General features: G+C 72.9%; 48 protein-coding genes, 1 tRNA gene, 1 rRNA gene and 1 pseudogene (1 of these 51 cut by a window edge). 29 read left to right on the forward strand and 22 right to left on the reverse strand.

Annotated elements, in window-relative coordinates; genetic code table 11:
* The 3 genes from rrf to ACF059_RS08090 form a co-directional block, all read left to right on the forward strand.
* Window positions 1–93: ribosomal RNA gene (rrf, locus tag ACF059_RS08080) — 5S ribosomal RNA — on the forward strand; the annotation flags it as partial.
* Between the two features lie 5 nt (window positions 94–98).
* A tRNA-Thr gene (locus ACF059_RS08085) sits at window positions 99–174 on the forward strand.
* A 151-nt stretch (window positions 175–325) separates the two neighbouring features.
* On the forward strand, window positions 326–520 hold the full coding sequence (locus tag ACF059_RS08090; RefSeq protein ID WP_392053167.1) for a hypothetical protein: 195 nt from the start codon (window positions 326–328) through the stop codon (window positions 518–520).
* Window positions 521–542: 22 nt separating this feature from the next.
* On the opposite strand, the gene ACF059_RS08095 is transcribed toward ACF059_RS08090, so the two are convergent.
* Window positions 543–3104 (reverse strand): SpoIIE family protein phosphatase, encoded by a 2562-nt coding sequence (locus tag ACF059_RS08095; protein WP_392056504.1) that lies wholly within the window; start codon window positions 3102–3104, stop codon window positions 543–545.
* Window positions 3105–3296: 192 nt separating this feature from the next.
* Between ACF059_RS08095 and ACF059_RS08100 the strand changes: the two genes are divergently transcribed.
* The 9 genes from ACF059_RS08100 to ACF059_RS08140 all read left to right on the forward strand — a co-directional run bounded on the left by ACF059_RS08100 (window position 3297) and on the right by ACF059_RS08140 (window position 17672).
* Entirely contained in the window at window positions 3297–8834 is a 5538-nt protein-coding gene (locus tag ACF059_RS08100; RefSeq protein ID WP_392053170.1) for a HAMP domain-containing protein, read from the forward strand.
* Window positions 8835–9131: 297 nt separating this feature from the next.
* A complete protein-coding gene (locus ACF059_RS08105) occupies window positions 9132–9815 on the forward strand; it encodes a two-component system response regulator (RefSeq protein ID WP_392053174.1) in 684 nt (227 codons plus the stop codon).
* A gap of 149 nt (window positions 9816–9964) precedes the next feature.
* Complete coding sequence (locus tag ACF059_RS08110) at window positions 9965–12757, forward strand: DNA translocase FtsK (RefSeq protein ID WP_392053177.1); 2793 nt, start codon at window positions 9965–9967, stop codon at window positions 12755–12757.
* A 212-nt stretch (window positions 12758–12969) separates the two neighbouring features.
* The gene (locus ACF059_RS08115) at window positions 12970–13863 is read left to right on the forward strand and encodes a RodZ domain-containing protein (RefSeq protein WP_392053180.1); all 894 of its coding nucleotides are present in this window, start codon (window positions 12970–12972) and stop codon (window positions 13861–13863) included.
* Window positions 13864–13989: 126 nt separating this feature from the next.
* The gene (gene rimO / locus ACF059_RS08120) at window positions 13990–15495 is read left to right on the forward strand and encodes a 30S ribosomal protein S12 methylthiotransferase RimO (RefSeq protein ID WP_366867901.1); all 1506 of its coding nucleotides are present in this window, start codon (window positions 13990–13992) and stop codon (window positions 15493–15495) included.
* Window positions 15492–16148 carry a CDP-diacylglycerol--glycerol-3-phosphate 3-phosphatidyltransferase gene (gene pgsA, locus ACF059_RS08125; protein ID WP_361950601.1) on the forward strand — a complete coding sequence of 219 codons (657 nt, stop codon included), beginning with the start codon at window positions 15492–15494 and terminating at the stop codon, window positions 16146–16148. The genes rimO and pgsA overlap by 4 nt, the downstream gene beginning before the upstream one ends.
* Before the next feature lie 62 nt (window positions 16149–16210).
* Window positions 16211–16720, forward strand: a complete 510-nt coding sequence (locus ACF059_RS08130) for a CinA family protein (protein ID WP_361950634.1) — start codon at window positions 16211–16213, stop codon at window positions 16718–16720.
* Window positions 16721–16829: 109 nt separating this feature from the next.
* On the forward strand, window positions 16830–17210 hold the full coding sequence (locus tag ACF059_RS08135; protein WP_030012484.1) for a helix-turn-helix domain-containing protein: 381 nt from the start codon (window positions 16830–16832) through the stop codon (window positions 17208–17210).
* A gap of 144 nt (window positions 17211–17354) precedes the next feature.
* Complete coding sequence (locus ACF059_RS08140) at window positions 17355–17672, forward strand: hypothetical protein (protein ID WP_392053185.1); 318 nt, start codon at window positions 17355–17357, stop codon at window positions 17670–17672.
* Here the strand turns inward: ACF059_RS08140 and ACF059_RS08145 are convergent.
* From ACF059_RS08145 to ACF059_RS08155, 3 genes and pseudogenes are all read right to left on the reverse strand, one after another.
* Window positions 17620–18390: an SDR family NAD(P)-dependent oxidoreductase gene (locus tag ACF059_RS08145; RefSeq protein ID WP_392056508.1), complete on the reverse strand. Its 771-nt coding sequence runs from the start codon at window positions 18388–18390 to the stop codon at window positions 17620–17622. The two genes, ACF059_RS08140 and ACF059_RS08145, sit on opposite strands and share 53 nt — an antisense overlap.
* Before the next feature lie 32 nt (window positions 18391–18422).
* On the reverse strand, window positions 18423–18749 hold the full coding sequence (locus ACF059_RS08150; RefSeq protein ID WP_392056511.1) for a nuclear transport factor 2 family protein: 327 nt from the start codon (window positions 18747–18749) through the stop codon (window positions 18423–18425).
* Window positions 18709–19562: pseudogene (locus ACF059_RS08155) on the reverse strand (Fpg/Nei family DNA glycosylase); the annotation flags it as partial. The pseudogene ACF059_RS08155 and the gene ACF059_RS08150, both read right to left, overlap by 41 nt.
* Before the next feature lie 186 nt (window positions 19563–19748).
* Between ACF059_RS08155 and ACF059_RS08160 the strand changes: the two are divergent.
* Complete coding sequence (locus tag ACF059_RS08160; protein WP_392053188.1) at window positions 19749–20456, forward strand: NADPH-dependent F420 reductase; 708 nt, start codon at window positions 19749–19751, stop codon at window positions 20454–20456.
* Between the two features lie 95 nt (window positions 20457–20551).
* On the opposite strand, the gene ACF059_RS08165 is transcribed toward ACF059_RS08160, so the two are convergent.
* The gene (locus tag ACF059_RS08165) at window positions 20552–21214 is read right to left on the reverse strand and encodes a hypothetical protein (protein WP_392053191.1); all 663 of its coding nucleotides are present in this window, start codon (window positions 21212–21214) and stop codon (window positions 20552–20554) included.
* Between the two features lie 171 nt (window positions 21215–21385).
* Complete coding sequence (locus ACF059_RS08170; RefSeq protein ID WP_392053194.1) at window positions 21386–25975, reverse strand: ATP-dependent helicase; 4590 nt, start codon at window positions 25973–25975, stop codon at window positions 21386–21388.
* A 90-nt stretch (window positions 25976–26065) separates the two neighbouring features.
* Here ACF059_RS08170 and ACF059_RS08175 point away from each other — a divergent pair, with 90 nt between their 5' ends.
* The 3 genes from ACF059_RS08175 to ACF059_RS08185 all read left to right on the forward strand — a co-directional run bounded on the left by ACF059_RS08175 (window position 26066) and on the right by ACF059_RS08185 (window position 28016).
* Window positions 26066–26896 carry an AraC family transcriptional regulator gene (locus tag ACF059_RS08175; RefSeq protein ID WP_392053198.1) on the forward strand — a complete coding sequence of 277 codons (831 nt, stop codon included), beginning with the start codon at window positions 26066–26068 and terminating at the stop codon, window positions 26894–26896.
* A gap of 98 nt (window positions 26897–26994) precedes the next feature.
* Entirely contained in the window at window positions 26995–27693 is a 699-nt protein-coding gene (locus tag ACF059_RS08180) for an AzlC family ABC transporter permease (RefSeq protein ID WP_392053200.1), read from the forward strand.
* Between the two features lie 14 nt (window positions 27694–27707).
* The gene (locus tag ACF059_RS08185) at window positions 27708–28016 is read left to right on the forward strand and encodes an AzlD domain-containing protein (protein ID WP_392056514.1); all 309 of its coding nucleotides are present in this window, start codon (window positions 27708–27710) and stop codon (window positions 28014–28016) included.
* Here the strand turns inward: ACF059_RS08185 and ACF059_RS08190 are convergent.
* Complete coding sequence (locus ACF059_RS08190; protein ID WP_392053203.1) at window positions 27985–28953, reverse strand: hypothetical protein; 969 nt, start codon at window positions 28951–28953, stop codon at window positions 27985–27987. The two genes, ACF059_RS08185 and ACF059_RS08190, sit on opposite strands and share 32 nt — an antisense overlap.
* Window positions 28954–29034: 81 nt before the next feature.
* Here ACF059_RS08190 and ACF059_RS08195 point away from each other — a divergent pair, with 81 nt between their 5' ends.
* Complete coding sequence (locus ACF059_RS08195) at window positions 29035–29229, forward strand: DUF3046 domain-containing protein (protein WP_361950580.1); 195 nt, start codon at window positions 29035–29037, stop codon at window positions 29227–29229.
* A gap of 84 nt (window positions 29230–29313) precedes the next feature.
* Window positions 29314–30513, forward strand: coding sequence for an AI-2E family transporter (locus ACF059_RS08200; protein WP_392053207.1), 1200 nt, complete (start codon window positions 29314–29316; stop codon window positions 30511–30513).
* Here ACF059_RS08200 and ACF059_RS08205 read toward each other — a convergent pair.
* Together ACF059_RS08205 and ACF059_RS08210 are read right to left on the reverse strand one after the other, a co-directional pair.
* Window positions 30467–31222, reverse strand: coding sequence for a Clp protease N-terminal domain-containing protein (locus ACF059_RS08205; RefSeq protein WP_392053209.1), 756 nt, complete (start codon window positions 31220–31222; stop codon window positions 30467–30469). The genes ACF059_RS08200 and ACF059_RS08205 overlap by 47 nt on opposite strands.
* A gap of 85 nt (window positions 31223–31307) precedes the next feature.
* Window positions 31308–32087 (reverse strand): hypothetical protein, encoded by a 780-nt coding sequence (locus tag ACF059_RS08210; RefSeq protein WP_392053212.1) that lies wholly within the window; start codon window positions 32085–32087, stop codon window positions 31308–31310.
* Window positions 32088–32199: 112 nt separating this feature from the next.
* Here ACF059_RS08210 and ACF059_RS08215 point away from each other — a divergent pair, with 112 nt between their 5' ends.
* The 4 genes from ACF059_RS08215 (at window position 32200) to ACF059_RS08230 (ending at window position 37374) form a co-directional block, all read left to right on the forward strand.
* Window positions 32200–32820 carry a class I SAM-dependent methyltransferase gene (locus ACF059_RS08215; protein WP_392053215.1) on the forward strand — a complete coding sequence of 207 codons (621 nt, stop codon included), beginning with the start codon at window positions 32200–32202 and terminating at the stop codon, window positions 32818–32820.
* Between the two features lie 151 nt (window positions 32821–32971).
* Window positions 32972–34087, forward strand: a complete 1116-nt coding sequence (recA, locus tag ACF059_RS08220; RefSeq protein WP_360892588.1) for a recombinase RecA — start codon at window positions 32972–32974, stop codon at window positions 34085–34087.
* A 3-nt stretch (window positions 34088–34090) separates the two neighbouring features.
* A complete protein-coding gene (gene recX, locus ACF059_RS08225; RefSeq protein WP_392053218.1) occupies window positions 34091–34645 on the forward strand; it encodes a recombination regulator RecX in 555 nt (184 codons plus the stop codon).
* A 155-nt stretch (window positions 34646–34800) separates the two neighbouring features.
* Window positions 34801–37374 carry an FtsX-like permease family protein gene (locus ACF059_RS08230; RefSeq protein WP_392053221.1) on the forward strand — a complete coding sequence of 858 codons (2574 nt, stop codon included), beginning with the start codon at window positions 34801–34803 and terminating at the stop codon, window positions 37372–37374.
* 58 nt (window positions 37375–37432) lie between these two features.
* Here ACF059_RS08230 and ACF059_RS08235 read toward each other — a convergent pair whose 3' ends face one another.
* The 8 genes from ACF059_RS08235 to ACF059_RS08270 form a co-directional block, all read right to left on the reverse strand.
* Window positions 37433–37822: a rhodanese-like domain-containing protein gene (locus ACF059_RS08235; protein WP_392056517.1), complete on the reverse strand. Its 390-nt coding sequence runs from the start codon at window positions 37820–37822 to the stop codon at window positions 37433–37435.
* Complete coding sequence (locus ACF059_RS08240; RefSeq protein WP_392053224.1) at window positions 37813–38346, reverse strand: cysteine dioxygenase; 534 nt, start codon at window positions 38344–38346, stop codon at window positions 37813–37815. The genes ACF059_RS08235 and ACF059_RS08240 overlap by 10 nt, the downstream gene beginning before the upstream one ends.
* Window positions 38347–38423: 77 nt before the next feature.
* The gene (locus tag ACF059_RS08245) at window positions 38424–38510 is read right to left on the reverse strand and encodes a putative leader peptide (protein WP_311318651.1); all 87 of its coding nucleotides are present in this window, start codon (window positions 38508–38510) and stop codon (window positions 38424–38426) included.
* A 32-nt stretch (window positions 38511–38542) separates the two neighbouring features.
* Entirely contained in the window at window positions 38543–40126 is a 1584-nt protein-coding gene (locus tag ACF059_RS08250) for an FAD-dependent monooxygenase (protein WP_392053227.1), read from the reverse strand.
* Between the two features lie 153 nt (window positions 40127–40279).
* Window positions 40280–41173, reverse strand: coding sequence for an amino acid ABC transporter permease (locus ACF059_RS08255; RefSeq protein ID WP_392053230.1), 894 nt, complete (start codon window positions 41171–41173; stop codon window positions 40280–40282).
* Window positions 41170–41844: an amino acid ABC transporter permease gene (locus tag ACF059_RS08260; protein WP_392053233.1), complete on the reverse strand. Its 675-nt coding sequence runs from the start codon at window positions 41842–41844 to the stop codon at window positions 41170–41172. The genes ACF059_RS08255 and ACF059_RS08260 overlap by 4 nt, the downstream gene beginning before the upstream one ends.
* Before the next feature lie 83 nt (window positions 41845–41927).
* On the reverse strand, window positions 41928–42776 hold the full coding sequence (locus ACF059_RS08265) for a glutamate ABC transporter substrate-binding protein (protein WP_361949388.1): 849 nt from the start codon (window positions 42774–42776) through the stop codon (window positions 41928–41930).
* 118 nt (window positions 42777–42894) lie between these two features.
* The gene (locus ACF059_RS08270) at window positions 42895–43680 is read right to left on the reverse strand and encodes an amino acid ABC transporter ATP-binding protein (protein ID WP_366867881.1); all 786 of its coding nucleotides are present in this window, start codon (window positions 43678–43680) and stop codon (window positions 42895–42897) included.
* 326 nt (window positions 43681–44006) lie between these two features.
* Between ACF059_RS08270 and ACF059_RS08275 the strand changes: the two genes are divergently transcribed.
* Entirely contained in the window at window positions 44007–44720 is a 714-nt protein-coding gene (locus ACF059_RS08275) for a response regulator transcription factor (RefSeq protein WP_361949382.1), read from the forward strand.
* Between the two features lie 12 nt (window positions 44721–44732).
* Window positions 44733–46145 carry an ATP-binding protein gene (locus ACF059_RS08280; protein WP_392053237.1) on the forward strand — a complete coding sequence of 471 codons (1413 nt, stop codon included), beginning with the start codon at window positions 44733–44735 and terminating at the stop codon, window positions 46143–46145.
* A 13-nt stretch (window positions 46146–46158) separates the two neighbouring features.
* On the opposite strand, the gene ACF059_RS08285 is transcribed toward ACF059_RS08280, so the two are convergent.
* Together ACF059_RS08285 and ACF059_RS08290 are read right to left on the reverse strand one after the other, a co-directional pair.
* Window positions 46159–48288 (reverse strand): endo-beta-N-acetylglucosaminidase, encoded by a 2130-nt coding sequence (locus tag ACF059_RS08285; RefSeq protein ID WP_392053239.1) that lies wholly within the window; start codon window positions 48286–48288, stop codon window positions 46159–46161.
* 83 nt (window positions 48289–48371) lie between these two features.
* Entirely contained in the window at window positions 48372–49625 is a 1254-nt protein-coding gene (locus tag ACF059_RS08290) for a glycosyl hydrolase (RefSeq protein WP_392053243.1), read from the reverse strand.
* A gap of 298 nt (window positions 49626–49923) precedes the next feature.
* On the opposite strand from ACF059_RS08290, the gene ACF059_RS08295 reads away from it, so the two are divergent.
* Both ACF059_RS08295 and ACF059_RS08300 read left to right on the forward strand, forming a co-directional pair.
* Window positions 49924–51012, forward strand: coding sequence for a LacI family DNA-binding transcriptional regulator (locus ACF059_RS08295; protein ID WP_392053246.1), 1089 nt, complete (start codon window positions 49924–49926; stop codon window positions 51010–51012).
* 21 nt (window positions 51013–51033) lie between these two features.
* Entirely contained in the window at window positions 51034–52101 is a 1068-nt protein-coding gene (locus ACF059_RS08300) for an ROK family protein (RefSeq protein WP_392053249.1), read from the forward strand.
* Between the two features lie 19 nt (window positions 52102–52120).
* Here ACF059_RS08300 and ACF059_RS08305 read toward each other — a convergent pair whose 3' ends face one another.
* On the reverse strand, window positions 52121–53116 hold the full coding sequence (locus tag ACF059_RS08305) for a TAXI family TRAP transporter solute-binding subunit (protein ID WP_392053252.1): 996 nt from the start codon (window positions 53114–53116) through the stop codon (window positions 52121–52123).
* Window positions 53117–53207: 91 nt separating this feature from the next.
* On the opposite strand from ACF059_RS08305, the gene miaB reads away from it, so the two are divergent.
* Together miaB and ACF059_RS08315 are read left to right on the forward strand one after the other, a co-directional pair.
* Window positions 53208–54725, forward strand: a complete 1518-nt coding sequence (gene miaB / locus ACF059_RS08310; RefSeq protein WP_366867875.1) for a tRNA (N6-isopentenyl adenosine(37)-C2)-methylthiotransferase MiaB — start codon at window positions 53208–53210, stop codon at window positions 54723–54725.
* A gap of 87 nt (window positions 54726–54812) precedes the next feature.
* A complete protein-coding gene (locus tag ACF059_RS08315; protein WP_392053255.1) occupies window positions 54813–55520 on the forward strand; it encodes a class III extradiol dioxygenase subunit B-like domain-containing protein in 708 nt (235 codons plus the stop codon).
* Window positions 55521–55593: 73 nt separating this feature from the next.
* Here ACF059_RS08315 and ACF059_RS08320 read toward each other — a convergent pair whose 3' ends face one another.
* Window positions 55594–55839 (reverse strand): antitoxin, encoded by a 246-nt coding sequence (locus ACF059_RS08320; RefSeq protein ID WP_361949358.1) that lies wholly within the window; start codon window positions 55837–55839, stop codon window positions 55594–55596.
* 23 nt (window positions 55840–55862) lie between these two features.
* Complete coding sequence (locus ACF059_RS08325) at window positions 55863–56078, reverse strand: gliding motility protein (RefSeq protein WP_361949356.1); 216 nt, start codon at window positions 56076–56078, stop codon at window positions 55863–55865.
* 175 nt (window positions 56079–56253) lie between these two features.
* On the opposite strand from ACF059_RS08325, the gene miaA reads away from it, so the two are divergent.
* Window positions 56254–56692 carry the 5' portion of a tRNA (adenosine(37)-N6)-dimethylallyltransferase MiaA gene (gene miaA, locus ACF059_RS08330; protein WP_366867871.1) on the forward strand. 500 nt of this gene lie beyond the right edge of the window, so 439 of the gene's 939 nt are visible here — the first part of the coding sequence; the start codon lies at window positions 56254–56256; its stop codon lies off the right edge, out of view.

Below are 56692 nucleotides of genomic sequence, written 5' to 3' on the forward strand. Positions count from 1 at the left end.
ACGCCCGGTTACATTCCGAACCCGGAAGCTAAGCCTTTCAGCGCCGATGGTACTGCAGGGGGGACCCTGTGGGAGAGTAGGACGCCGCCGAACAACCCGCCCTTTTAGCTCAGTCGGTAGAGCGTCTCCATGGTAAGGAGAAGGTCAACGGTTCGATTCCGTTAAAGGGCTCCACAATGAAAAGGCCCCCGCCTCTGGCGGGGGCCTTTTTGCGTTGTGGCCAGTTTCGCGTCGTGTCAAGTCCCGACTGTTCGGGCCGTGACCGGGGCCGCCGCCCGGGGCGCAATGGGAGCACGCACCTCGATCTGCGGAAAGGACCGCTCTCATGACCCTCGCAACGATCCGACGCCGCCTGCTCGTCCTCGTGACGCCCCGGCGGGAAGCCGCTGACGTACGCCCGCCGATTCCGCCGGACGTCGCGCCGGCACCCGCCGGCGCGGTCCTCGACGACGGAAGGGCCTGCTGGGCCGCGGAGATGGCGTCCCCGTCGTTCATGATCGTGTCGGCGCGACTCCGGTAGGAGCGGCCCGGGGCGGCTGGGCTCAGTCGCCTTCGCGCTGGTGCGGGACGCGGAAGGCCAGGATGGCCATGTCGTCCGAGGCGGGTTCGGCCGCGAAGCGTTCCACCGCGCGCAGGACGCGCGAGGCGACCGCGCCGGCGGTGAGGCCCGTACAGGTGGTCAGGACCTCGGCGAGGCCGTCGTCCCCCAGCATGCGGGTGCCCTCGCGGCGTTCCGTCACCCCGTCCGTCACGCAGAGCAGGACGTCGCCCGGGTGCAGGGTGAGGGTCTGCTCGTAGAGGGACAGGTCCTCCATGACCCCGAGCAGCGGCTGGGGCTCGGCCGCCGCCTCGACCACGCCGTTCGGGCGCAGCCGCAAGGGCAGCGGGTGGCCCGCGCAGACGACCTTCATGAGGGCGCCGCCCTCGGGCTGGGGGTGGAGCTCGCCGTAGAGGAGGGTGAGGAAGCGGCTGCGGGCGCCCTCGTCGAGGATGGCCGCGTTGAGGCGTTCCAGGACCGCCGGGCCGCCGAGGCCCTCGCGGGCCAGCAGACGCAGGGCGTGGCGGGCGAGGCCGGTGACGGCGGCCGCCTCGGGGCCCGTACCGCAGACGTCGCCGATGGCGAAGCCGTACACCCCCTCGCGGATCGGGAAGACGTCGTAGAAGTCGCCGCCCACCTCGTTGCCCTCGCCGGCCGCGCGGTAGATGACCTCGACCTCCATGCCGGGGACGGCGGGGGAGCCGGGCGGCAGCAGGCTGCGCTGAAGGGAGCGGCTGATGGCGGTGCGCTCGGAGTAGAGGCGGGCGTTGTCCAGGGCCAGGGCCGCCCTGCGGGAGAGGTCCTCCGCGAGTTCGAGGATCTCCTGGCGGAAGTGTTCCTCCCGCGGCTTGCCGAGGGTGAGCATGCCGATCACGCGGTTGCGGGCGAGGAGGGGGAGGACCACCGTCTCGCCGCCGACGGCGACCGCGGCCTCGGACCAGGGGCGGGCGCCGGCCTCGCGGACCGGTTCGGGCGGGCTGACCTCGGAGAGGAGGTCCTTCAGGTCGTCGATGCGCTCCTCGTCCTCGTGCAGCACGTAGGAGAGGTACGGGTCGGAGGACTGGTCGGCGATGGTGTAGACGGCGCACCAGGTCGCGAGGGTCGGGACGGTCATCTGGGCCATGAGGGCCAGGGTCTGGTCCCGGTCGAGGGTGCCGGCCAGCAGGTCGGAGGCCTCGACGAGGAAGGACAGGGAGCCGCGGCGCAGGCGTTCCAGCTCGCCGAGGCGGGCGGATTCGACGGCCAGGGCGATGCGGTCGGCGGCGAACTGGAGGTGCAGGGCCTCTTCGTTCGTGTAGCGGCCCGGGGTCTCGGCGGCGACGCCGAGGGAGCCGGTGAGCCGGCCCTCCACCTTGAGGGGGACGGTGACCGCGGAGCGCATGCCGGTGGACTCCAGGAGCGGGACGGCTCCGGGGACGGCGGTGAGGTCGTCGTGGACGGCGGGCATGCGCGCGGAGCCGTACCGGTTGGTGCCGGCTTCGACGGGGACGCGGGCGAAGCGCTGGCGGGTGGAGGGCAGGCCCGTGGTGGCGCGCACCTCCAGCTCGGTCTCGTCGTCGGTGGCGAGCAGCAGGAAGGCGGCGTCGGCGTCCAGGAGGTCGCGGGCCCGCTCGACGGTGCGCTGGAGGAGTCCGTCGAGGTCGTCGGGGGCGGGGGAGCCGATGAAGACCTCGAAGGGGTCCGTGGGGCGCGGGTCGCCGAAGTGGCCGCTGTCGGTGCTGGGGACCCGTGCGGGGCTCTGGAGGAGGGCGCGCTCGTCGTCGTGGACGAGGAGGCAGACGATGGACGGCTCGCCGTGGGCGTCGCGGACCCGCAGGTGGGAGGCGTAGACGGGGATCACGCGGCCGTCGGAGCCGCGCAGGCCGTAGCTGCCCTCCCAGCGGGACAGGCGCAGGGCCTCGGCGATGCCGGTGCCGGTGCCGGGCGTCTGGGGCCAGGCGGCGAGCTCGGCGAGCTGGCGGCCCACGACCTTCTGCGCCGCGTAGCCGAAGATGTGCTCCGCGTCCTCGTTCCAGGCGGAGATGGAGTCGGCCGAGTCGATCTGGAGGACGGCGACGCGGACGCGGCTTTCGGCGAGGGGGAGCAGCTGGTCGGGGACGACGGGGCCCGCGGAGCGGGTACCGACCGGCCGGTCCGGGAGGTCGAGGCGGAACCACACGTGCTTGTGGGTGGCCGTGTACTCGACGCCCCAGCGGGTGGCGAGAGCGGCGCAGAGCATCAGGCCGCGGCCGCTCTCGCGCTCGGCGTCGGCGTACGGGCGGTCGCCGGGGGGCCGCAGGGGGAGCTCGCGCTCCGGGTACCGGTCGGCGACCTCCACGCGTACGCCGTCCTCGGAGCGCAGGCACAGGACCTCGGCCTGGGTTCCGGCGTGGACCACGGCATTGGTGACGAGCTCGCTGGTGAGGACCACCGCGTCGTCGATGATGTCCGCGAAGCCCCAGCCCTGCAGGGTGTCGCGGACGAACGCGCGAGCTGCGGCGACCGAACGCCCGAGGGGGTCGAAACTGGCAGCCGCCCGTGCCGTGATCACAAGTCTCCTTCGACGCGGTTGGACATCGGGTGCCAGGTTACTTACCTTCGCGGTCGGCGTGGTGCGGTCGTCGGGGAATCCACCCACGGGATGCGGCGGGTGTGCGATGGTGCCGAAGTGTTATGGCCGGGTTCGGCCAGGGTGAAACACTGGGCAGGCTTGGAGAACCGGGTTGTGAGGATTCAAGTGTCCGGTGGAACAGTGGTCGACCCTTTCGGGAGGGACACGGTGGAGTCTGGCGCAGCGGTGCGGCGTACGGGAACGCGCCCGAAGGGCGGACGTTCCCGGCGCGGCGGGACGACGGAGGTCGATACCGCCGCGCTGAACCGGCTGCTCACGGCCCTGGTGTCGATGCGGGACGGTAATTTCCGCAAGCGGCTGACGGTGTCCGGCGAAGGCGTGATGGCGGAGATCGCCGCCGTCTACAACGAGGTCGCCGACCGCAACCTCCACCTGACCGGTGAGCTGTCCCGGGTCCGGCGGATGGTGGGCCGTGAGGGCAAGCTGAGCGAGCGGCTGGAGACGGGCGCGTGCGAGGGCTCCTGGGCCGCCGCGATCGACGCCTCGAACCAGCTGGTGGACGACCTGGCCCGGCCGGTGTCCGAGGTGGGCCGGGTGCTGTCGGCGGTGGCCGAGGGCGACCTGGACCAGCGGATGGACCTGCGGACGCAGAGCCCCGAGGGGGTCGGGCACCCGCTGCGCGGGGAGTTCCTGAAGGTCGGGCGTACGGTCAACAACCTGGTCGACCAGCTGTCCGCGTTCACCGACGAGGTGACGCGCGTGGCGCTGGAGGTGGGTACCGAGGGCAAGCTCGGCGGTCAGGCCCAGGTGCGCGGAATGTCGGGTTCTTGGAAGGATCTGACCGACTCCGTCAACACGATGGCGTACCGGCTCACCGCTCAGGTGCGTGATATCGCTCTCGTGACGACGGCGGTGGCCAAGGGCGATCTGTCGCGCAAGGTCACGGTGCACGTGGCCGGCGAGATGCTCCAGCTGAAGAACACCGTGAACACCATGGTGGACCAGCTGTCGTCCTTCTCCTCCGAGGTGACCCGCGTCGCCCGCGAGGTGGGTACGGAGGGCGAGCTGGGCGGCCAGGCGAAGGTGCCCGGGGTCGCGGGCGTGTGGAAGGACCTGACGGACTCGGTCAACACCATGGCCGGCAACCTGACGGCCCAGGTGCGCGGGATCGCGCAGGTCACGACGGCGGTCGCGAACGGTGACCTGTCGCAGAAGGTGCGGGTCAGCGCGCGCGGCGAGGTCGCGCAGCTGGCCGAAACGATCAATCAGATGACCGAGACGCTGCGGACCTTCGCGGACGAGGTCACGCGCGTGGCCAGCGAGGTCGGTGCGAAGGGTCTGCTCGGCGGGCAGGCGCAGGTGCCGGGCGCGGCGGGGACGTGGAAGGACCTCACCGACTCGGTGAACACGGTCTTCCGCAACCTCACGACGCAGGTGCGCGACATCGCGCAGGTGACGACGGCGGTGGCCAACGGCGACCTCTCGCAGAAGGTCACGGTCGACGTGGCGGGCGAGATGCTGGAGCTGAAGAACACCGTCAACACGATGGTGGACCAGCTCCAGTCCTTCGGTGCGGAAGTGACGCGTGTGGCCCGTGAGGTCGGCGTCGAGGGTGAGCTGGGCGGTCAGGCGCAGGTGCCGGGTGCGGCGGGGACGTGGAAGGACCTCACCGACTCGGTGAACACGGCCTTCCGCAACCTCACCGGGCAGGTCCGCAACATCGCGCAGGTGACGACGGCGGTGGCCAACGGCGACCTGTCGCAGAAGGTCACGGTGGACGTCTCCGGCGAGATGCTCCAGCTGAAGAACACCGTGAACACGATGGTCGACCAGCTGTCCTCCTTCGCGGACCAGGTCACGCGGATGGCGCGGGACGTGGGTACGGAGGGCCGCCTCGGCGGCCAGGCGCGGGTGGAGGGGGTGTCCGGTACCTGGAAGGAGCTCACCGACTCCGTCAACTTCATGGCCGGCAACCTGACCTCCCAGGTGCGCCAGATCGCCCAGGTGACGACGGCGGTGGCCCGCGGTGACCTGTCGCAGAAGATCGACGTGGACGCCCGGGGCGAGATCCTGGAGCTGAAGAACACCATCAACACGATGGTCGACCAGCTGTCGGCCTTCGCGGAGCAGGTGACCCGGGTGGCCCGGGACGTGGGTACGGAGGGCCGGCTGGGCGGCCAGGCGCAGGTGCCCGGGGTGGCCGGCGTATGGCGCGACCTCACCGACTCCGTGAACGGCATGGCCGGGAACCTGACCTCGCAGGTGCGCAACATCGCGCAGGTCGCCACGGCGGTCGCGCGCGGTGACCTGTCGCAGAAGATCGACGTGGACGCCCGGGGCGAGATCCTGGAGCTGAAGAACACCCTCAACACCATGGTCGACCAGCTCTCGAACTTCGCGGAGCAGGTGACGCGGGTGGCCCGCGAGGTGGGTACCGAGGGCATCCTCGGCGGCCAGGCGGAGGTGAAGGGTGTCTCCGGTACCTGGAAGGACCTCACCCAGTCCGTCAACTTCATGGCGAACAACCTGACGTCGCAGGTGCGCAACATCGCCGAGGTGACCACCGCGGTGGCCATGGGCGACCTCTCCAAGAAGATCACCGTCGACGCGAAGGGCGAGATCCTCGAACTGGTCACGACCGTCAACACGATGGTGGACCAGCTGTCGTCGTTCGCCGAGCAGGTGACGAGGGTGGCCCGCGAGGTGGGCTCCGAGGGCATTCTGGGCGGTCAGGCCCGGGTGCGGGGAGTGACGGGCATCTGGAAGGACCTGACCGACAACGTCAACCTCATGGCGAACAACCTGACCTCCCAGGTGCGCAACATCTCGCAGGTCTCGGCGGCGGTCGCCAACGGCGACCTGACGAAGAAGGTCACCGTCGAGGCGCGCGGCGAGGTCGCGCAGCTCGCCGACACGGTCAACACGATGGTGAAGACCCTGTCGTCGTTCGCGGACGAGGTCACGCGTGTGGCGCGCGAGGTAGGCACGGAGGGCCGCCTCGGCGGTCAGGCGCACGTGCCGGGCGTCTCGGGGACGTGGAAGGACCTCACCGACTCGGTGAACTTCATGGCCTCCAACCTCACCGGACAGGTGCGGCAGATCGCCATGGTCACGACCGCCATCGCCAAGGGCGACATGACCAAGAAGATCGACATCGACGCCCGGGGCGAGATCCTGGAGCTGAAGACCACGATCAACACGATGGTCGACCAGCTGTCCTCCTTCGCCGACCAGGTGACGCGGGTGGCCCGCGAGGTGGGTACCGAGGGCATCCTGGGCGGCCAGGCGCGGGTGCGCGACGTGGACGGCACCTGGCGGGACCTGACGGAGTCCGTGAACGAGATGGCCGGGAACCTGACCCGGCAGGTGCGCGCGATCGCGGCGGTCGCCACCGCGGTGACCCGCGGCGACCTGAGCCTGAAGGTCGACGTGGACGCGGCGGGCGAGATCCAGGTCCTCCAGGACAACATCAACACGATGATCGTCAACCTGCGCGACACCACCTTGGCCAACAAGGAGCAGGACTGGCTCAAGGGCAACCTGGCGCGGATCTCGGCCCTGATGCAGGGCCGCCGGGAGCTCGACGACGTGGCCTCGCTGATCATGAGCGAGCTCACTCCCGTGGTCTCGGCGCAGCACGGCGCCTTCTTCCTGGCGCTGCCGACCGGGGGCACCACCGAGATCGGGACCGAGGGGGGCGCGGACGGCTCGTACGAGCTGCGGATGCGCGGGAGCTACGCGTACGCGGGCGGTCAGATGCCGATGTCCTTCCGGCCGGGGGAGGGGCTGATCGGGACGGTCGCGGAGGAGAAGCGGACGATCCTCGTCGAGAACACCCCGCCGGGCTACCTGAAGATCTCCTCGGGTCTCGGTGAGGCGCCGCCGGCGCACGTGATCGTGCTGCCGGTGCTCTTCGAGGGCAAGGTGCTGGGCGTCATCGAGCTGGCCTCCTTCACGCCCTTCACGCAGATCCAGAAGGACTTCCTCAGCCAGATCGCCGAGATGATCGGTACGAGCGTCAACACCATCAGCGTCAACTCCAAGACGGAGATGCTGCTCAAGCAGTCGCAGGAGATGACCGAGCAGCTGCGCGAGCGTTCCGACGAGCTGGAGAACCGGCAGAAGGCCCTTCAGGCGGCCAACGCGGAGCTGGAGGAGAAGGCCGAGCTGCTGGCCCAGCAGAACCGGGACATCGAGGTGAAGAACACCGAGATCGAGGAGGCCCGGCAGGTCCTGGAGGAGCGTGCCGAGCAGCTTGCGGTCTCGATGCGCTACAAGTCCGAGTTCCTGGCGAACATGTCGCACGAGCTGCGGACCCCGCTCAACTCGCTGCTGATCCTCGCCAAGCTGCTCGCGGACAACGCGGACGAGAACCTCTCGCCGAAGCAGGTCGAGTTCGCCGAGACCATCCACGGCGCGGGTTCCGACCTGCTCCAGCTGATCAACGACATCCTCGACCTGTCGAAGGTCGAGGCCGGGAAGATGGACGTGTCTCCGACCCGGATCGCGCTGGTCCAGCTCGTGGACTACGTGGAGGCCACCTTCCGGCCGCTGACGGCGGAGAAGGGCCTGGACTTCTCGGTGCGGGTCTCCCCGGAGCTGCCCGCGACCCTGCACACCGACGAGCAGCGGCTGCTCCAGGTGCTGCGCAACCTGCTGTCGAACGCGGTGAAGTTCACCGACAGCGGGGCGGTGGAGCTGGTGATCCGGCCCGCCGGCGCCGATGTGCCCCTCGCGATCCGCGAGCAGCTGCTGGAGGCCGGTTCGCTGCGGGAGGCCGACGCGGACCTGATCGCCTTCTCGGTCACCGACACCGGGATCGGGATCGCGGCGAGCAAGATGCTGGTGATCTTCGAGGCCTTCAAGCAGGCGGACGGGACGACGAGCCGCAAGTACGGCGGCACGGGTCTGGGGCTGTCCATCAGCCGGGAGATCGCCCGCCTGCTGGGCGGCGAGATCCACGCGGCCAGCGAACCGGGCCGCGGGTCCACCTTCACGCTGTACCTGCCGCTGCACCCGAGCGAGCTGCCCCCGCAGGGCTACGCGCCGCCCACGCCCGGCGGCGGCCGCGGCGAGCTCTACCGCCGGTCCCTGGACGGGGCCCGGACCGCGCGGCCGGTGGCGCCGGGCGGATCGGCGCCGGCCCTGCCGCCGGCGCAGCCGCAGCAGGCGCGTCCCGGCCCGTCGGCGGCCGAACCGGCCGGGCAGGGGCAGGGGGGCGGGTCCGCGCTGTTCCGGCGGAGGCGCAAGGCGCTGAGCGACCTGGAGCCGCGCACCGCGGTGCCCGGACAGCCGAACGCGACGGGTACGCAGGACGCCTGGTCCAACCCGGAGGAGGAGCTTCCGGCGGCGCCGCGCACGTACGACTTCCACGGCGAGAAGGTGCTCATCGTGGACGACGACGTGCGCAACGTCTTCGCGCTCACCAGCGTGCTGGAGCAGCACGGACTGGCCGTGCTGTACGCGGAGAACGGCCGGGAGGGCATCGAGGTCCTGGAGCAGCACGACGACGTGACCGTCGTGCTGATGGACATCATGATGCCCGAGATGGACGGGTACGCGACGACCTCGGCGATCCGGCGGATGCCGCAGTTCGCGGGGCTGCCGATCATCGCCCTGACGGCCAAGGCCATGAAGGGGGACCGGGAGAAGGCGATCGACTCCGGGGCTTCCGACTACGTCACCAAGCCGGTCGACCCCGACTACCTGCTGTCGGTGATGGAGCAGTGGATGCGCGGGAAGTGACCGCCGGGAGAGCGGAAGGAGCCCCCTGGGCGACCGGCTGTGGCCGGGGCGGTGTGGGACCCCCGTAAACGGGGAACCTTCTGCTCTCCCCCCACGTTTCTGATAGGTCTGTCCGAGGACACGACCTACGTGCACAGTGACATCCTGGTGACAGGGTGTGGCGATCTCGGGACTGGGGCTACGATGACCGGCACAAGGACGGACGGCGCAAGGATGCCGTCCTCTGGGGCGGGGCCCGGCGCACAGGCCGGAGCCAGGAGCCGGGGAGGCCCCGTGCCGGGGCGAGGAGGACAGGGCATGGTGCAGAAGGCCAAGATCCTCCTGGTCGACGACCGGCCGGAGAATCTGCTGGCGCTGGAGGCCATCCTCTCCGCGCTCGATCAGACACTGGTCCGGGCGTCGTCGGGGGAGGAAGCGCTCAAGGCGCTGCTGACGGACGATTTCGCGGTCATCCTGCTGGACGTGCAGATGCCGGGGATGGACGGTTTCGAGACGGCCGCGCACATCAAGCGGCGGGAGCGGACCCGGGACATCCCGATCATCTTCCTGACCGCGATCAACCACGGTCCTCACCACACCTTCCGCGGCTACGCGGCGGGCGCGGTGGACTACATCTCCAAGCCCTTCGACCCGTGGGTGCTGCGGGCCAAGGTCTCGGTCTTCGTCGAGTTGTATACGAAGAACTGCCAACTGCGGGAGCAGGCGGCCCTGCTGCGTCTCCAGCTGGAGGGCGGCAGCTCGAACGGCGTGGACGGCAGCAAGGAGACGGCCGGACTGCTGGCCGAGCTCTCCGCGCGGCTCGCGGCGGTCGAGGAGCAGGCCGAGGCGCTGACCAAGCAGCTCGGCGAGGACTCGGCCGACGCGGGCGCGGTGGCGACCGCGGCCCATCTGGAGCGCAAGCTCACCGGACTGCGGCGGGCACTCGACGCGCTGGAGCCCGGGACCGCCGGAGGAGCTCCGGTCCTGCCCTCGCAGAACTGACGTCGGGAACTGACCGCGCCCGCACCGGGTCTGGCGGTGCGTCACGGCGCGGACGCGGTGCGTCAAAGCGCCGGCCGAGCCGACGACACGAACGGGTGAAGGGGTGGGCACGCGTGTCCACCGGCACGCGCACCGGTAACCTCGGGCCCATGGCCTCACGTACGTCCGGCAAGGGTTCCCAGAGCGCCGCGGGCGCCGCGAAGGGCCGCACCGGCCGTACGACGGCGCCGGCGAAGAAGACGGCCCCCGCGCGCAAGCCCCCCGCGAAGAAGGCCGCGCCCGCCAAGCGCGCCCCGGCCAAGAAGGCCGCGGCCAAGCCCGCGCCCTCCCCGACGGGGGGTGTGGTGCGGCTGGTGCGCGCCGTGTGGCTGGGCTGCGCGCACGCGGTCGGCGCGGTCTTCCGCGGCATCGGCCAGGGGGCCAGGAACCTCGACCCGGCCCACCGCAAGGACGGCGTGGCGCTGCTGCTGCTCGCCCTCGCGCTGATCGTCGCCGCCGGAACCTGGTCGAACCTGAGCGGTCCCGTCGGGGAACTGGTCACCATGCTGGTCACCGGCGCCTTCGGACGACTGGATCTGCTCGTTCCGATCCTGCTGGGCGTCATGGCGGTCCGTTTCATCCGCCATCCCGAGCAGACCGACGCCAACGGCCGCATCGGCGTCGGGCTCTCCGCTCTCGTCATCGGAGTCCTGGGCCTGGTCCACATCGCCTGTGGGGCGCCCGGCCGGGACGAGGGCACCGCCGCCATGCAGGACGCGGGCGGGCTGATCGGCTGGGGCGCCTCCAAGCCGCTGATCTTCACCATGGGCGCGCCGCTGGCCGTGCCCCTGTTGGTGCTGCTCACGGTCTTCGGGCTGCTGGTGGTCACCGCGACCCCGGTCAACGCGATCCCGCAGCGGCTGCGCAGGCTGGGCATCCGGCTCGGGGTCATCGCCCCCAACGAGTACGACGAGGGCTACGAGGAGGGCGAGGGCGCCGCCCCCGAGCGGCGGGAGCGCCACGACCCCGAGCAGTGGCGGGCCCGCGGCGGGCCCGGCGCGGACTTCGCCGACCCGGTGGACGCCGTGGAGGAGGAGGCGCTCGCCCGGCGGCGCAGGCCGCGCAGGGCCGCCGCCCGCCCGGCCGGGGACCGCGAGATGGACGCCGTCGACGTGGCCGCGGCGGCCGCCGCCGCGCTGGACGGGGTGGTCTACGGAGGCATGCCGCCCTCCCCGCTGGTCGCCGACCTGACGCAGGGGATCACCGTGGAGCGGGAGGGCGCGGAGCCCACCGCCCCGGTGCCGACCGCCCGCGGGGAGCGCCCCGTACCGGCTGCGGCCGCCGCTGCGGCTGCCCCGGCGCCGGCCGAGGAGCCGCACGCCACCACCGCCGCGGCCTCGGGCACGCTGTCGGTGCCCGATCTGACCAAGGCCCCGCCGCAGCCCCAGTCGCTGCCGCCGCGCGCCGAGCAGCTCCAGCTGCGCGGGGACATCACGTACGCCCTGCCCTCGCTGGACCTGCTGGAGAAGGGCGGGCCGGGCAAGACCCGCAGCGCCGCCAACGACGCCGTGGTGGCCTCGCTGCGCAACGTCTTCACCGAGTTCAAGGTCGACGCGGACGTCACCGGCTTCACCCGCGGCCCGACGGTCACCCGGTACGAGGTCACCCTCGGCGCGGCGGTGAAGGTCGAGCGGATCACGGCGCTGACCAAGAACATCGCCTACGCCGTGGCCTCGCCGGACGTGCGGATCATCAGCCCCATCCCGGGCAAGTCGGCGGTCGGCATCGAGATCCCGAACACCGACCGCGAGATGGTCAACCTGGGCGACGTCCTGCGCCTCGCGGACGCGGCGGAGGACGACCACCCGATGCTGGTCGCGCTCGGCAAGGACGTCGAGGGCGGCTACGTCATGGCCAACCTCGCCAAGATGCCGCACGTGCTGGTGGCCGGCGCCACCGGCTCCGGCAAGTCCTCCTGCATCAACTGCCTGATCACCTCCGTCATGGTCCGCGCCACACCGGAGGACGTCCGGATGGTGCTGGTGGACCCCAAGCGGGTGGAGCTCACGGCGTACGAGGGCATCCCGCACCTGATCACGCCGATCATCACCAACCCCAAGCGGGCCGCCGAGGCGCTCCAGTGGGTCGTGCGCGAGATGGACCTGCGCTACGACGACCTGGCCGCCTTCGGCTACCGGCACATCGACGACTTCAACCAGGCCATCCGCGACGGCAAGATCAAGCTGCCGCCGGGCAGCGAGCGCGAGCTCAGCCCGTACCCGTACCTGCTCGTGATCGTCGACGAGCTGGCCGACCTGATGATGGTGGCCCCGCGCGACGTCGAGGACTCGATCGTGCGCATCACCCAGCTGGCCCGCGCGGCCGGCATCCACCTGGTGCTCGCCACCCAGCGGCCCTCGGTGGACGTGGTGACCGGCCTGATCAAGGCGAACGTGCCCTCGCGGCTGGCCTTCGCCACCTCCTCGCTCGCCGACAGCCGGGTCATCCTGGACCAGCCCGGCGCGGAGAAGCTCATCGGCAAGGGCGACGGGCTGTTCCTGCCGATGGGCGCGAACAAGCCGGTCCGGCTCCAGGGCGCCTTCGTCACCGAGGACGAGATCGCCGGGATCGTGCAGCACTGCAAGGACCAGATGGCGCCCGTCTTCCGGGAGGACGTCACCGTCGGGCAGAAGCAGAAGAAGGAGATCGACGAGGACATCGGCGACGACCTGGACCTGCTGTGCCAGGCGGCGGAGCTGGTGGTCTCCACGCAGTTCGGTTCGACCTCGATGCTCCAGCGCAAGCTGCGGGTGGGCTTCGCGAAGGCCGGACGGCTCATGGACCTGATGGAATCGCGGGGGATCGTGGGCCCGAGCGAGGGCTCGAAGGCGCGCGACGTCCTGCTGAAGGCCGACGAGCTGGACGGCGTGCTCGCCGTCATCCGCGGGGAAGCGCATCCGTAGCCACATCACGGGCAACCGTTTCCCCGGGGCGCGCGTCCCGTTGAAGGGAGGTGGCGGCACTGCGCACTGCGCCGGGCCGCCGCACCGACCGGGACGCGCCTCCCGTCGCCATTCGGATGGCGTAGGAAGTGCACCCTCCGGTTGCTCCACCCTTTCGTCACCCCCCTAGACTGGACATCCAGCAGGTGGCTACACGCTCGAAAGGCGCCCACGTGTCCATCGGCAACTCCAACTCCCCCGAAGAAGAGCGTCCTTCGACCGACGACCGGTCCGAGGACCGGCTCGTCGAACGCTCCGTCGAAGGACCGTCCATCGGGACGGCCCTCAAGAAGGCCCGGATCGCCGCCGGGCTCACCGTCGACGAGGTCAGTTCCACCACCCGCGTGCGCATCCCGATCGTGCACGCCATCGAAAGTGACGACTTCACGCGGTGCGGCGGCGACGTCTACGCCCGCGGTCACATCCGTACGCTCGCCCGCGCCGTGCACCTCGACCCGGTACCCCTGGTCGATGCCTACGACGCGGCCCACGGCGGTCGGCCGGCACCCACGCCCGCCGCACCGATGTTCGACGCCGAGCGCATCCGCCCCGAACGGCAGCGGCCCAACTGGACCGCCGCCATGGTCGCCGCGATCGTCGCCGTGATCGGCTTCGTGGGCTTCACCGCCTTCAGCGGCGGCGACGAGAAGGGCAAGCGGCCGGTGGCGGAAGGTTCCGCCTCCCCGAAGCCCGCGGCACCCCAGCAGACCGGCGGGAAGCCCGCCGCGCCCCAGACCCCGCAGGCTCCCAAGCCGGAGCCCTCGGACAGCGCCATCGCCGCCGCGCCCAAGGACCTCGTCACGGTCGTCCTGACCGCGGACACCGGCGAGAGCTGGATCTCGGCGAAGGACTCCACCGGCCGGCTGCTCTTCGACGGCACCCTCATGCAGGGCGAGTCCAAGACCTTCACGGACAAGGAGTCCGTCGACCTCGTGCTCGGCGACGCCGGGGCCGTGAAGCTCTTCGTGAACGGCAAGGAGATCAAGGACAACTTCCAGCCCGGTCAGGTGGAACGTCTCACATACACCAAGGCCGACCCCCTCCAGGACCAGCCCCAGGCGGGCTGACCCGAGGCCGCCCTAGGGCGGAAGGCTTGAATCCGGATCCCCGGAGTGCAGCGCCGCACTCCGGGGATCTCGATGTGCGGGGACGTGCGGCAGGGGCCGACGCCGGGACGAAGTAGTCTTGAGTCCATGCCCGAACGCCGTACCGTCGCCCTTGTCACTCTTGGCTGCGCCCGTAACGAGGTGGACTCGGAGGAGCTCGCAGGCCGCTTGGCGGCGGATGGCTGGGAGCTCGTCGAGGACGCCGCCGATGCGGACGTAGCCGTCGTCAACACCTGCGGCTTCGTCGAAGCCGCCAAAAAGGACTCCGTAGACGCCCTGCTGGAAGCCAATGATCTGAAGGATCACGGCAGGACCCAGGCCGTCGTCGCCGTCGGCTGCATGGCCGAGCGCTACGGCAAGGAGCTCGCCGAAGCGCTGCCCGAGGCGGACGGCGTGCTCGGCTTCGACGACTACGCCGACATCTCCGACCGCCTCCAGACCATCCTCAACGGCGGCATCCACGCCTCCCACACCCCGCGCGACCGGCGCAAGCTGCTGCCGATCAGCCCGGCGGAGCGCCAGGGCGCCACGGTGGCCCTGCCGGGCCACGCCCAGGCACCCGCCGAGGAGCCGGCCGAGGCCCCCGCCGACCTGCCCGAGGGGATCGCGCCCGCCTCCGGGCCGCGCGCGCCGCTGCGCCGCCGCCTGGACAAGAGTCCGGTGGCCTCCGTGAAGCTCGCTTCCGGCTGCGACCGGCGCTGCTCCTTCTGCGCCATCCCGTCCTTCCGCGGCTCCTTCGTCTCGCGCCGTCCCAGCGACGTGCTGGGTGAGACCCGCTGGCTGGCCGAGCAGGGCGTCAAGGAGGTCATGCTGGTCTCCGAGAACAACACCTCGTACGGCAAGGACCTCGGCGACATCCGCCTGCTGGAGACCCTGCTGCCGGAGCTGGCCGCGGTGGACGGCATCGAGCGGGTGCGCGTCAGCTACCTCCAGCCGGCCGAGATGCGCCCCGGCCTGATCGACGTGCTCACCTCGACCCCCAAGGTCGTGCCGTACTTCGACCTCTCCTTCCAGCACTCGGCCCCCGACGTGCTGCGCGCCATGCGCCGCTTCGGTGACACCGACCGGTTCCTGGAGCTGCTGGACACCATCCGCTCCAAGGCCCCGCAGGCCGGCGTCCGGTCCAACTTCATCGTCGGCTTCCCCGGCGAGAAGGAGTCGGACTTCGCCGAGCTGGAGCGTTTCCTCACCCACGCCCGCCTCGACGCCATCGGCGTCTTCGGCTACTCGGACGAGGACGGCACCGAGGCCGTCACCTACGACCACAAGCTGGACGAGGACACCATCGCCGAGCGCCTGGCCCACATGCAGCGCCTCGCCGAGGAGCTCACCTCGCAGCGCGCGGAGGAGCGGATCGGCGAGACCCTGGAGGTACTCGTCGAGACGGTCGTCCCGCTCGACGAGGCGGAGGAGGGCGAGGGCGCCTACGGGCGCGCCGCCCACCAGGCCCCCGAGACCGACGGCCAGGTCGTCTTCACCGACGGCGCGGGCCTGGTCCCCGGGCGTATCGTCACGGCGAAGGTGGTCGGCACCCTGGGTGTGGACCTGGTGGCCGAGCCCCTGGGCATGGACCTCGAGGAGGCGGCCGGATGACCGGAGTCCCGGCATCTGCGGCGGGCGGGACCGGCCGCCGGCCCGCGCCCGGCGCGAAGCTGGGGGCCGCGGCCGTCAATCAGGCCAGCCTGTGGAACATCGCCAACATCCTGACGATGATCAGGCTCGTCCTGGTGCCGGGATTCGTCCTGCTGCTGCTCGCCGACGGGGGCTACGACCCCGTCTGGCGGGCGCTTGCCTGGGCGGCCTTCGCCGTCGCCATGATCACGGACATCTTCGACGGGCACCTGGCCCGGGCGTACGACCTGGTCACCGACTTCGGCAAGATCGCCGACCCGATCGCCGACAAGGCGATCATGGGCTCGGCGCTGATCTGTCTTTCCTGGCTCGGTGACCTCCCCTGGTGGGTGACCGGGGTGATCCTCGGGCGGGAGCTCGGGATCACGCTGCTCCGCTTCTGGGTCATCCGCTACGGCGTGATTCCGGCCAGCCGCGGCGGCAAGCTGAAGACCCTGGCCCAGGGCACGGCCCTGGGCATGTACGTGCTCGCGCTGACCGGACCGCTGGCGACGTTGCGCTTCTGGGTGATGGCGGTGGCCGTCGTGCTGACGGTCGTCACCGGTTTGGATTACATCCGCCAGGCGGTCGTGCTGCGCCGCCAAGGTCTCGCCGCGGAGCGGGCCGAGCGGTGACGTACGCGGCGGGGAGTTCCGCGGCGGCGCAAGCCGGTGCCGCGGAGGCGGGAGAGGGCACAGTGGCCCGAGTGGCTGCGGATGTGCTGCGGCTGCTCGCGGAGAGTGACCAGAGCCTCGCCGTGGCCGAATCCCTGACCGGAGGCATGGTGGCCGCCGAGATCACGGCCGTCCCCGGTGCCTCGCTGTCCTTCCGTGGCTCGGTCACGGCCTATGCGACGCAGGTCAAGCACCGGGTCCTGGGGGTGGACGCGGCACTGCTGGAGGCCGAGGGCGCGGTGAACGCGCAGGTCGCGGCCGAGATGGCGGCCGGTGTGCGGCAGCTGATGGGCGCTTCGTGGGGAATCGCGACCACCGGGGTGGCCGGTCCGCAGCCGCAGGACGGGCAGCCGGTGGGCACCGTCTTCGTCGCCGTGGACGGTCCGGGGGGCAGGAAAACGGCCCTGTTGAGGTTGAAAGGCTCCCGTACGGAAATTCGTAGGGAGAGTGCACGCACAGTACTGGAACTTCTCTCAGGCCAACTGCGTGAGAATGCGCGGAGGCAGGATACGGAACAGAACGGGGGGATTTGATGTTTGCAGCCCTGAGTGAACACGACATCGCTCCCCGCACGGCCGCGGCGCGAGGCGGTACGGTGGGGCGTGAAGGATGCGGCTACACGGTCAGAGGAGGGAGCCACCGATGATTCTGCTCCGTCGCCTGCTGGGTGACGTGCTGCGTCGGCAGCGCCAGCGCCAGGGCCGTACTCTGCGCGAAGTCTCCTCGTCGGCCCGAGTTTCGCTCGGCTATCTCTCCGAGGTGGAGCGGGGGCAGAAGGAGGCATCCTCCGAGCTGCTCTCCGCGATCTGCGACGCGTTGGACGTACGGATGTCCGAGCTGATGCGCGAAGTCAGCGATGAACTGTCGCTGGCCGAGCTGGCACAGTCGGCCGCGGCTAGCGAACCGGTGAGCGTGCCGGTCCGCCCGATGCTCAATTCGGTCTCCATGGCTTCGGTCACGGGTGGGCCGGAGCGGGTGACCATCAAGGCACCTGCGGAAGCGGTGAATGTCGTAGCCGCGTGAGCGAGTACGTGAGCGTATGAGCGTGGCCGGAGCCCCGGCCGGTGCCTGAGGCACCGGCCGGGGCTCCCGGCCGTTCTGGGTGCGGTGGCGGGGGCCGTGCGGGAGGATGGGGCCCGTACGGGTCCTGGCCCCTGGGAGGTGGCCGTGCGGCGGTTACTGCGCATACCTGCGGCCTTGGCCCTCGCGCTGGCGGTGGGTGCGCTGTGGTGGTGGGCCGTGCTGCGGCTGGTGCTGGCCCCCGAGGAGTCGGGGGCGGTGGAGGGCGCGGTGGCGGTGGGCGGCTGGGGACTCGGGCTGCTGCCGGTGCACTGTGTGCCGGAGCCGGCGCGCAGGGCCCGGAGGCGGGCAGCGGAGGCGGGGCCCGGCGGTGAAGCGGGCTCCGGCGGTGAGGCGGGACCTGGCGACGGCGTCACCACGGCATCGAGACTCCCCCGTTCGGGCGAAGGATCTGGCCCGTCATGAAGGACGAGGCGTCCGAGGCCAGGTAGAGCACGGCCTGGGCGATGTCCTCGGGCTCTCCGACCCGGCGCAGGGGGGACATGCGGATCATCGCCGCCTCGGTCTGCTCCTGGACCTCGGGGCTGTGGCGGCCGGTCATCGGCGTGCGGATCCACCCCGGGGCGACGGCGTTGACGCGTATCCCGTGCGGGCCGGCCTCGGTGGCGAGGGTCTTGGTCAGCTGGACGACGGCGGCCTTGGCGGCGCTGTAGCAGAGCAGGCCGGGCTGGGCGGCGTCCACGGCGCCGGAGGCCATGGTGACGATCGAGCCGGGGCGGCCCGCCGCGATCATGGAGCGGGCGGCTTCCTGGCAGGTGCGCAGGACCCCCTTGAAGTTGATGTCCAGAACGCGGTCGAGGTCCTCGTCGGTCGTCTCCAGGACGCTGCTGGTGTGCATCACGCCGGCGATGGCGGCGGTGATGTCGAGCGGCCCCGCCGCGCTGACGGCCGCCCGCAGGGCGGCCCGGTCGGTGACGTCGAGGACGTGGACCCGGGCGCTGCCGCCGGCCTCGGCTATGAGGGCGGCCGTCTCGGCGAGGCCCTTCTCGTCGCGGTCCGCGCAGTGCACGCGGGCGCCCGCGGCGGCGAGGACGACGGCGGTGGAGCGGCCGATGCCGCTGGCGGCGCCGGTGACCAGTGCGGTGCGGCCGGTGAGGTCGTACGGGGCTGTGGGTGTGGGCATGCCGGGACGGTACGAGGGGATCTGACGGGGCGTCAACTGGGCGGACGGGGCTCCTCGTACACGTGCCAGCGGGTGACCAGCCCGTCCTGGACGGTGGCGGTCCAGTGGGCGGGTCCGGCGAGCCGGGGCTCGGAGCACTCGGAGCGGCCGGCGGCGCTGACGACGTCGTGGTGCGCGACCACCGAGGTGAAGACGTTGCGGTAGTCGGGGAAGGCGGCGAAGAAGCTCCGCCAGGCGTCGAGGCAGGCCTGCTTGCCCGCGAGGACGGTCCCGGCCGCGTCGACGAAGGTGTGGTCCTGTGACATCAGGGCGGCCAGGCCGTCGAGGTCGTGGGCGGTGATGCGGTCGTTGAAGGCCAGTACGGCCGCCCGGGGGTCGCCGCCCACGGGGCCGCTCTGGCAGCGGGGGCACCAGTACGTGGGGCGGTCGTCCTGCGGGGCCTCGCGGATCGCCGCGCCGCAGCGCAGGCAGGGCCGGTGGGCGCGACCGTAGACGAAGAGTTCCTGGCCGGGCCGGCGGATTCCGGTGGTGTTGCGGGGATGGTGGCCGGGGCCGATGTTGGCGGCGAGCAGGCGGTGCGCGGCGCCCGGGATCTTGACGAGGGTGGCCGGGGGGACGTCGCCCACGGGCGTCCAGGGGGTGACCCGCGCCATGAAGCAGAGCTCGGCCTTGTAGACGTTGCCGATCCCGGCGAGGTTGCGCTGGTCGAGCAGGGCCTCGCCGAGGGGGCGCTCGGGGGCGGAGCGCAGGTTGGCGACGGCGCGGTCGGGATCCCAGTCGGGGCCGAGGAGGTCGGGGCCGAGGTGCCCCACGGCCCGGTCCTCCTCGGCGGTGCGCAGCAGTTCCAGGACGGGCAGGCGGTAGCCGACCGCCGTGTACTGCGCGGTGCCGAGCACGGCCCGGATCTCGTGGGCGGGGCCGCCGTGCCAGCGCTCGCCGGTGGCGAAGACCTGCCAGGCGCCGTCCATGCGGAGGTGGCTGTGCAGGGTCAGCCCGCCCTCGATCCGGGCCAGGAGGTGCTTGCCGCGCGGTACCACCTCCAGGACGGTCCGGCCGGTGAGGTCGGTGGTGGCCAGCCGTGGCACGCGCAGGTCGCTGCGGGTGAGCGGGCGGCCGGCCAGGGCCGCGTGCAGCCGGTCAGCGGCGCGCCGGACGCTGTCTCCTTCGGGCATGTCCTCATTGTGCGCGTGCGGTGCTGTGCGTGCGGTGGTGCGCGCCGTGGTGTGCGTGCCGTGGCGCGCGTGTGCGGCGCGGCGGACCGCGCCGGTCGCGGTCGCGGTCTTCAATGGCCCGTGGGCCGTCACGGGTCCTGAGGCGAGCGCGGGCGGCAGCCGCCCGAACGGGAAGGGAGCACCGGCATGAAGGTCGCAGTCCTCGGAACCGGCGGCGGAGGCCGGGCGCACGCCGCCAGGCTGCTGGGACTCGGTCACGAGGTGTACGTCGGCACCCGGGACTCCGAGGTCACCCTCAGCCGCAACGAAACCGACTTCATGGGCATCGACCCCTTCGGACAGTGGCTCGCCGAGCACCCGGGGATCGAGCTCCTGAACTTCGACGCCGCCGCGAGCGCCGCCGACTTCGTCATCAACGGGATCGACGGGGCGAACGCGGTGCGCGTGCTCAGCGGCATCGGTGAGCACCTGGCGGGCAAGACCCTCATGGACTACGCCGTCCCCTTCGTCTACAACCCCGAGCAGGCCCACCCCTGGCCCACGCCCTGGGGAGTGATGCCCGCGCTGGACCCGGTGGACCACGACAGTCTGGGCGAGCGGATCCAGCGCGCCCTCCCGGCGGTCAGGGTGGTCAAGGCCTGCGTGACCCAAGAGCAGGAGACCGCCGTCGACCCGAAGGCCGTGGCCGGAGGGGACCACACGATGTTCATCGCGGGTGACGACGACGAGGCCAAGGCGCAGGTCACCGAGCTGCTGAGGGCCTACGGCTGGCGGGACGTCCTCGACCTCGGTCCCCTCGTCTCCGCGCGCGGCATGGAGATGTACACCCACCTGCACAGCGCGATCCAGTTCGCGCTGGGCGGCGGCCGGTTCGGCATCAAGGTGATGCGCTGACGGGGAGCTTGGGCGGGACACGGCGAGCCCCCGCGGCGGGGCGCCGTCGCGGGGGCTCGTGGTGGCAAGGGTGGAGGGCCTTCAGAGGCGGCCCGTTACTTCCAGGTGAGGGGCTTGCCGTTGCTCAGGCTGTTGTAGGGGTTGCCCCAGTACTGGGCGCCGACCACCTTGGTCTGTGCGGACGGGGCCAGGGCGATGGCGCAGCCGGCCTGGCTCTGGCCGTTGGTGAAGCCCTTCGGCAGCGAGTCGTCCTTGCACTTCTCGAACTTGCCGATGACCGCGACGCCCTGCGCCTCGCTGCCGTCCGGGAGCAGGCCCTTGATGTGGCCCACCGAGGAGTACGACAGGTCGGTGGTGCCGACGTTCTTGACCGTGTAGCGGACGTAGTACGGGATCATCCCCTTCACCTTGTCGCCGAGGTTCAGCGAGTCCAGGTCGGAGGGGTTGCCCTGCTCGACCGTGGTGACGGTGAGGGCGATCGTGCCGCCCTTGTTGTTGCCGTAGTCGAACGGGACCGTGGCGGTCTCGCCGAGCTTGAACGCCTGACCGGACTTGGCGGTGCCCGCGGCCCCGGCGGGGGCCTCGCTGCCGCCGGCCGACGGGCTGGCCGGGGCGCTGGAGGCGGCGCTCGGGGTGCCGGCGCCGGCGGACTGGCTCGGCGGCGCCGGAGCCACTTCTTCGTTTCCGTTCTTGCAGCCGGTCAGGGCCAGGGTGCCGGCGACTGCCAGGGCGACCGCGCCCAGGGTGGTTCCACGCATGCTGATGGTGCTCACTCTTCTGTCCCCCATGACGGTGCATCGTCTGTGTGATGCCTGTGATCATCTTGATAAGGGATGAATAAGCGCCCGTTCCAGCCCAGGTGGCCCTTGGCGACGGTCTTGTGACATGCCCAAGACATCAGCGGAACAGGTGATGCCGTTTCGTGGCGGTCAGGAGCGCAGACGCAGTCCTCTCGGTGTCGCGTGGAAACCGGACGCCTCCAGAGCCGGCCCGAGCGGGGACGTGAGGGAGGCCGCCGCATTGATCCGCTCCACCGTCAGGGCCGGGAGGGTGCCCGCGCGGGAGGCGGCCGCCAGGGCCGTCACGGCCGCGGCCAGGCGGGGATCACCGGCCTCCGGCCAGGCGAGCAGGGTCTTGCCGCCGCGCTCCAGATACAAGGTGAGCTCGCCGTCGACCAGCACCACCAGCGAGCCCGCCTTGCGGCCCGGCTTGTGGGTGGCCCCCGCCGGGGGCTCCGGCCAGGGCAGGGCCGCGCCGTACGCGTTCGCCGGGTCAGCGGCCGCCACGACCACCGCCGCCAGCGGGGGCGGGGTCCGCTCGGCCGCCCGGAGCCGGTCCACGGCGCCGTCCATCGCGAACTGCGCCGCGCCCAGCCCCTCGACCACATAGCCCCGCCGGGCCTGCCCGCTGTCCTCGAAGGCCGACAGGACGCGGTACACCGCACTGAAGCCGCCCTCCACGCCCTCCGCGGCGACCGCCCCTCGGGTCACCACCCCGTGCCGGTCCAGCAGGGTGCGGGCCAGGGCGTGGGCCCGGTGGGTCGGGTCGGGGGCCGCGGACGGCAGCAGCGACCAGCGCCCGGAGACCGTGGGCGGGCCCGTACGGGACGCCGTCGCGCTGAGCGTGCCGTACCGGCCCCGGGGGACCGTGCGCCGGGCCCGGTGCGCGGTGGAACCGGCGGTGCGGCCCGAGCCCAGCAGCGCGCGCAGCGGGGCCAGGGTGTCGTTGGTGAGCCGGCCCGACCAGGCCAGGTCCCACACGGCCTCGGACAGCGCGAGGTCGGAGGCCTCGGGGAACTCGGCGCGGACCGCCTGCGAGATCTGCCGGAAGAACAGGCCGTAGCCGCCCGCGAGGGAGGCCAGGACCGCCTGGTGGAGGGGGCTCTGCTCCAGCGGGTGCGGCGGGGGCAGGAGCAGCGGGGCCGCCTCCGCCAGATAGAGGGAGATCCATCCGTCCTTGCCCGGCAGTGCCCCGGCGCCCGCCCAGATCACCTCGCCCGTGGTGGTCAGCTCGTCCAGCAGGCCGGGGGAGTAGCCGGCCACCCGCGACGGCAGGATCAGCCGCTCCAGCGCCGAGGCCGGGACGGGGGCGCCCTGGAGCTGCTCGACCGCCCGGGCCAGGCCGTCGAGGCCGCGCAGGGCCCCGCCCAGGTGCTGCCACTGCGGGAGGAACGTGGCCAGCGCGGTCGGCGGGACCGGCTCCAGCTCCTGGCGCAGCGCGGCGAGCGAGCGGCGACGGAGCCTGCGCAGCACCGTGGCGTCGCACCACTCCTGGCCGATGCCCGCCGGGTGGAACTCGCCCTGGACCACCCGGCCGGCCGCGGCGAGCCGGTGCAGGGCGCCCTCGGTCACCGCCGCGCCCAGGCCGAAGCGGGCGGCGGCGGTGGCCGTGGTGAACGGCCCGTGGGTGCGGGCGTACCGGGCCAGCAGGTCCCCCAGCGGGTCCTTGACCGGCTCGGTGAAGGCCTCCGGGACCCCGACCGGCAGCGCCGTGCCCAGCGCGTCCCGCAGCCGGCCCGCGTCCTCGATCGCCGCCCAGTGGTCCGCGCCGCCGACCCGGACCAGGATGGCGCGGCGGGCCGCGGCGAGCTCCTGCGGCCAGGCCGGATCCGCCCCGCGCTCGACGAGCTCGCCCTCCGTGAGGGGGCCGAGCATGCGCAGCAGGTCGGCGACCGACTCGGGGTCCTTGGCCCGCCGGTCCTCGGTGAGCCACTGGAGCTCGCGCTCCAGCTCCTCCAGCACCTGCGCGTCCAGCAGCTCGCGCAGCTCGGCCTGCCCCAGCAGCTCGGCCAGGAGCCGGGAGTCCAGCGACAGCGCGGCCGCCCTGCGCTCGGCGAGGGGCGAGTCGCCCTCGTAGAGGAACTGGGCGACGTACCCGAAGAGGAGGGAACGGGCGAAGGGGGAGGGCTCCGGGGTGGTGACCTCGACCAGGCGGACGCGGCGCGCCTCGATGTCGCCCATCAGCTCGGTCAGGCCGGGCACGTCGAAGACGTCCTGGAGGCACTCGCGTACGGCTTCCAGCACGATCGGGAACGAACCGAACTCCGAGGCCACCTGCAGCAGTTGGGACGCACGCTGGCGCTGCTGCCACAACGGGGTGCGCTTGCCCGGACTGCGGCGCGGCAACAGCAGGGCGCGGGCCGCGCACTCGCGGAAACGGGAGGCGAACAACGCCGAGCCGCCCACCTGGTCGGTGACGATCTGGGTGATGTCACCGTGGTCGAAGGCGACGTCGGCCGCGCCCAGCGGGGCCTGCTCGTCGTCGAACTCGAAGGCGGGGGCTCCGGCGGGGTCGTGGTCCAGGAGGTCCATGGACAGCAGGTCGGCGTCCGGCAGGCGCAGCACGATGCCGTCGTCGGCGTGCATCACCTGCGCGTCCATGCCGTACTTCTCGGCGAGGCGGGCGCCCAGCGCCAGCGCCCACGGGGCGTGCACCTGCGCGCCGAAGGGGGAGTGGACCACGACCCGCCAGTCGCCGAGCTCGTCGCGGAAGCGCTCCACGACGATGGTCCGGTCGTCCGGGACGTGACCGCAGGCCTCGCGCTGCTCCGCCAGATACGCCAGCACGTTCTGCGCGGCCCAGGCGTCCAGGCCCGCCGCCAGCAGGCGCAGCCGGGCGTCCTCCTCGGACAGGCCGCCCAGCTCGCGCAGGAACGCGCCCACCGCGCGGCCCAGTTCGAGCGGACGGCCCAGCTGGTCGCCCTTCCAGAACGGCAGCCTGCCCGGCACCCCCGGGGCGGGGGTGACCAGGACGCGGTCGCGGGTGATGTCCTCGATGCGCCAGGAGGTGGTGCCCAGGGTGAAGACGTCCCCGACCCGGGACTCGTACACCATCTCCTCGTCGAGCTCGCCGACCCGGCCCCCGCCCTTCTTCGGGTCCGAACCGGCCAGGAAGACACCGAAGAGCCCGCGGTCCGGGATGGTGCCGCCGGAGGTCACCGCCAGGCGCTGGGCGCCCGGCCGCCCGGTGATCGTCCCCGCCACCCGGTCCCACACCACCCGGGGCCGCAGCTCCGCGAACGCGTCCGACGGATAGCGGCCCGCCAGCATGTCCAGCACCGCCGTGAACGCGGACTCCGGCAGCGCCGCGAAGGGGGCCGCCCGCCGCACCAGGGCGATCAGGTCGTCCAGCTGCCAGGTGTCCATCGCGGTCATCGCGACCAGCTGCTGCGCGAGGACGTCGAGCGGATTGGAGGGGATCCGCAGGGACTCGATCGAGCCCGTGCGCATCCGCTCGGTGACCACCGCCGCCTGCACCAGGTCGCCGCGGTACTTGGGGAAGACCACGCCCGTGGAGACGGCGCCCACCTGGTGGCCGGCGCGGCCCACCCGCTGGAGGCCGGAGGCCACCGACGGCGGGGACTCCACCTGCACCACCAGGTCCACCGCGCCCATGTCGATGCCCAGCTCCAGACTGGAGGTGGCGACCACGGCGGGCAGCCGGCCCGCCTTCAGGTCCTCCTCCACCAGCGCCCGCTGCTCCTTGGACACCGAGCCGTGGTGCGCGCGGGCCAGCAGCGGCGGCGCGCCCTGCGCGGCGCCCGACTGGGCCATGACCTGCGCCGGGGACGCCCCCTCGGGCAGCTTCTCGCCGACGGCGCGCTCGTAGGCGATCTCATTGAGCCGGTTGCACAACCGCTCCGCGAGACGGCGGGAGTTGGCGAACACGATCGTCGAGCGGTGGGCCTGCACCAGGTCCGCGATCCGCTCCTCCACATGCGGCCAGATCGACGGCCTGTCGCCGCCCTCCTTGCCCTCGGTGGCGGGCGAGCCCCCCAACTCGCCCATGTCCTGCACCGGGACGACCACCGACAGGTCGAACTCCTTGGTGGAGGGCGGCTGGACGATCTCCACCCTGCCGCGCGGCGCGAGGTACCGGGCCACCTCGTCCACCGGCCGGACCGTCGCCGACAGCCCGATCCGGCGCGCCGGGCGCGGCAGCAGCTCGTCCAGCCGCTCCAGGGACAGGGCCAGATGGGCGCCCCGCTTGGTCCCGGCGACCGCGTGCACCTCGTCCAGGATCACCGTCTCGACCCCGGCCAGGGCGTCACGGGCCGCCGAGGTCAGCATCAGGAACAGCGACTCGGGCGTGGTGATGAGGATGTCCGGCGGGCGCGTGGCCAGCGCCCGGCGCTCGGCCGGCGGGGTGTCGCCGGAGCGGATCCCGACCCGGATCTCCGGCTCGGGCAGGCCCAGGCGGACGGACTCCTGGCGGATGCCGGTCAGCGGGCTGCGCAGATTGCGCTCCACGTCCACGGCCAGGGCCTTCAGGGGCGATACGTACAGGACGCGGCAGCGCTTGCCCGGCTCGGCCGGCGGCGGGGTCGAGGCGAGCTGGTCGAGGGCGGCGAGGAAGGCCGCCAGGGTCTTGCCGGAGCCGGTGGGCGCGACGACGAGCACGTCCGAGCCCTCCGCGATGGCCCGCCAGGCGCCCTCCTGGGCGTCGGTGGGCCTGACGAAGGCCCCCGTGAACCACGAGCGGGTCGCGGGGGAGAACGAGTCGAGTGCAGCTCCTGCCATGCCCCCATCGTGCACCCGGCCACTGACAACGGGCCGGACCTGGGAAGACCTGGGCGAACGCGCGTCACGGGCGGAGCGCAGAATGGGGGGATGGGGACGGACGAGGGGCGCCGGGAGTGGGCACGGCACTGGCAGTACGCGCAACTGCCCGGGCTGGACCTGCTGCGCGCGCACTACGTACGCCACACCTTCCCCCGCCACGCCCACGACGGGTACGTCATCGCGGCGGTCACCGGGGGCATCGAGGAGGTCGGGCTCCCCGGCGGCACGGTACGGGCCGGGCCGGACAGCGTGGTCCTGATCAACCCCGAGGTGCCGCACAGCGCCCGCGCCGGGGCGCCCGAGGGCTGGGCCTACGCCACCCTCTACCCCTCCCGCGACCTGATCGCCGAGGTCGCCGACGAGATCGCCACCCTGCGCGGCACCCCCGGCTTCACGGCCGACGTGGTCCCCGACCCGCAGGGCGCCCGGACGATCACCGAGGTGCACCGGGCCGCCGAGGCCGGGAACGCACTGGCCGCCGACACCTTGCTGCGGGGCGCGGTCGCCCGCATGCTCAGCCGGCACGCGGGCCCGCTGCCCGCGCGTACGGTCCGCGGCGCGGGCGGCGCCGACGCGGCCCGGGCCCGCGGCGTCCTGGAGGAGCGGATGGCCGACCCGCCGTCGCTGGAGCAGCTCGCGGCGGAGCTGGGCACCAGCCCCTTCGCCCTGCTGCGGGCCTTCCGCGAGCGGTACGGGATGCCGCCGCACACCTGGCTGACCGACGCCCGGGTCCGCCGGGCCCGCCGGCTGCTCGACGCGGGCATCCTGCCGGCGGAGGCCGCCGTGACGGTCGGCTTCACCGACCAGCCGCACCTGAACCGGCACTTCACCCGCATCGTGGGCGTCCCACCGGGCGCCTACCGCCGGGAGCGGGCCTGAGGCCCGTCGTGGCCCCCGTCCCCGCACCGGGTGCGCGCAAGAACGTACAAGACGGCCCGTCCGGCCCCGCATAGGTTCGGCGTGTGGGAGAACAGCGGATGGTCACGGAGCCAGAGACACGAGGGACAGCCGGGCGGCCGCGCGCGGCCGTCATCAGGGACGCGCTCGGAGTCGGGGTGGCCGTCGGGCTGTCCGGCTTCGCCTTCGGGGTGACCGCCGCCGGCGCCGGGATCAGTACCCTCCAGGCCTGCGTGCTGAGCCTGCTCGTCTTCACCGGGGCCTCGCAGTTCGCCCTGGTCGGGGCGCTCGCCGCGGGCGGGAACCCGTTCACCGCCGCCGCCGGGGCCTTCTTCCTCGGGACCCGCAACGCCTTCTACGGGCTGCGGCTGTCCCAGCTGCTCGCCCTGCCCCGCGCCGTACGGCCCTTCGCCGCGCACTGGGTGATCGACGAGACCACCGCCGTGGCCCTGGCGCAGGACGGCCGCAGGTCGGCCCGGCTCGGCTTCGCCGTCACCGGCCTCAGCCTGTACGTCCTGTGGAACCTCACCACCCTGCTCGGCGCGCTCGGCGCCGAGGCCATCGGGGACACCCGGGCGTGGGGGCTGGACGCCGCCGGGCCCGCCGTGTTCCTGGCCCTGCTCGCGCCCATGCTGAAGACCTCCACCGAGCGGGCCGTCGCCGCCCTGGCGCTCGTCCTCGGCCTGGGGTTCCTGCCCGTACTGCCCGCCGGGGTGCCCGTCCTGACCGCGGCCCTGGCCGCCCCCGTCGTGCTCTGGATGAAGGGACGCCGCCCGTGAACGGCATGACCGGCATGAACGTCTGGATCGCCATCGCCCTCACCGTCGTCGGCTGCTACGCCGTCAAGCTCGCCGGGCTGCTCGTCCCCGCCGGGGCCCTGGAGCGGCCGGTGGTGCGCCGCCTGGCCGGGCTGCTGCCGGTCGCGCTGCTCGCCGCGCTCACCGCCCAGCAGACCTTCAGCACCGGCCACGCGCTCGTACTCGACGCCCGCGCCGCCGGGCTCGCCGCCGCCGGGGCCGCCCTGCTGCTGCGGGCTCCGTTCCTGGTCGTGGTCGCGGCCGCCGTCCTCGTCACCGCGGGGGTACGGGCCCTGGGCGGCTGAGCGCCGGGGCCGGCAGGCGGCCGTACGCCCGCAGCGTCAGCAGCGCCTCCAGGGTGGCGATCGGCCGCCGCTCCAGCGAGCTCCCCGGCGCCCAGGCCCTGCGGTGGACCGGCCACCCGCCGTCGGGCTCCTGCCGGGCGGCCAGGAAGTCCAGCGAGCGGTCCATCTCCTCGTCGGTGAACCAGCCGCGCGCCAGCGACTCGGGCCGCCGCGCGAAGTCGTACGGGAACAGCTGCTCGCCCGGCGCGCAGCCGGGAGCGGGCGGGTACTCCTCGGGCCGCTCCGGATCGAGCACCGCCAGTCTCCGCTCGCGCACGAGCCGGCCCAGCCGGTCCGCGGCCGCCGCCGCCCGCGGCCGGTCGGGGACGCCGTCGAGGAAGACCACCGCGCTCTGCACCTCGTACGGATGCCAGTGGCGCAGGCCCTCGATCCGGTCCCAGCAGAAGTCCGTGGCCCGGAAGAGCCAGGCGTGCCAGACCCGGTTGCGGTGCAGCACGCCCACGACGGGGCCCGTGGTCAGCAGCTCGCCCGGCGGGTCGTCGTGCACCGGGTGGTAGGGGGCCGCGGGGTAGGCGCGCGGGGCCGGGAAGACCACCGGGAGCGCGCCGTCCGCGGTGGACATCCGGGTGAGGTGGCGGCAGAGCCGCTCGATGCGCTGGCCGGCGCAGCGGCCCAGGCTGTCCAGGACGCGCAGGGCGTGCGCGGTGTGCAGCGGCTGGCTGAGCGGACCGCGCAGGTCCGGATCGAGCGCGTGGCCGTAGCCGCCGTCGTCGTTGAGGTACGAACCGAGGGCGGTGTCCACGGGGTCGGCGTCCCCGCCGAGGAAGTGGTACGCGAACCGCCGCTGCTCCAGCACGCGGGCCGTGAGCCAGATGAACTGCTCGGCGCGGGCCAGCGGCGTCGGCGGGGTGGGAGCGGAAGCTTCGTCTCCGGGCATGCGTGCAACGTAGGGCGCGGCGGTGCGGCGAGGAGGGCCGAACGCGGCCGGTGCACTCTCCCGGGGCGGGATACTGGGGGCATGCGGTTGACGATTTTCTGGGAGCGGATGGCCGAGCACTTCGGTGCGGCCTACGCCGAGTCCTTCGCGCGGGACCACGTCATGGCGGAGCTCGGCGGCCGGACCGTCTACCAGGCGCTGGAAGCGGGCTGGGAGACCAAGGACGTGTGGCGCGCGGTGTGTTCGGCGATGGACGTGCCGGCCCGGCTGCGCTGAGGCCAGCGCGCCCGGGCAGGCCACAGGGCCTGCCGGACAGGGCGCGCGTGCGGGCCGTACCGCCCGTGGGACACACTGGGCGGCGTGGCAGCCAGTGATGAGACGACGACCCACGCCCCGACACCCCCGCAGGCCGGGTCCGCGGGGCCCGGCAGCCCACCGCAACCGGTGGACCACGCCGGAGCCGACGCGCGGATGCCGCGCTGGCTGCCGCGCGCCGTGGTGCTGGTACTGGCCCTCGTCGCCTGCTTCCAGCTCGGCAGCTGGGCCTTCCACCAGCTGATCGGGCTGCTCGTCAACATCCTGATCGCGTTCTTCCTCGCGCTCGCGATCGAACCCGCGGTGTCCAGGATGGCGGCCCACGGCATGCGCCGCGGGCTCGCCACCTTCCTGATGTTCCTCGGGGTGTTCATCGCGGTCGCCGGCTTCCTCACCCTGCTGGGCTCGATGCTCGCCGGGCAGATCGTCGAGATGGTGGAGGGCTTCCCGCGCTACCTCGACTCGGTGATCAAGTCGGTCAACGCCACCTTCCACACCGAGTTCTCCCGGCTGGACATCCAGGAGAGCCTGCTGCGCTCCGACTGGCTGCGCACGTACGTGGAGAACAGCGCGACCGGCGTGCTCGACGTGTCCGCCACGGTGCTCGGCGGCCTCTTCAAGCTGCTGACGATCGGGCTGTTCTCCTTCTACTTCGCCGCCGACGGACCGCGGCTGCGGCGCGCGCTGTGCTCCGTACTGCCGCCCTCGAAGCAGTCCGAGGTGCTGCGCGCCTGGGAGATCGCCGTCGCCAAGACGGGCGGCTACCTCTACTCGCGCGGGCTGATGGCGCTGATCTCCGGCATCGCGCACTACATCCTGCTGGTGATCCTCGAAGTGCCGTACGCGCCCGCGCTCGCCGTGTGGGTGGGGCTGGTCTCCCAGTTCATCCCCACCATCGGCACCTATCTCGCGGGCGCGCTGCCGATGCTGATCGCCTTCACCGTCAACCCCTGGTACGCGCTGTACGTGCTGGGCTTCGTGGTCATCTACCAGCAGTTCGAGAACTACGTCCTCCAGCCGAAGCTGACCTCGAAGACCGTGGACATCCATCCGGCGGTGGCCTTCGGATCGGTCATCGCCGGCACCGCCCTGCTCGGTGCGGTCGGGGCGCTCATCGCGATCCCGGCCGTCGCCACGCTGCAGGCCTTCCTCGGCGCGTACGTGAAGCGCTACGAGCTGACGAAGGACGCGGACGCCTCTACTGCCCGCCAGCGGCGCCGAGTACGGTGGCCAAGGTGGTGGTGACGGTCGCCTCGGCGGCCTCCTTGGTCACCCCGAGGCCGCTCAGCGGGCCCTCGCCGTGCTCCAGTTCCAACAGCGCGAGCAGGATGTGCTCGGTGCCGACGAAGTCGTGACCCAGGCGCAGCGCCTCGCGGAAGGTGAGCTCCAGGGCCTTCTTCGCGGACGCGTCGAAGGGGATGAGGTCGGGGACCTCCGCACTGGCCGGGGGCAGTACGGCGGCCACGGCGGCGCGCACCTCGTCGGCGGACGCTCCCTGGGCGCGCAGGGCGATGCCCGCGATGCCCTCCGGTTCGGCCAGCAGGCCCAGGACCAGGTGCTCGGTGCGGATCTCGGTGCCGCCCGCGGCGCGGGCCTCGTTCTGGGCGGTCATGACGACGTTGCGGGCGCGAGGGGTGAACCGGCCGAAGCCCTGCTGGGGGTCGAGGCCGGGGTCGCCCTCCTTGTCGGCCTTGGGGACGAAGCGCTTCTGGGCGGCCTGGCGGGTGACGCCCATGCTCTTGCCGATGTCGGTCCAGGAGGCCCCGGAGCGGCGGGCCTGGTCGACGAAGTGACCGATGAGGTGGTCGGCCACGTCGCCGAGGTGCTCGGCGGCGACGACCGCGTCGCTGAGCTGCTCCAGCGTGTCGGTGTGGACCTTCTTGATGGCCTCGATGAGGTCGTCGAGGCGTACCGGGTTGGTCATGCGAACGGGTTCCACGGAAGGGTTCGTCATGGGTGCAACCCTAGGTTGACAGCCGCTGCACTGTCAACCCAGGGTTGTCACTAGGGGGCGGCCGGCGCCGCCCGCAGGTCGGCGCCTACGAAGCCGGCGCCGTGCCTCCGGCCTTCGAGAACTTCTCCCACTGAGCCGTCACCACCTCCTCCGGCACCCCGCCGAAGTCCTTCGTGTCGATGGCGTCCGACCGGAAGGAGAGCGTCACCGGCCCGGAGCGGATCACCGTCAGGTACTTGTAGAGCGAGATGTTCCGGTCCTTCACGTCCTGGACGACGATCCGGTACGCGAGCGCCTCGTCCCCGAGCGCGGGAGCCTTGACCGGCTCCACCTTGAGGATCTTCGCCTCCGCGAGCGCGCGGTCCTCGGTGTATCCGCCCGCGCACTGGCGGCCCGCCTCGGCCAGGGCCTTCACGGCCGAGGCCGCGCCCCCGTCCTTGTAGGAGCGCAGCAGGATCTCGGTCCCGACGGCCTGCCACTCGCCGGGCACGTCGGTCTTGGCGTACGCCTGGGCCGTGTGGCCCGCCTTGCCGAGGCCGGTCAGCGGCTGGCAGGCCGCGGGCCGCGCGTCGTACAGCTCGCTCATCGGCTCGTCCAGGAGCGGCTCGGAGGCCTCGTACCGGCCCGCCTTGTCGCCCGGGGCGAGCGCGAAGGCCTTGAGGCGCTCGGCGCCCGGTCCGGCCGCGGCGGATCCGGTGCCCGCCCCGGTGCTCGCGCCGGCGCTCGTGCTCGCGGCCGGGCCCGTGCCGGACGGCGCCCCGCCCTCCTTGCCGCCCCCGCAGGCCACGGCGCCCGTCAGGACGACCGCCACGCCGGCCGCGACCGCCGCCGTACGGCGCGTCTTGCTGTTCCCCACCCTGTTCACGTACTGCCGTCCCCTCAAGGTCCGTCGAAGCCCTGATTGTGCGGGACCGGCGGGCGCGGCGGGCGTCCGGGGGCCCGCGATGCCATGCTGGGGACGAGACACGGAGGTCGCGATGGGGTGCTACACCGACCGGGTCCTGCCGCGGATCATCAACCTGGCCTGCGGGGCCAAGACGTCGCAGCCGCTGCGGCGCCGGGTCTGCGACGGCCTGGAGGGTGAGGTCGTCGAGATCGGCTTCGGCACCGGCCACAACGTCCCCTTCTACCCGCGGGACCTCACCGGTGTGGCCGCGATCGAACCCTCCGACCTCAGCTGGAGGCTGGCCCGCGACCGCGTCAGGGCCTCGCACGTCCCGGTGCGACGGGCCGGTCTCGACGGCCAGTCGCTGCCGTTCGCGGACGACAGCTTCGACTCCGCCCTGTCCACGTGGACGCTGTGCACCATTCCGGACGTCCTGGCGGCCCTGCGCGAGGTGCGGCGCGTGCTCAAGCCCGGCGGCACCCTGCACTTCATCGAGCACGGACTGGCCCCGGAGGGCGACTGGCGGGTGCGCCGCTGGCAGCGACGGCTCGAACCGCTGAACATGCGGCTCCTCGGCGGCTGCCACCTCACCCGGTCCGCCCCGGACCTGCTGACGACCGCCGGCTTCACGGTCACGGCGCTCGACGTCTTCTACGAGGAGGGGCCGAAGATCTGGTGCGCCGACTCCCTCGGCACCGCGCTCTCCCTCTGACGCGGGTGGGCGTGGCGCGCTTGACAGGGAAATCGAACATCCATTCTGATGAGTTATCCACAGCCGGAACGGGCGTGGAGGCGCATTGTCAGTGGCAGGCATTAGCGTCAATGGCGTGAAGCGATCGACTCAAGCAAACCGGGTGGAACCCATGGCAGGCACCGACCGCGAGAAGGCTCTCGACGCCGCTCTCGCACAGATTGAACGGCAATTCGGCAAGGGTGCGGTCATGCGCCTCGGCGACAAGCCGAACGACCCCATCGAGGTCATCCCGACCGGGTCGACCGCGCTGGACATCGCGCTCGGTGTCGGCGGGCTGCCCCGCGGCCGCGTGATCGAGGTGTACGGGCCGGAGTCCTCCGGTAAGACGACCCTGACCCTGCACGCCGTGGCCAATGCGCAGAAGGCCGGCGGCACCGTCGCCTTCGTGGACGCCGAGCACGCGCTCGACCCCGAGTACGCCAAGGCCCTCGGCGTCGACACCGACAACCTCATCCTGTCGCAGCCGGACACCGGCGAGCAGGCGCTGGAGATCGTGGACATGCTCGTCCGCTCCGGCGCGCTCGACCTCATCGTCATCGACTCCGTGGCGGCCCTCGTGCCGCGTGCGGAGATCGAGGGTGAGATGGGCGACTCGCACGTGGGTCTGCAGGCCCGTCTGATGAGCCAGGCGCTGCGGAAGATCACCGGTGCGCTCAACCAGTCCAAGACCACCGCGATCTTCATCAACCAGCTCCGCGAGAAGATCGGTGTGATGTTCGGCTCGCCGGAGACCACCACCGGTGGCCGCGCGCTGAAGTTCTACGCCTCCGTCCGCCTCGACATCCGCCGCATCGAGACCCTGAAGGACGGCACGGACGCGGTCGGCAACCGCACCCGGGTCAAGGTCGTCAAGAACAAGGTCGCGCCGCCGTTCAAGCAGGCCGAGTTCGACATCCTCTACGGCCAGGGCATCAGCCGCGAGGGCGGCCTGATCGACATGGGCGTGGAGCACGGCTTCGTGCGCAAGGCCGGTGCCTGGTACACGTACGAGGGCGACCAGCTCGGCCAGGGCAAGGAGAACGCCCGCAACTTCCTGAAGGACAACCCGGATCTCGCCAACGAGATCGAGCGGAAGATCAAGGAGAAGCTGGGCGTGGGGGTCCGCAAGGACGCCGCCGCCACCGCCGAGGCCGCCGCCGACGCGACCGACACCGCGGCCGCTGCCGTGCCCGCCCCGGCGTCGAAGGCCAAGACGACGGCCAAGGCCGCCGCAGCCAAGAGCTGACCCGTGCGGGAGCAGGAGGAGGGCGGCGAGCGCCGGGGAGGCCGTGAGGCCCGCCCGGAGCTGCCGCCCCAGAGCCCCGAGGAGCAGGCGCGGGCGATCTGCCTGCGCCTGCTCACGGGGAGCCCGCGCACCCGGCGCCAGCTCGCGGACGCCCTGCACAAGCGGGGCATCCCCGAGGAGGTGTCGCAGCAGGTCCTCTCCCGGTACGAGGAGGTGGGCCTGATCGACGACGCCGCCTTCGCCGGCGCCTGGGTCGAGTCCCGCCACCGCGGCCGGGGCCTGGCCCGTCGGGCGCTCGCCCAGGAGCTCCGGACCAAGGGGGTGCACGCCACCCTCGTGGAGGAGGCCCTGGAGCAGCTGGACTCCGAACAGGAGGAGCAGACCGCCCGGGAGCTCGTGGAGCGCAAGCTCCGCGCCACCCGGGGCCTGGAGCGCGACAAGCGGATCCGGCGCCTCGCCGGGATGCTCGCCCGCAAGGGGTACCCGGAGGGTATGGCCCTGCGGGTGGTCCGGCGTGCCCTGGAGGCGGAGGGCGAGGACGCCGACGACCTCGGGTGACCGGCTGAGCGGTACGGGGGAGAGGCAGCCAGCCCGGCAGCGGGCCCCGGACCGGGGCAGGGGGTGTCCGGCACCTCGGGGTGGGGGTAGCCCCCGGGTGGGGACGCCGGGGTACGCCAATGTCACCGGGCGCGCCCGGCCGCAGAGTTGGCTCCATGATGCTGCGTTACGCCCTTCGGACCGTCAGACACCGCAAGGCCGGTTTCCTCGGTGCCTTCCTCGCGCTGCTGTGCGCGGCCGCCCTCGTCACCGCCTGCGGGACGCTCCTGGAGACGGGACTGCGCGGAAGGATCGGCACCGAGCGGTACGCGGCCACGCCGGTCCTCGTCTCCGCCGACCAGAACGTCCACCAGACCACGGTCAAGGCGAAGAAGGGCAAGGCGAAGACGAAGCACAAGGCCAAGCCCGTCGCCGAGCGGGCCTGGCTCCCCGCCTCCACCGTGGACGCGGTCCGTGCCGTGCCCGGCGTCGAGCGGGCCGTGCCCGAGCTCACGTTCCAGGCGGTCCCCCTGGCCGAGACCCCCGGCGGGCGCAAGCCCTCGTACGGGCACGCCTGGAGCTCGGCCGCGCTCACCCCCTTCACGATCGCGGAGGGCCGCGCCCCCCAGGGCGCCGGCGAGGTCGTCGTCGACCGTGCGCTGGCCGCCCGGGCCGGCCTGCGGCCCGGCTCCGAGCTCACCGTGCAGTCCACCGGCGAGCCCAGGACGTACCGGGTGAGCGGGGTCGCGCAGAGCGCCCGCGGCGACCTCGTCCACCAGAGCGCGCTCTTCTTCAGCGACGACGAGGCCCGGCGGCTCGCCGCCCGTGACGGGCAGGTCAGCGCCATCGGGGTGCTGCCCGCGCCCGGCGTCGACCCCGGACAGCTCGCCCACCGGGTCGAGCACGCCCTGAAGAACACCAGCGCCCCGACCACCGCCCCGACCACCGCGCGGGTCAGCACGGGGGACGGGCGCGGACCCGTCGAGTTCCTCGACGCCGCCGGCGCCCGGATCAAGCTCGTCTCCATGGGCGGCGCGATGGGCGGCACCTCGCTGCTCGTCGCGATCCTCGTGGTCGTCGGCACCTTCTCGCTCTTCGTCCAGCAGCGCTACCGGGAACTCGCCCTGCTGCGGGCCATCGCCGCCACCTCCGGGCAGGTGCGCCGGATGATCGGCCAGGAGGCGCTGCTCGTCGGCCTGGCCGCCGGCGTCACCGGGGCGCTCGCCGGGCTGCCGCTCGCCGCCTGGCTGCACGGCCGGTTCGTCGACGGCGGGGTCGTCCCCGTCACCCTGGAGCGCACCGCCGGCGTCGCCCCCATGGTCGCCGCGGTTGGGGCCAGCCTGTTCGGCGCCTGGGCCGCCGCGTGGATCACCGGGCGGCGGATCTCCCGGATCCGCCCGGCCGAGGCACTCGCCGAAGCCGCCGTCGAGCGGGGCGGGCCGCGCTGGACCCGTACCGCCCTCGGCCTGCTCCTGCTGGCCGGTGGCACGGTGCTGGTCGTCGTGCTCGGCTCGCTGCGCACCGAGCCGGCGTCGACCCCGGTCACCTTCCTGGCCGTGGTGGTCCTCGCCGGGGCCGTCTCACTGCTGGGCCCGCTGCTCGTACGGGGCGCCACCGCGCTGCTCGCCGGTCCGCTGCGGCAGGCCGGTCCGGCGGGCCGCCTGGCCACCGCGAACCTGCGCGGGAACGCCACCCGGATGGCGGGCGCCGTCACCCCGCTCGCGCTGCTGGTCGGCATGACCTGCACCGTGCTGTTCATCACCCCGACGCTCGGGGACGCCGCCCGGGCGCAGGCCCGTGACGGGATCCGGGCCGACTGGGTCCTGGCCGCGCAGGGTCCCGGCGTGACGCGGGAGGCCGCCGAGCGGATCCGGCGTACCCCCGGGGTCACGGCGGCCACCGAGATCGTGCACACCTCCGTGCGGGTGGGGCTGACGAAGTACGCCGCGCAGGGCGTGAGCACGGCAGGCCTGACCCGGACCTGGGACCCCCAGGTCACCGGCGGGAGCCTGGACGGGTTCGGGGAGGGCATGGCGGCGGTGAGCGAACTGGCCGCCGACCAGCTGGGCCTGAAGCCCGGGAGCCCGCTCAAGCTGACGCTGGGGGACGGCGCTCCCGTCACCCTGACGGTCCAGGCCGTGTACGCGCGCGGCCTGGCCTTCGGGGACCTGACCCTGCCGCACGGGCTGGTGGCCGCGCACGCGGACAACCCCCTCGCCGCCAGTGTGCTGCTGGCGGCGCAGCCGGGCCCGGGCACGGGGCGGGAGCAACTGGCGGCGGCGCTGAAGGGGTTCCCCGACGTGCGGGTGCTGTCCGCGGCGGACGCCGACGAGGTGCGCGCGCGGCGGCAGGACGCCGGGGCGGAGATCAACCTCCTGGCGATGGGGCTGGTCCTGGCCTTCACCGCGATCGCGGTGGTCAACACGCTGGCGATGTCGACCGCCGAGCGGTTCCGGGAGTTCGCGCTGCTGCGGCTGGCCGGGGCACAGCGCCGGCAGGTGCTGCGGATGCTGCGGGCCGAGGCGCTGGGGGTGCTCCTGATCGGGGCGGTGCTGGGCTCGGGGATCGCGCTGGCCGTACTGACCGCGTTCAGCGTGGGCATGACCGGGGCGGCGGCGCCGGCGGTGCTGCCCGTCGCCTACGCGGTGGTGCTCGGGGTGGGCGGGCTGCTGGCCCTGGCGGCCACCGCCCTCGCGGGCCGGGTGGCCCTGCGGGTACGGCCGGTCGACGTGGCCTCACCCACGTCCTGAGCCCGGCCCCCGGGGCGTGAGGCGTGGCCGGGTGGGGCGCCCCCACCCGGCCACGCGTTCAGGAAAGCGGCAGGCCGGCCGCCCTCCACGCCTGGAATCCGCCCGTCAGGTCCGTAGCGCGGTGGAGGCCCAGGGCGTGGAGGGAGGCCACGGCCAGGCTGGACGCGTAGCCCTCGTTGCAGATCACCACCACGTGGAGGTCGTGGCCGGTGGCCTGCGGGGCGCGGTGGCTGCCCTGGGGGTCCAGGCGCCATTCCAGTTCGTTGCGCTCGACCACCAGCGCGCCCGGGATCAGCCCGTCGCGCTCGCGCAGCGCCTGGTAGCGGATGTCCACCAGCAGGGCGCCGGCCCGCGAAGCGGCGTACGCCTCCTGCGGACCGAGACGGGTGTAGCCCGCGCGGACCCGCTCCAGCAGCTCGTCGATTCCCGTCGGGGCGCTCACTGCCAGTCCGCCGGACGCTCGACGTGGACGAGGCCGAGCACCGGGCCGCTGCGGCTGAAGCGGCGGATCAGGGGGAGCGGCGGGTAGTAGGCGTGTACGGAGACCGCGTGTTCGGCCGGGGACTCGTTGAGGACCTCGTGCACGTGGTGCTGCCCGAAGGCCCGCCCGGCGCCCGCGTCCAGGGTGAGGGTGCGGTCCACGCCGGCAGCCAGCTCCAGCGAGGTCCAGCCCTGCGCGGGAAGGCGTACGGCCAGGGAGCGTTCGGTCAGCCGGCCCCGGGCGGTGGCGAACGCGCCGCGCGATTCGGCGTGGTCGTGCCAGCCGGTGCCGGTCCCCGGCGGCCAACCGATCAGCCAGGCCTCGCTGCCGCCCGGCCCCTCCAGCCGGATCCAGGTGCGGCCCTCGGGGTCGAGGGGCAGGGACCCCACGATCTGCGGGTCGGCCGCCGTGCGGAGGGCGAAGTCGAGGAGTTCGGCGGCGGTGGGGCCGGCGGTGAGCACGGGCTCGGCGGTGTACGCGGGTGCAGACATGAAGGGGGACCGTCCTGGGTTCGCGGAAGTGCGCGCAGGCCGGAGACCGGCACGGGGCGCGCGGAGGTGAGGGCGAATCAGCAGGAAGGACGACACACGCAGCCCGCGTAGCGGAGCAGGTCCATATGGACCCTCCGCCACAGGCGCACGTCGTTGCCGGTCATTTCGCGAGTGAACCACGGACCGCGGGAGACGGTCAATCGACCACCGCGGTCGGTGTCGGGGACGGCGCCGCCGCCCGGGACTCGGGCGCGCCCGCCCGGACGGCGTCCGCCGCCTCGTACAGCTCCGCGGGGCGGACCCCGGCGAAGGTCGCCGCCAGGTGCCCGTCCGGCCGGACGAGTAGCACGGTGTGCGCCGGGGCCCCCGGGTAACGGTCCGCCACCAGCAGGTCGGTACGGACCGGCAGGGCGCTGACCGCCGCCGCCAGGCGGGGCATCAGCCCGGCGCCGAGCCAGTGGCGCCGGTCCCAGACCCCGGTGCCCGGGGCGACCAGGACCACCAGCAGCCGGCCCTGCCCGAGCAGGTCGCGCAGCGGCACGGTCGACCCGTCGGGCGCGGTCACCGGGACGTTCGCCACCGGACCGCCCGGCTGCGTGGCCGTCGGGACCTCGCGTACGGCCACCGGCGGGGCGTACGTCGGCTCCCCGCCCAGGGGGCCGCGCCCCAGGTGGCCGTCGGTGAGCAGGATCTCGGCGGAACGCGCGGCCCCGGGGAGGTAGGTGCGCAGCCCGCTCCCGGCCCGCAGTGCCGGCATCGCCTGGTCGGCCGCGCGCAGCCGGCCCGCGACGGCCGTGCGCCGCTCGTCCTCGTAGCTGTCGAGCAGGGCCTCGGAGGCGCCCTGGTGCCAGGCCAGCGACAGCTTCCACGCCAGGTTCTCGGCGTCCCGGAGGCCCTCCCCGACCCCCTGGGTGCCGAGCGCGCCCAGCAGGTGCGCGGCGTCCCCGGCGAGGAAGGCGCGGCCGTCGCGCCAGCGCCGGGCCAGGCGGTGGTGCAGGGTGTACACGCCGGTGTCGAGGAGGTCGTACGGGGGAGTCGTGCCGCCGCACCACACCGCGAGGGTGTCCCGGACGAGGGTCACCAGCGCGTCGGGGGTCACCAGGTCCCCGCGCGGCGCGAGCAGCCAGTCCAGCCGCCACACCCCGTCGGGCAGGGGCCGGGAGGTGACCTCCTCGGGGCCGGACGGCGGGCTGCGGTGCAGCAAGGCCTCGCCGGGCCACGGCAGTTCGGTGCGCAGCGCGGCCACCGCGTGCCGCTCCACGGCGGTGCGGCCGGGGAAGCGGATGCCGAGCAGCTTGCGCACGGTGGAGCGGGCGCCGTCGCAGCCGACCAGGTAACTCCCGCGCCACCACGTGGTCTCGGCGCCCCGGGTGTGCGCGGTGACCCCCCGCTCGTCCTGCTCCAGGGTGTCCAGCTTGCTCTCGGTGACCAGTTGGACGAGCGGGTGCGCGGTCGCGGCGTCGCGCAGCCCCCGGGTCAGGGCGTGCTGCGGCAGGTGCAGCGGGGCCGGGTGGTCCTCGAAGGTGATCCGCTGGGCGGGCCGGCCGCGCCGCACGGTGCGCCAGGCGGCGTAGTACGCCCCCTCGTCGCGCAGCGTCGTACAGCCCAGCCGGTGCGCCATGGCCGCCGTGTCGCCGTGCAGGACGACCGAACGGGCCGGGCGGGGTTCCTCCTTGCCGGGCCCCTCGTCGAGCACGATGCAGGGCACGCCCTGGCCGGCCAGGGCGAGGGACAGGGATAGCCCGACGGGCCCCGCGCCGACGACGATCACCGGGTCCATGGCGCGGCTCCCGATGTCCGGTATGTGATCACAGAACGTATGCAACCCACTGGAGGTGCCTGCGTCAAGTGACGCCGGTCCTGACAACGCCGTGTGGTGCGGCGGAACGAGTCCGCCGCACCACACGTGTCACGCCAGTGTACTGACCCGGTGTCAGGGGGCCTCGCCCACGCCGGCGGCGCCGCCCGCGTCGACTTCGGCCACGTCACCGGCGACGACCGCGCCGGTGCCCTTGGTCGACTTCCGCTGCCGGCCTTCCAGCCAGGAGGCGAAGGTGGTGAGGGCGAAGTTGACCAGGATGAACAGCAGTGCGATCACGAACAGGGCCGCGATGGGGTTGCTGTAGTTCGCCGAGATCTGCCGGTTCATCGACATGAGCTCGGCCAGACCCAGGAGCGCGCCGCCCAGCGCGGTGTCCTTCAGGATCACCACGAGCTGGCTGACCAGGGCCGGCAGCATCGCCGTGACGGCCTGCGGGATGAGCACGTAGGCCATGGTCTGGCCCTTGCGCATGCCGATCGCCTTGGCCGCGTCCGTCTGGCCGGAGGGCAGGGAGAGCACGCCCGCCCGGACGATCTCGGCGATGACGGCCGCGTTGTAGAGGACCAGGCCCGTGACCACGGCGTAGAGCGGCCGGACGTCCGAGGGGACGCCGGTGAACTGCACGTAGAGCTGGTAGCCGAAGAGCATCAGCATCAGGACCGGGATGGCGCGGAAGAACTCCACGACCGTGCCCACCGGTACCCGTACCCAGGCGTGGTCGGACAGGCGGCCGATGCCCAGCAGGGCGCCCAGCGGGAGCGCGATCACCATGGAGATCGCGCCGGCCTTCAGGGTCTCCAGCAGGCCGGGGATCAGGAAGGTCGTCCAGATCTGGCTGTCGGTGACGAACGGGCTCCACTTGTCGGCGTCGAGCTGGTTCTTCTCCGCCATGAGGGACAGCGCCCACCACAGGGCGAGACCGAGCAGCACGACGAAGACGCCGGTGTACAGCCAGTTGCGGGCCTTGGCCTTGGGGCCGGGGGTGTCGTACAGCACGGAGGTCATCGCTTCACCGCCACTCGCTTGGCCACCCAGCCCAGGAGCAGGCCGGTGGGCAGGGTCAGCAGGACGAAGCCGAGGGCGAAGACCCCGAAGACCGCGAAGAGCGCGTCCGCCTCGTTCTCGACCATTTCCTTCATCAGCAGGGCCGCTTCGGCCACGCCGATGGCCGCCGCCACCGTGGTGTTCTTGGTGAGGGCGATCAGTACGTTGGTGAGCGGTGCGACGACCGCCCGGAAGGCCTGGGGGAGCACGATCAGCGTGAGCACCTGGAAGAAGCTCAGGCCCAGCGCGCGGGCCGCCTCGGCCTGGCCGACGGGCACCGTGTTGATGCCCGAGCGGATCGCCTCGCACACGAAGGTGCCGGTGTAGGCGATGAGCCCGAGGACCGCGAGCCGGAAGCCGATGTCCTTGAAGGTGGAGGCGCCCAGCTCGATGCCGAGGGTCTGGTTGAGGCCCAGCGAGCAGGCGATGATCAGTACGGTCAGCGGCGTGTTGCGGACCACGTTGACGTAGACCGTGCCGAAGCCCCGCAGCAGCGGGACCGGGCTGACGCGCATCCCGGCCAGGACGGTGCCCCAGATCAGAGATCCGGCCGCCGAGTAGAGGGTGAGCTGAACCGTCACCCAGAAGGCTCCGAGCAGGTCGTACTGCCCGGACTCAAGAAAATCGAACACGATGCCCTGCGCTCTCCCCAGGATGGCCGGTGAGGTGCGCCGCCGCCCGTGACAGGCGGGCGGCGACGCCCCTCACCGATGAATCAGCTGCCTTCGGTGATCTGCGGGGCAGGCTCGCTCTTGTAGTTGGCCGGGCCGAGGTTCTTCTGCACGGCCGCCTCCCAGGCGCCGTCCGCGACCATCTTCTTGAGCGCGGCGTTGATCTTGGTCTGGAGCTCCTTGTCGCCCTTCTTCAGACCGATGCCGTAGTTCTCGTTGCTCAGGCTCAGCCCGACCAGCTTGAACTTGCCCTTGTTCTTCTCCTGCGCCGCGTAGCCCGCCAGGATCGAGTTGTCCGTGGTCAGGGCGTCGACCTTCTTGTTCTCCAGACCGGTCAGGCAGTCGGAGTAGCCGCCGAGCTCCAGCAGGTCGGCCTCGGGGGCCAGCTTGGTCTTGACGTTCTGCGCCGAGGTGGAGCCGGTGACCGAGCAGAGCTTCTTCTTGTTGAGGTCCTCCGCCTTGGTGATGGAGGTGTCGTCGGCACGGACCAGCAGGTCCTGGTGCGCGAGGAAGTACGGGCCGGCGAAGTCGACCTTCTCCTTGCGCTTGTCGTTGATCGAGTACGTGGCCACGACGAACTTCACGTCGCCGTTCGCGATGAGGTTCTCGCGCTCGGCGCTGATGGCCTGCTTGAACTCGATCTGGTCGGGCTCGTAGCCGAGCTCCTTGGCCACGTAGGTGGCGACGTCGACGTCGAAGCCCGTGTACTTGCCGTCCGGGGTCTTCAGGCCCAGGCCGGGCTGGTCGAACTTGATACCGACGACGATCTTGTCCTTGCCGCCACCGGTCGAGCCGGTGCCGCTGCTCTTGTCGCTGCTGCCGCCGCAGGCGGTCGCGGTCAGGGCAAGGGCGACGGCGACGGCCGCGGCCGCAGCGGCCTTGGAGATCTTCATGGTGAACTTCCCTCGGATGAGACGTTGTTGAACGACGAGCGACGCTTACGGCGCATGCACGGCCGACAGAAACGATTCCGGCGGTGATCCGCTTACGGATGACTACCAGACGAGACCCTCAGTGGTGCAGGATCTTCGACAGGAAGTCCTTGGCGCGGTCACTGCGCGGGTTGCTGAAGAACTGCTCGGGGGTGGCCTCTTCGACGATCTTCCCGTCGGCCATGAAGACGACCCGGTTGGCCGCGGAGCGGGCGAAGCCCATCTCGTGCGTGACGACCACCATCGTCATTCCCTCCCGGGCGAGCTGCTGCATGACCTCCAGCACCTCGTTGATCATTTCCGGGTCGAGAGCCGAGGTCGGCTCGTCGAACAGCATCACCTTCGGCTCCATGGCCAGCGCGCGGGCGATCGCCACGCGCTGCTGCTGGCCGCCGGAGAGCTGCGCCGGGTACTTGTCGGCCTGAGAGGCGACGCCGACCCGCTCCAGCAGGGCCACCGCCTTCGCGTGGGCGGTGGCGGAGTCGACCTTGCGGACCTTGAGCTGGCCCAGCATGACGTTCTGCAGCACCGTCTTGTGCGCGAAGAGGTTGAACGACTGGAAGACCATGCCGACGTCGGCGCGCAGCCGGGCCAGTTCCCTGCCCTCCGAGGGCAGTTCCTTGCCGTCGAGCGTGATGGTGCCCGAGTCGATCGTCTCCAGCCGGTTGATGGTCCGGCACAGCGTGGACTTGCCCGACCCGGAGGGGCCGATCACCACGACCACCTCACCGCGGGCAATGCTCAGATCGATGTCCTGAAGCACGTGCAGCGCGCCGAAGTGCTTGTTGACGTTGCTCAGTACGACCAGGTCGTCCGCGGTACCGGCCGCGTCCTGCACGTCCTTGGTCACTGATACTCCGCTCATCGGCTTCTAGCTCCGTCCTCCTCGGTTGGGAGGACAGTAGTGACGAGATGCGCACAGCGTCATCACATCTGAGGGAGAATTGAGCATAACGATCCGGCCTCCCCCGGATACGCTCCGTACGCGGTGCGGCGTGGTCGACTATGAACGTGTACCGGGTCCATAACGGAAGGCGCGTCGGAGCGGAACCCGCTTGACGTGGCAGTCCGTATCGGCGTGGATGCAGGGTGGCCCCGCACGGGCGGCCACGGAGCGCGCCCGACGAGCGGGCCGGCCGGACGGCCGAGTACCACGACGGCACCAGAGCGAGAAGGGGAGAGGGGGACGACATGAGACTGCTGCTCGTCGAGGACGACGACCACGTCGCCGCCGCCCTGTCCGCGATCCTCGCGCGGCACGGCTTCCAGGTCACCCACGCCCGCAGCGGCGAAGAGGCCCTGCAGGCGCTGCTCCCCGCCGGCGCCCCGCCCACCGCCGCCTCCCCCTACGGGGTGATCCTGCTCGACCTCGGCCTGCCCGACCAGGACGGCTACGAGGTGTGCGGCAGGATCCGCAAGCGCACCACCACCCCCGTGATCATGGTGACCGCGCGGGCCGACGTACGCTCCCGCATCCACGGCCTGAACATGGGCGCCGACGACTACGTCACCAAGCCGTACGACACCGGCGAGCTCCTCGCCCGCATCCACGCGGTCGCCCGGCGCACCGGCGCCTCCGAGGAGGCGGCCGCCACGGGTGCGCCCGACACGGTCCGCCTCGGCCCCGTCAGCATCGAGCTGCCCACCCGCCGGGTCAGCGTGGACGGCACCGACGTACCGCTCACCCGCAAGGAGTTCGACCTGCTGGCCCTGCTCGCGCAGCGGCCCGGCGTCGTCTTCCGCCGCGAACAGATCATCAGCGAGGTGTGGCGCACCAGCTGGGAGGGGACCGGGCGGACCCTGGAGGTCCACGTGGCCTCGCTGCGCTCCAAGCTGCGCATGCCCGCCCTCATCGAGACCGTCCGCGGGGTGGGCTACCGGCTCGTCGCCCCGGCGGCCCCCTAGGGGCCCTCCGCCGTGCGCGCCCGCCTGCTCCCCCTCCTCGTCGTCCTGATGGCGGGCACGCTGCTCGCACTCGGCTTCCCGCTCGCCGTGAGCCTGGCCGCCGGACAGCAGCAGCGGGTGGTGGTCGACCGCATCGACGACACCGCCCGCTTCGCCGCCCTCGCCCAGTTCGTCATCGACGCCGAGGGCTCCGGATCCACCGGCGCCGGCGAGCGCCGCGAGATGCTCCAGCTCGAACTCGCCCGCTACCAGGAGCTGTACGGCATCCGCGTCGGCATCTTCCTGCGCGACGACAACGCCATGGCCCGGTCCCCCAGCTGGTGGGAGCTCCCCGAGGCGGGAGAGGGCCGCCGCGCCTTCGAGGAGGCGCTCGCCGGGCGGCGCAGCCACGATCCGCCGCAGGTGTGGCCGTGGCAGACCCACGGCAAGCTCCTCGTCGCCTCGCCCGTCGTCCTCGACGGCGACGTGGTCGCGGTCGTCGCCACCGAATCGCCGACCGACCTCATGCGCGGCCGGATCCTGGAGGGCTGGCTGCTCATCGCGGGCGGGCTCTCCGCCGCGATGCTGGTCGCCTTCGGCGCCGCGCTGCGGCTCACCAGCTGGGTGCTCAAGCCCGTGCGGACCCTGGACGCGGCCGCCCACGGCATCGCCACCGGGCGGATGAACTCGCGCGTCGCCGCCGCCGGCGGACCGCCGGAACTCCAGCGCCTGGCCGCTTCGTTCAACGAGATGGCCGACAACGTCGAGGAGGTGCTGGAACAGCAGCGGGCGTTCGTCGCCGACGCCTCCCACCAGCTGCGCAACCCGCTCGCCGCGCTGCTCCTGCGCATCGAGCTGCTCGCGCTCGAACTGCCCGAGGGGAACGCGGAGATCGCCTCGGTCCGCACCGAGGGCAAGCGCCTGACCCAGGTCCTGGACGACCTGCTGGACCTGGCGCTGGCCGAGCACGCCTCCGCCGAGATCAGCCTCACCGACATCGGGGCGCTCGCCGACGAACGGGTCGCGGCCTGGCGCCCGTACGCCGAGGAGAAGGGCGTACGGCTCACCCGCACGGGCCGCGCCGCCGCCACCGGCTGGGCCGACCCCATCGCCCTGTCCAGCGCGCTCGACGCCGTCATCGACAACGCCCTGAAGTTCACTCCTACGGGCGAAGAGGTCGAGGTGTCGGTCTCCGTGTCGGGGCGCGGCGTCGAGGTGGTCGTCGCCGACCGCGGTCCCGGCCTCACCCCGGACGAGCTGCTCCGCGTCGGCGACCGGTTCTGGCGCAGCGGCCGCCACCAGAACGTCAAGGGCTCCGGCCTCGGCCTGTCGATCTCCCGCGCGCTGCTCGCCGCGGGCGGCGGGTCCCTCTCGTACGAGACGAACCCGCCGCACGGGCTGCGGGTGACGGTGGCCGTGCCGCGCACCGAACCCCACGCGCCCTGACCGCTCCGGGCCGCTACCAGGCGAGGCGGACGCGGGCCGGGGCCGAGACGGCGTACAGCTCGTCGACGGCCCGCACCTCGAAGACGGCCTCCCGCTCCCGCCCTGCGCGCGGGACGGCGGGGAGGTGGAGCGCGGCCGCGCAGGTGCCGCCGAGGAAGCGGCGTGCGCCGCCCGGAAGGACGCGCGACACCTCGTAGTGCCGGACCGGCCCGGCCGCCCGCCGCCACGACAGCCGCAGCCACGCCACGTCATCGCGCCGGACCGAGGCGCTCACGCCCGGCGCCAGGGGCGGGGCCGGGCGCCCGGTGCGGGTCTCGTCGCGCACCGACAGGGCTCCCAGCCGCCACGCCACCGGCTCGCCGCCGCGCGCGGTGATCCGTACGGCCAGGGCGTAGGCGGTGCGCCCCGCCAGGGACGCGAGCGGGGCCCGCGCCCTGCCCCAGCCGCGCCCGCTGCCGGTGCGCGTGGTCTTGATCCAGGTGTACGGCACCGGCTCGCCGGGGGCTTCGGGCTCGCGGGTGGCCACCCCGACCTCCACCGCGACCGGGCCCGACGCGGCGGCGTGGACCAGCTCCACGACCGTACGGCGGGTCAGCGGCAGCCGCGTGCAGTGCAGGCCGATGACCGCGGGAGCGGTCAGGGCGCCCTCGACGAGCAGACTGGAGCCCCCGCGCCAGGCGTCCGCGAAGTCCAGCCCGACCTGCGGGCGCCGCCCGGCGCTCTCCACGGCCCAGCGGCGGCCCGGGAGCCGGTCCTGGAGGCCGAGGTGGTTCCACGGCGCGTCGGAGACGACCTCGCCCTCCTCGTACCAGCGCAGCCCGTGCCCGGTGTTGAAGGAGCAGGCGAAGGGCAGCCCGGCCACGGTGGACCGGTCGGCGACGGCGGTGGCGGGGGCCCGCCAGCGGGACTCCGGCGCGGGCCGGGACGGGTCCAGGGACTCACCCGTCCAGAACCGGTCGTCGGCGCGGTGGAAGGCGCCGGGGGAGCGGTCGGTGAGGTGGTTGCGGGTCCACTCGGGCCGGTAGAAGCCGTAGCTGACGACGTGGTCCCGGTCCCTCGGGACGATCGCGTCCCAGCGGACCGCGGAATCCCAGCCGTGGGACTCGGTGTCGACGGCCGCCCACAGTTCGTGCCGGGAGCGGCCCAGCCGGTCGGCGAGCGCGCCCGAGGCGGCCAGGGTGTCCGGGGTCCAGCGGAAGTCCACGAACACGCTGTCCGCGACCCTCCCGGCCCGGTCCTCGAAGAACTCCTGATTGAGCGCGTTGAGGGCGCCCTGCCAGCCCACCCGGCCGGTGCAGTTCATGGCGTCGTACCAGGTGATCCGCAGGCCGTGCGGGGCGCCCGCCGCCCGCAGGGCCCGCAGGAACTCCCGCATCCGGGTGGCGAGCGCGCTGTCCCCGCCGTCCGTCTCGGCATTGACGAACCAGCCGTCGAATCCGTACGTCCGCGCCACCCGCACGAGCTGGTCGGCGATCGGGAAGCGGCCGTCGGAGTCCCGTTGGACCAGGTCGCGCGTCCACTGGAGGTCGCCGCCGTAGGCGACGGGCGGCAGGAACACGTTGCCCAGCACCCGCACCCCGTGCCGGTGGGCCGCGTCGACCACGGGCGCGTTCGGGGCGAGCACGATCCCCTCGCCGGCGGAGCCGCCCCAGAAGACGAGCTCGTCGATGTACGCCCAGTGCGTGAGCGCGTAGTAGTCGGCGGTCGCCGAGCCCTGGGCCGGATTTCCGGCGGTCGGGCCGAAGGAGACCAGGGAGGCGATCCGGGCCTGGCCGGCGCGGGCCTCCCGGTTCGCCGGGACCGGCGTGAACCGCTGCGCCAAGGGCACGGTCGCGGTGTTGTGGGCGAGGTCGGGGTCGCTCTCGGGAGTCCACTGCTTGAGCGAGCGCCACACGATCCCGGGGCCGGGGGTCCCCTGCGGGAGGGAGTCGGGGAACCAGTACGAGGCGTACGGGGCCAGGTCGGCCGGGGTCGCGGGCGCGGCCTGGGCGGCCGAGGCGGGCGGGAGGAGGCCGGGCGCGCCCAGCAGGGCGGCGGCCCCGGCACCGGCCCCGGCGGCCAGCACGGTGCGCCGGGCCGGTGGCCGTATCGCGGTCGGAGGGTGCGGGGTACGAGCGTCGACGCCGTCGTCGTTCTCGGACATGCGGGCTCCTGCGGAGGAGAGGCGGTCGGGACGGAGGACAGGGCGGTCGGACGGAGGGGAGGCGGTCGGGACGGGTGGACTGATCAGCTGACGTCGTGCACGCGCAGCACCTCCGTGATGCCGCGCGCGGTGAGGTGCGCCGGGTCCTCGGCGAGCTCGGCCAGGACCACCGCGGGCCGGACCCCGTCCGCGGTGAGCGCCGCCCAGGCCTCGAAGAACGCGCCGCCCGGAGCGCACACCGACCGGCCGGGCGCCTCCTCGGCGGGGCCCACCTCCACCACCAGCGCGGTGGACCGTACGGCGGGCCGGTGCGCGCGCCCCCGCCACTCCTCGGCGAACCGGGCGACGGCGGCGCCCGCCGGCTTGGTCCGGCGGTCGTTGGTCAGCAGGCCGAGGCCGTACTCCAGCGCCGGGAAGTCCGCGAGCTCCCGGGACACGTCGTGCGAGCACCACCAGGTCACGCCCCACAGGTCCGGGCAGTCCAGGGCCGCCGCGAGCGTGGCCTCGGTGAAGCGGACCGCGTGCCGCGGCCCGATCAGCGGCGCCGGGACGCCGACCTCCTGGAGCCACACCGGACGGTGCGGGTCCGCGGCCCAGGCCTTGGAGAGCTCGATCAGATACGCGGCGTGGTGCTCGGTGGCCGTCCCGTCCGGGCCGTGGCGCTGCGCGGTGCCGTTGAACACCCAGGAGTGCACGGCGGTGGCCGCACCCAGCCGGGCCGCCTGGGCCGGGGTGAAGGGGTGCCCGTCCTGGTACCAGGCGGCGTCGTACTCGGCGTGTACGTGGAGGCGGCCGGGCGCGCCCCGCTCGCACGCGGCGAGCATCCGGCCCAGCCAGCGGGCGGCCTGGTCGCGCGTGGCCGGGTCGGGGTCGGGGTGCGGGGTGCCGGAGAACTGGTTGACCTCGTTGCCCACCGTCATGCCCAGGAAGGCGGGCCGGCCGGCGAGGGCCGCGGCCAGCGTGCCCAGGTAGGCCTCCTGCGCGGCGACCACGTCCGGGTCGGTGAAGAGGTTGCGCCGGTGCCAGGTCCGGGTCCAGGCGGGGAGGAAGTCGAAGCTCGACAGATGGCCCTGCAAGCCGTCCACGGCGACGTCCAGTCCGCGTTCGGCGGCCGCGTCGACGAGCGCGACGAGCTGTTCGACGGCGCGCGGCCGGATCAGGGTGCGGTTCGGCTGGAAGAGCGGCCACAGCGGGAAGACGCGGACGTGGTCCAGCCCGAGGGCGGCGATCGAGTCGAGGTCGGCTCTGACCTCGTCGAGGTCGAAGTCCAGCCAGTGGTGGAACCAGCCGCGGGTCGGCGTGTAGTTGGCACCGAAGCGGAGCGCGTCAACGGGCACAGGACGTCCTGGAGTTCTGGGGCTCTGGAGTAATGCACCGGGTGGGCACAACCTGCCGGGGCGGTCGGGGAAAGTCAACAGGGCCTCCAGAGCCCGTACTTATGCGCTTCAGCCCAGTTGACACAAGGGTTCTTCCCGTCAGATGCTGCGTGACTAATGCGCTTTAGCGTGGAAAGGGTCAGCGGAATTGCGGGCCGCCGGGAGCGGCACCGGGCGGCGGGTGGCCGCTCCGGCCGGGCGCGGGATCCCGTACGGTCCGGCCGTCGCAGTCCGCACCGAAGGATGAATGAGGCAGGCCATGGCCCGCAGACCCACCATCAAGGACATCGCCCGCCGGGCGGGGGTGTCGCAGAGCGCCGTGTCCTTCGCGCTCAACGACCGGCCCGGCGTCTCGCAGGACACCCGGGCCCGGATCCGCCGCGTCGCCGAGGAACTCGGCTGGCAGCCCAACAGCGCGGCCCGCGCCCTGTCCGGCGAACGCTCCGGAGCGGTCGGCCTGGTCCTCGCCAGGCCCGCGCACACCCTGGGCGTCGAGTCCTTCTTCCTCCAGCTCGTCTCCGGCATCCAGGAGGTGCTCTCGGCCGCCCGAACCGCCCTGCTGTTCCAGGTCGTCGAGGACATCGACGCCGAGTGCGCGCTCTACCGCCGCTGGTGGGCGGAGCGGCGGGTGGACGGCGTGCTGGTGGTCGATCCCCGGACCCAGGACCCCCGCCCGGCCCTGCTCACACAGCTGGGCCTGCCCGCAGTCAGCATCGGCGAGGGCGCGGCCTCCGCGGACCCGGCGCTCTCGACCCTCTCCCCGGACCCGGCCCTCTCCCCGGACCCGACCCTCTCCGCGGTGCGGGCCGACGACGCGGGGGCCATGGTGCAGGTCCTGGACCACCTGTACGGGCTGGGCCACCGCCGGATCGTCCACGTCGCCGGGCTGCCCGGCCTCGCCCACACGGCCCGCCGCATGGAGTCCCTGCGGGCCGAGGCCGCACGGCGCGGGCTCGGCTCCGACCGGGTGCGCTCGGTGGTCACCGACTACTCCGACGCCGAGGGCGCGGCGGCCACCCGCCGGGTCCTGGCCGAGCCGCAGCCCCCCACCGCGCTCGTCTACGACAACGACGTGATGGCCATAGCGGGCAGCGCGGTCGCCGCCGAGCTCGGCATCCCCGTGCCGGGCCGGCTGTCGATCGTGGCCTGGGACGACTCCGCGCTCTGCCGGGTCACCCACCCCCGGCTCACCGCCCTGGTGCGCGACACCGCGGGCTTCGGCCGGCTCGCCGCCGAGGAACTCCTCGCCGTCCTCGCCGGAAGCCCCGCCGGGGTCCGCACGAGCGAGCGGCCGCGACTGGAGCCTCGCGAGAGCACGGCGCCGCCCCCGGCGCATACTGAATCCTGACCCCCTCCTGGAGCCGCCACCGTGATCACCCCCACCGCCCCGTTCCCCGCACCCGGGGCCGTCGCCGCGCCCGCCGGCCTGACGGTGGCGATCGACATCGGCGGTACGAAGATCGCCGGTGCGCTGGTGCACCCCGACGGCACGATGACGGCCACGACCCGCCGCCCGACGCCCCGCGGGGTGGACGCGGACGCGGTCATGGCCGCGGTCGGGGAGGTCGTCGCGGACCTGGCGGACTCGCCGCTGTGGCCTTCGGCGGTCCGCTGCGGGATCGGCAGCGCCGGCCCGGTGGACACCTCGCGGGGCACGGTCAGCCCGGTGAACATCGGTGCGTGGCGGGCCTTCCCCGTCCAGGAGCGGGTCGCGGCGGAGCTCGCCGCGCGCGGGGCCGAGCTCCCTACCGTGCTGGCCGGTGACGGCGTGGCGATGACCGCGGCCGAGCACTGGCTGGGCGCCGCCCGGGGCCATGCGAACGCGCTCTGCATGGTGGTCTCCACGGGCGTCGGAGGCGGCCTCATCCTGAACAACCGGCTCCACCCGGGCCCCACGGGCAACGCCGGGCACATCGGCCACATCAGCGTGGCCTTCGACGGCGCAGGCGAACCGTGCGCCTGCGGCGGCCGCGGCTGCGTCGAGTCGATCGCCTCCGGCACGGCGATCGCCCGCTGGGCCCTGGCCCAGGGCTGGACCCCGGCGCCGGGCGGGGAGGGCTCAGGCAACGGCCGTACCCCCGCCGCCGCCCGCAACCCCTCCCGTACGGGGGACGCGACCGCCGCGGGCGTGGCCGCTGCGGCCGCCGCCGGCGACCCGATCGCCCTGGCCGCCTTCGACCGCGCGGGCCGCGCCCTGGCCGCCGCCATCGCGGCCACCGCCACCCTCGTCGAGACGGACATCGCGGTCATCGGCGGCGGGGTCGCCGCCGCCGGCGACACCCTCTTCACCCCGATCCGCACCCACCTCGCGGACTACGCCAGGCTCTCCTTCGTCCAGGAGCTCCGCGTCGTACCGGCCGCCCTGGGCACCGACGCGGGACTGATCGGGGCGGCCGCGGCGGCCGCGATGCTGCTGCCGCACACCCCTTCGGCGTGACCGTCAGGCGTCGTGACCGTCAGGGCTTGACGGACCGGTAGTACCGGCGCGCGCCCTCGTGCAGGTCCAGCGGCTGCGTGTAGATCGCGGTCCGCAGGTCGACCAGCTGCGCGGCGTGCACCTCGCGCCCGACGCGGTCGCGGCTGAGGATCACCGTCCGCGTGAGCAGCTCCGTCAGCCCGGCGTCGGTCCCCTCGGTGGTCACCAGCAGGTTCGGCACGGCCACGGTCGTCACCGCGCTGGTGTTGCGCGCCCGCGCGTACGCGTCCTGCGGCATCACCGCCGTGCGGTAGTAGCCCGCGGCGCTGCCGCCCCGCTGGAGCGGCTCCACCAGGTCGCCGAGCTGCACGAGCCGGATGTCGAACCGCTCCGACAGCTCGCGCACCGCGTTGGTGGGCAGCCCGCCGGACCAGAAGAACGCGTCGATCCGGCCCGCCTCCAGCTCACCCGGCATGGTGTCGATGCCGATGGAGACCGGCGTGATGTCCAGGGTCGGGTCCAGTCCGGCCGCGACCAGCAGCCGCTCGGAGACGAGCCGCACCCCGGATCCCGGCTGCCCGATGGCGACCCGCTTGCCCCGCAGGTCACGCGCCGACTGCACCGGGGACCCGGCCGCCACCACCAGCTGCACGTAGTCGTCATAGAGCCGGGCGCAGCCGCGCAGCCGCTCCGCGCCGGGCTTCCCGTCGTGCTGGTACTGGGCGACCGCGTCCGCCGTCGCCACCGTGAAGTCGGCCTCGCCCGAGGCGACCCGCTGCAGGTTCTCCCGCGAGCCCTCACTCGTCTTCAGCTCTACGTCCACCCCGGGCACGTCCCGCTTGAGCGCCTGCTCCAGCAGCTGTCCGTACCGGTGGTAGACCCCGGTCCGCGCCCCGGTGCTGAAGGTCAGCTCGCCCCGCAGCTCCCGGTCCCCGAAGGGCCCCAGCCACCAGATCAGCAGACCGAGCACGGCGAGTGCGGCCGCCACGACCCGCAGGGCGTGGCGCCTGCTGACACGGGGCGGTACGAGAGGCATGGCCGCGATCCTGCCACCCGCCCGCCGTCCTGTCACGGCGTGAGCCGCCCGGGGGACCGGAGGCCTTCCGCGCACCGCCTACCCTTGTTCCATGACCAGCAGCGACCGGAGCCAGGCAGTGGACGTGAAGCGAAGCTACGAGGTGCGCACCTACGGGTGCCAGATGAACGTGCACGACTCGGAGCGGCTCTCCGGTCTGCTGGAGGACGCAGGCTACGTCCGGGCGCCCGAGGGCTCCGACGGCGACGCCGACGTCGTGGTCTTCAACACCTGCGCCGTCCGCGAGAACGCCGACAACAAGCTGTACGGCAACCTCGGCCGGCTCGCCCCGATGAAGACCAAGCGCCCCGGCATGCAGATCGCCGTCGGCGGCTGCCTCGCGCAGAAGGACCGCGACACGATCGTCAAGAAGGCCCCCTGGGTCGACGTCGTCTTCGGTACGCACAACATCGGCAAGCTCCCCGTGCTGCTGGAGCGCGCCCGCGTCCAGGAGGAGGCGCAGGTCGAGATCGCCGAGTCGCTGGAGGCCTTCCCCTCGACGCTGCCGACCCGCCGCGAGTCCGCGTACGCCGCCTGGGTCTCCATCTCCGTCGGCTGCAACAACACCTGCACCTTCTGCATCGTCCCGGCGCTGCGCGGCAAGGAGGAGGACCGCCGCCCCGGCGACATCCTCGCCGAGGTGGAGGCCCTGGTCGCCGAGGGCGTCTCCGAGATCACCCTGCTCGGCCAGAACGTGAACGCGTACGGCTCCGACCTGGGCGACCGCGAGGCCTTCAGCAAGCTGCTGCGCGCCTGCGGGCAGATCGAGGGCCTGGAGCGGGTCCGCTTCACCTCCCCGCACCCGCGCGACTTCACGGACGACGTGATCGCGGCGATGGCCGAGACCCCGAACGTGATGCCGCAGCTGCACATGCCGCTGCAGTCCGGCTCGGACCCGATCCTCAAGGCGATGCGTCGCTCATACCGCCAGGAGCGCTTCCTCGGCATCATCGAGAAGGTCCGCGCGGCGATCCCGCACGCCGCGATCTCCACCGACATCATCATCGGCTTCCCCGGCGAGACCGAGGAGGACTTCCAGCAGACGATGCACGTGGTGCGCGAGGCCCGCTTCGCGAACGCCTTCACCTTCCAGTACTCCAAGCGCCCCGGCACCCCCGCGGCCGACATGGACGGGCAGATCCCCAAGGAGGTCGTGCAGGACCGCTACATGCGCCTGGTCGCCCTCCAGGAGGAGATCTCCTGGGAGGAGAACAAGAAGCAGGTCGGCCGCACCCTGGAGGTCATGGTCGCGGAGGGCGAGGGCCGCAAGGACGGCGCCACGCACCGCCTGTCCGGCCGCGCCCCCGACAACCGCCTGGTCCACTTCACGAAGCCGGAGGCGGAGGTCCGACCGGGTGACGTGGTCACCGTGGACATCACCTACGCCGCCCCGCACCACCTGCTGGCCGAGGGCCCGACGCTGACCGTACGCCGCACCCGCGCCGGTGACGCCTGGGAGAGGCGCAACGCCGCCCCGGCCCAGCCCGCCGGTGTCATGCTCGGCATCCCGACGCTGGGCGTTCCGGCCCCCCTGCCGGCGGCGACCTCGGGCTGCGCGGCGCCCCGGTAACCCTGCCGTACGCATGCGGCCGGGCGCGGGCGTCCTTGAACGCCGAGCCCCCCTCGCCCGCGCCGCGCTGGCGTTAGGCTGCGGATCATGCTCGTAGCCGCTGCCGTCTGTCCCGCCCCGCCCCTGCTCGTGCCGGAGGTCGCCGCGGGGGCCGCCGCCGAACTCGGCGACGCCCGCACCGCCTGCTCCGACGCGCTGGCGGTGCTCGCCGCGTCCCGGCCCGACCTGCTCGTCGTGGTGGGGGCCGCCGAGGAGGAACAGGCCGGCGCCTACCTCCAGGGCGCCCGCGGCACCTTCCGCGGCTTCGGCGTCGACACCGAGGTCCGGCTCGGGGAGGGCGAGGAGGGGCCGCGCCCGCTCCCCACCTCGCTGGCCGTGGGCGCCTGGCTCCTAGGGCACGCCCGGTGGGGCGCCGCCCCGCTGGAGGGCCTCGCGATCGACGCCTCGCTGGACACCGCGCGGTGTCTGGAGGCGGGCCGGGAGATCGCCGAGGGAGACGAGCGGATCGCGCTGCTGGTGATGGGCGACGGCAGTGCCAAGCGGACCCTGAAGGCCCCGGGCTACCTCGACGAGCGCGCCGCCGCCTTCGACGCCGCCGTCGGCCGCGCGCTGGCCGCCGCCGACGTGGCCGCCCTCGCCGCGCTGGACCCCGCCCTCGCCGCCGAGCTCCAGGCCGCCGGGCGGGCCCCCTGGCAGGTGCTGGCCGGCGCGGCCCGGGGAGCGGGCCTCGACGGGCGTCTGCTGTGCGAGGAGGCCCCGTACGGCGTGGGGTACTTCGTGGCCGTCTGGTCCTGACGGGACGCCGTTCCTCACAGCGAAGGGGCGCGGGAGCGGCCTCAGCCGCTCCCGCGCCCCTTCCGGGACCGCGTCAGGAAGCTGCCGGCGGCGTCGGCCCGCCGGGGGTGTCCTTGTGCGCGATCTTGCCCAGGGCGTCCTTCGCCTTGCCCGTGCCGCTCGTGATCCGGTCGCTGTACTTGCCGTGGGTCTTGGAGTCCACGGCCTTGGCCACCTTGTCCAGACCCTCGGCGATCTTGCCCTCGTTCTTCTGGGCGAGGTCGCCGACCTTCTCCTTGGCGGGAGCGAGCTTGGCCTTCAGATTGTCGAGCAGGCCCATGGGTCACCTTCCGTTGGCGGTCGCTACGTACGGGCGCCCTCGCCGGCTTCGCTGTCCGCGGCCACCTCGGCCGACTGCTGCTTGGGGATCTCCACGGACTCCGCCGTGGAAACCTCCGCAACAACCGGGTCGGCCTCGGCCTCGTCGGCCGTAGCGGACTCCGCCGTCACGTCCTCGGCCACGACCTCCTCGGTCGCAACCTCGTCCTTACGACGAAAAAACCGATCAAAAACGCCCATGTCTACTCCTGTAACGGTACCCGCGTGAGTGAAGTTCCGCCTTGGCCGGACCGGCCTCCACCGGGCATGCGAGGGGCGTGCGCCGGGCCGGAACCTCGCCAGGGCAACGACCCCGCCCCCGACCCGTCACGTAACTCGATCGGGTACACCCCGTGGGGTTTGCGAGACTGGGGCCGTGAGGAAAGCAGCCCCCGCAGCGCGGGTCATCGCCGTCGTCGGTCCCACCGCGGCAGGAAAGTCCGACTTGGGCGTCGCCCTGGCCCGCCATTTCGACGGCGAAGTCGTCAACGCCGACTCCATGCAGCTGTACCGGGGGATGGACATCGGCACCGCCAAGCTGACGACCGAGGAGCGCGGCGGAGTCCCGCACCACCTCCTCGACATCTGGGAGGTCACCGACACCGCCAACGTCGCCGAGTACCAGCGCCTGGCCCGCCGGGAGATCGACCGGCTCCTCGCCGAGGGCCGTACGCCGGTCCTCGTCGGCGGATCCGGCCTGTACGTCCGCGGCGCCCTCGACGTCATGGAGTTCCCCGGCACCGACCCCGAGGTCCGCGCCCGGCTGGAGGACGAGCTCACCCTGCGCGGCCCCGGCGCCCTGCACGCGCGGCTCG

It is taken from the genome of Streptomyces sp. NPDC016562 (assembly GCF_043076955.1).
Lineage (GTDB): Bacteria > Actinomycetota > Actinomycetes > Streptomycetales > Streptomycetaceae > Streptomyces.

What these genes read in the sequence shown, in the direction of transcription:
- ACF059_RS08090 (WP_392053167.1), top strand. Translation starts at nt 326, where the DNA reads ATGACCCTCGCAACGATCCGACGCCGCCTGCTCGTCCTCGTGACGCCC.
- ACF059_RS08105 (WP_392053174.1), top strand. Translation starts at nt 9,132, where the DNA reads ATGGTGCAGAAGGCCAAGATCCTCCTGGTCGACGACCGGCCGGAGAAT.
- ACF059_RS08110 (WP_392053177.1), top strand. Translation starts at nt 9,965, where the DNA reads ATGGCCTCACGTACGTCCGGCAAGGGTTCCCAGAGCGCCGCGGGCGCC.
- rimO (WP_366867901.1), top strand. Translation starts at nt 13,990, where the DNA reads ATGCCCGAACGCCGTACCGTCGCCCTTGTCACTCTTGGCTGCGCCCGT.
- pgsA (WP_361950601.1), top strand. Translation starts at nt 15,492, where the DNA reads ATGACCGGAGTCCCGGCATCTGCGGCGGGCGGGACCGGCCGCCGGCCC.
- ACF059_RS08135 (WP_030012484.1), top strand. Translation starts at nt 16,830, where the DNA reads ATGATTCTGCTCCGTCGCCTGCTGGGTGACGTGCTGCGTCGGCAGCGC.
- ACF059_RS08145 (WP_392056508.1), bottom strand. Translation starts at nt 18,390, where the DNA reads ATGCCCACACCCACAGCCCCGTACGACCTCACCGGCCGCACCGCACTG.
- ACF059_RS08160 (WP_392053188.1), top strand. Translation starts at nt 19,749, where the DNA reads ATGAAGGTCGCAGTCCTCGGAACCGGCGGCGGAGGCCGGGCGCACGCC.
- ACF059_RS08165 (WP_392053191.1), bottom strand. Translation starts at nt 21,214, where the DNA reads ATGCGTGGAACCACCCTGGGCGCGGTCGCCCTGGCAGTCGCCGGCACC.
- ACF059_RS08170 (WP_392053194.1), bottom strand. Translation starts at nt 25,975, where the DNA reads ATGGCAGGAGCTGCACTCGACTCGTTCTCCCCCGCGACCCGCTCGTGG.
- ACF059_RS08175 (WP_392053198.1), top strand. Translation starts at nt 26,066, where the DNA reads ATGGGGACGGACGAGGGGCGCCGGGAGTGGGCACGGCACTGGCAGTAC.
- ACF059_RS08180 (WP_392053200.1), top strand. Translation starts at nt 26,995, where the DNA reads ATGGTCACGGAGCCAGAGACACGAGGGACAGCCGGGCGGCCGCGCGCG.
- ACF059_RS08185 (WP_392056514.1), top strand. Translation starts at nt 27,708, where the DNA reads ATGAACGTCTGGATCGCCATCGCCCTCACCGTCGTCGGCTGCTACGCC.
- ACF059_RS08190 (WP_392053203.1), bottom strand. Translation starts at nt 28,953, where the DNA reads ATGCCCGGAGACGAAGCTTCCGCTCCCACCCCGCCGACGCCGCTGGCC.
- ACF059_RS08195 (WP_361950580.1), top strand. Translation starts at nt 29,035, where the DNA reads ATGCGGTTGACGATTTTCTGGGAGCGGATGGCCGAGCACTTCGGTGCG.
- ACF059_RS08205 (WP_392053209.1), bottom strand. Translation starts at nt 31,222, where the DNA reads ATGACGAACCCTTCCGTGGAACCCGTTCGCATGACCAACCCGGTACGC.
- ACF059_RS08215 (WP_392053215.1), top strand. Translation starts at nt 32,200, where the DNA reads ATGGGGTGCTACACCGACCGGGTCCTGCCGCGGATCATCAACCTGGCC.
- recA (WP_360892588.1), top strand. Translation starts at nt 32,972, where the DNA reads ATGGCAGGCACCGACCGCGAGAAGGCTCTCGACGCCGCTCTCGCACAG.
- ACF059_RS08230 (WP_392053221.1), top strand. Translation starts at nt 34,801, where the DNA reads ATGATGCTGCGTTACGCCCTTCGGACCGTCAGACACCGCAAGGCCGGT.
- ACF059_RS08240 (WP_392053224.1), bottom strand. Translation starts at nt 38,346, where the DNA reads ATGTCTGCACCCGCGTACACCGCCGAGCCCGTGCTCACCGCCGGCCCC.
- ACF059_RS08245 (WP_311318651.1), bottom strand. Translation starts at nt 38,510, where the DNA reads ATGACCGGCAACGACGTGCGCCTGTGGCGGAGGGTCCATATGGACCTG.
- ACF059_RS08250 (WP_392053227.1), bottom strand. Translation starts at nt 40,126, where the DNA reads ATGGACCCGGTGATCGTCGTCGGCGCGGGGCCCGTCGGGCTATCCCTG.
- ACF059_RS08255 (WP_392053230.1), bottom strand. Translation starts at nt 41,173, where the DNA reads ATGACCTCCGTGCTGTACGACACCCCCGGCCCCAAGGCCAAGGCCCGC.
- ACF059_RS08265 (WP_361949388.1), bottom strand. Translation starts at nt 42,776, where the DNA reads ATGAAGATCTCCAAGGCCGCTGCGGCCGCGGCCGTCGCCGTCGCCCTT.
- ACF059_RS08270 (WP_366867881.1), bottom strand. Translation starts at nt 43,680, where the DNA reads ATGAGCGGAGTATCAGTGACCAAGGACGTGCAGGACGCGGCCGGTACC.
- ACF059_RS08275 (WP_361949382.1), top strand. Translation starts at nt 44,007, where the DNA reads ATGAGACTGCTGCTCGTCGAGGACGACGACCACGTCGCCGCCGCCCTG.
- ACF059_RS08285 (WP_392053239.1), bottom strand. Translation starts at nt 48,288, where the DNA reads ATGTCCGAGAACGACGACGGCGTCGACGCTCGTACCCCGCACCCTCCG.
- ACF059_RS08295 (WP_392053246.1), top strand. Translation starts at nt 49,924, where the DNA reads ATGGCCCGCAGACCCACCATCAAGGACATCGCCCGCCGGGCGGGGGTG.
- ACF059_RS08305 (WP_392053252.1), bottom strand. Translation starts at nt 53,116, where the DNA reads ATGCCTCTCGTACCGCCCCGTGTCAGCAGGCGCCACGCCCTGCGGGTC.
- miaB (WP_366867875.1), top strand. Translation starts at nt 53,208, where the DNA reads ATGACCAGCAGCGACCGGAGCCAGGCAGTGGACGTGAAGCGAAGCTAC.
- ACF059_RS08315 (WP_392053255.1), top strand. Translation starts at nt 54,813, where the DNA reads ATGCTCGTAGCCGCTGCCGTCTGTCCCGCCCCGCCCCTGCTCGTGCCG.
- ACF059_RS08320 (WP_361949358.1), bottom strand. Translation starts at nt 55,839, where the DNA reads ATGGGCCTGCTCGACAATCTGAAGGCCAAGCTCGCTCCCGCCAAGGAG.
- ACF059_RS08325 (WP_361949356.1), bottom strand. Translation starts at nt 56,078, where the DNA reads ATGGGCGTTTTTGATCGGTTTTTTCGTCGTAAGGACGAGGTTGCGACC.